Here is a 55,945-nt window from a genome sequence, read left to right as displayed (position 1 = left end):
GCTCGCGGGGGTCAGAACAGTAGTCACGTCGCCTCTTCTCTAGCTCGACGAGCTGTCGTACCTGGGTCAACATCCAACCAGCCCCAAAACGTTCCCGCTCGTGGCTTTTCCTCGAAAAAATCTTTCGGGGCGGCTGTCTGCTGCCGGGTGGCGGCGAATGTGCCGTAGTGCGTGTCTTGGGTGCTTTACGGGTTCGCGCTGTATCCGGTCTCGGTCCTCCCGGCCGGGTTGCCGGTTGTTCATGAGGACGTGCCCGGAGCCTAAATGGTTCATGCCTCCAAGGGAACGTGATGTGGACTTCACTCCATCGAAGGATCGAACATCCATGCGACCGTGGACTAGGGTGAGATTTCGACGAGGGTGGCGTTACAACGGCTCTACCAGGCCTCGGTACCCTCTGAGCGGCAACCGAAGCCACCCCCTTACCCATGAGGGGGTCACCTGAAATTCAGCGAGGAGCGAACCGCGTGACCGCCGATACGTCCGTGCCGTCCACAGCGCTGCTGGCAGGAGCAGACCGGGACGGTTCCAACTACACCGCGCGGCACCTGCTCGTCCTCGAGGGCCTCGAGGCCGTGCGGAAGCGCCCGGGCATGTACATCGGGTCGACCGACAGCCGCGGTCTGATGCACTGTCTCTGGGAGATCATCGACAACGCAGTGGACGAGGCCCTGGGCGGCTACTGCGACCACATCGAGGTGATCCTCCACGACGACGCCTCCGTCGAGGTGCGGGACAACGGCCGCGGCATCCCCGTCGACGTGGAGCCCAAGACCGGCCTTTCCGGCGTCGAGGTCGTGATGACCAAGCTCCACGCCGGCGGCAAGTTCGGCGGTGGCTCCTACGCCGCCTCCGGTGGCCTGCACGGCGTCGGCGCATCCGTGGTCAACGCCCTGTCGGCCCGCCTCGACGTCGAGGTGGACCGCGGCGGCAACACCCACGCCATCAGCTTCCGTCGCGGCGTCCCCGGGGCTTTTCGCGGGAACGGCGCCGAGGCCAAGTTCGAGCCCGGGAGCGGCCTGGCCAAGAGCAAGAAGATCCCCAAGTCGCGTACCGGCACGCGCGTGCGGTACTGGGCGGACCGGCAGATCTTCCTGAAGGACGCCAAGCTCTCCCTGGAGACGCTGCACCAGCGTGCCCGGCAGACCGCGTTCCTGGTGCCGGGCCTGACCATCATCGTCCGGGACGAGTTCGGACTCGGCGAGGGCGGCAGCAAGGGCGAGGAATCCTTCCGCTTCGACGGCGGCATCAGCGAGTTCTGCGAATACCTGGCGAGCGACAAGGCGGTCTGCGACGTCCTCCGCTTCTCTGGGCAGGGAACCTTCAAGGAGACCGTCCCGGTCCTCGACGAGCACGGCCAGATGACCCCGACCGAGGTCGCGCGTGAACTCGGCGTCGACGTCGCGCTGCGCTGGGGCACCGGCTACGACGCTAAGGTGCGGTCGTTCGTCAACATCATCGCCACGCCCAAGGGCGGCACCCACGTCGCCGGCTTCGAGCAGGCCATCACCCAGACCATGAACGAGGTCCTGCGGGCCAAGAAGATGCTCCGGGTCGCCGAGGACAACATCGTCAAGGACGACGCCCTCGAGGGCCTCACCGCCGTCGTCACGGTGCGCCTGGCCGAGCCGCAGTTCGAGGGCCAGACCAAGGAGGTCCTCGGTACCTCCGCGGCCCGCCGGATCGTGAACAACGTGGTCAGCAAGGAGCTGAAGGCGTTCCTGACCTCCACCAAGCGGGACGCGGCCGCCCAGGCCCGGGTCGTGATGGAGAAGGTCGTCGCCGCCGCCCGCACCCGGGTCGCGGCCCGGCAGCACAAGGACGCGCAACGACGCAAGACCGCCCTCGAGTCCTCGTCCCTGCCGGCCAAACTCGCCGACTGCCGCAGCGACGACGTGGACCGCAGCGAGCTGTTCATCGTCGAGGGTGACTCGGCTCTCGGCACGGCGAAGCTGGCCCGCAATTCCGAGTTCCAGGCGCTGCTGCCCATCCGGGGCAAGATCCTCAACGTGCAGCGGTCGTCGGTCACCGACATGCTCAAGAACGCCGAGTGCGGTGCGATCATCCAGGTCATAGGGGCGGGCTCGGGCCGCACCTTCGACATCGACGCGGCCCGCTACGGCAAGATCATCATGATGACCGACGCCGACGTGGACGGCTCGCACATCCGCTGTCTGCTGCTGACGCTGTTCCAGCGCTACATGCGGCCCATGGTCGAGTCCGGGCGCGTCTTCGCCGCGGTGCCGCCGCTGCACCGCATCGAGCTGATCCAGCCGAAGAAGGGCCAGGACAAGTACGTCTACACGTACTCGGACCGCGAGCTCCGCGACAAGCTCATGGAGTTGCAGAGCAAGGGCGTCCGGTACAAGGACTCCATCCAGCGTTACAAGGGCCTGGGTGAAATGGACGCCGACCAGCTCGCCGAGACCACGATGGACCCGCGCCACCGCACCCTGCGCCGGATCAACCTCTCCGACCTGGAGGCCGCCGAGCAGGTCTTCGACCTGCTCATGGGCAACGACGTGGCGCCGCGCAAGGAGTTCATCTCCGGTTCGGCGGCGACCCTGGACAGGTCGCGGATCGACGCGTAGCCGCAGCACTCGGCCAGGCAGGCCGGTCCGCCCGAGGTGAGCGGACCGGCCTGCCGCCATGTGGTCCTCCCCGGCGGGGAGGCCGGGGATCCCGGGGTCCCCATCGCGGAGGGGACCGGCCGGCGTGCGGTCTCCACCCGCGGGTGGAGACGGTCCGATCTCCGGATTCCACCCTCGGTCCACCCCCGCTCCGATCTACCGACCGGCGGCTTTCCGTAGCTTCGATGGTGTCGGCTGCACGTGCTCCCGACACGATCTTCTCGCCCACGGAGGCAGTGATGTCCGGGTTCGTCAACGCGCTGGTGATCGTGGCCGTCGTCGCTGTGGTGATCGTGCGGCAGTTCCGCGCCCGCGCGATCAGCACGGATCGGCGCTGGTGGCTGCTCCCCGTGATCCTCGCGGTGGTGACCCTGCGCGAACCCGGCATACTCGACGACCACCGCCCCACCGCCTCGGTGGCCCTGCTCGCCGTCGAACTGCTCATCGCCGCGGTGACGGGTGCCGGCTGGGCCTGGACCACGCGGATCTGGACCGAGCCGGACGGAGCCGTGTGGACCAGGGGCACCAAGGCCGGCGCCGCCGTCTGGATCGCGGGCATAGCCCTGCGAGCAGGCGTCTTCGCCCTCGGCGTCGCGTCCGGCGTGCACCAGGACGGCTCCGCGCTGGTGCTCGGCCTCGCCGCCATGCTGCTGGTGCGCGCCGGGGTCGTGAACTGGCGGGCGCAGTCCCTCGGCGCCTCTGACCGCCCGGCCCCCGCGTACGGTCACGGCATGCGGCTCGCCTGGAAGGAGCGCGTGTGACGGAGCACGCTCTGACCCGCTGGCCCACCCGGGAGGCACTCGCCAAGGCGGGCGCCGGCCGGCCCCGGCGGATTCTCGCCCGAGCGGTCCGGGTCCTGGTACTCGCCCTGCTGCTGTGGGCCGCCTTCAGCCAGGGACACGTGGGCGTCTGGGGCGCGCTGGCGGCCGTGGCGGGCGTCCTGCTGGCCGGCCTCGTCTCCTGGGCGTTCTTCCGCACCACCTACGACCACCGGCTGGTGCCTTCGCTGGCCCTCATGGCGGTGCTTCTGGGTATCGCCGTCGCGGCCGAGGCCACCGGGTTCAGAGGTCCGGCCCTGGTGATCTGGTGCGGCTGCGGAGTCTCCGCCCTGGAACGGCTGCCGCTGGGCGCGGCACTGCCGGTGACGTCCGTGGCACTGGCCTCGTTCTCCGCGTTCAACAACGATGTGTGGCTCACCACGGCCGCCACGGTGGTGGGCATGGCCCTCGCCGGATACGTCCTGCGGCTCGACGCGGAGGCGCGGGGCGGCGCACAGCGGCTGCTCGCCCAGGAACGCGCCGCCCGGGCCGCCGAGGCGCAGTCGGCGGCGCTGGCCGAGCGGGCGAGGATCGCCCGGGAGATCCACGACGTACTCGCGCACAGCCTCTCGGCACAGCTCGTGCACCTGGAGGCCGCCAGGCTGCTGATCGAGCGCGGCGCCGACCGGGACCAGATCCTGGAGCGGGTGGTGGCCGCCCGAGGCATGGCCCGCGACGGCCTCGCCGAGACCCGGCAGGCACTGAGCGCTTTGCGCGGCGAGCTGACCCCGCTGGAGGAGTTTCTGACCGGGCTCGTCAGTACGGCCGAGGGCGCCGATGTCACCGTCACGGGTGAGCGCAGACCCCTGCCGGCCGAGGCGTCGCAGGCGGTCCGCCGGGTCGCCCAGGAGGCGCTGACGAACGTCCGCAAGCACGCCCAGGGAGCCAAGGTGCGGTTGCGGCTCGACTACGGCGAGCACGAAGTGACACTGGGGGTGCGGGACTCGGGCGGTCGTCCGGGAGAACTCACCGGATCCGGCGGCGGGTACGGTCTGCGGGGGATGCGGGAGCGAGCCGAGCTGCTGGGCGGATCGCTCGACGCGGGGCCGGACGAGGAAGGGTTCGTGGTGACGCTGAAGGTGCCCGTATGACGGAGCCGGGGGAGAAGAAGCCTGCCCGTGTCGTGGTCGCCGACGACCAGACCGTGGTCCGGGAGGGCATCGTGATGCTGCTGGGTCTGCTGCCCGGTCTGGAGGTCGTGGGATCCGCCGGGGACGGCGAGGAGGCGGTGCGCCTGGTCGCCGAACTGGCTCCGGACGTGGTGCTCATGGACCTGCGAATGCCCCGCTGCGACGGAGTGGAGGCCACGCGCCGGATCCGCTCGGAGTACCCGGGCACCCAGGTGGTGGTGCTCACCACCTTCGGGGACGACGATTCGCTGTTCCCCGCGCTGCACGCGGGAGCCCGCGGCTATCTGACCAAGGACGCGGGAGGCGACGAGATCGTGCGGGCCGTGGAGAGCGTTCTGTCGGGCGAGGCGGGCCTGTCGCCGAGCGTCCAGCGCCGGCTGCTGGAGAGACTGTCCGAGCCCGCGCCCGCCGCCGCCGTGACCGAGGCACCCGACGGGCTGACCGCGCGGGAAGCCGAGGTACTGGTGCTGATCGCCGAGGGTCTGACCAACCAGGAGATCGCCCGCCGGCTGCACGTCTCCACGGCGACGGTGAAGACCCACATCAACAATCTCTTCGCCAAGACGGGCCTCAAGGACCGTGCGCAGGCGGTGCGTTACGCCTATGCGAAGGGACTGGCGCGGCCTCCCGTGGCATGAGTCACCTGATGGGGTGAAGTGCCCCGGGAAGAGAAGTCACGGATCTTCCCGGTCTGTCCATCCTTGGGCATGCAGTCAAGCGATGGTCGTGCCCGGGGAGCCGGGGACGGTGCCGGGAGTTCGGCCGGCAATCACGAAGACCACGGCACGGCTTCCCGCGAGGTGAGGTACGAGGACCCCTGGTACGACTCCCTGGCCTCCGGCTGGGGCGAGGACGGCGCCGGCACGCCGGCCCGGGCCGTACCGGCCCCGCGCGGGGAGCGGGACACGGAGACGGCCCGCGCCCGCGACGTGTACCTCGAGGTGCAGCGAAGCGAGGCCTTCCAGGAAGTGCGCGGCAGGTACCGGAGGTTCGTGGTGCCGGGTGCCGCCGTCTTCCTCGTCTGGTACGTGGGGTACCTGGTCATCGCCACGACCGCTCCGGGACTCATGGCCCGGCCGGTGACGGGTGCGGTGAACGTGGGGATGCTGGCCGGGCTCGGTCAGTTCCTCAGCACCTTCCTGCTCACCTGGGGCTACGCCCGGCACGCCCGGCTGCGCCGGGACCGGCTCGCGCTGGAACTGCGCTGGGACACCCAGGAACTGACCCGTGGAGCCCGGGGAGGCGCAACATGACCGGCGACCATCAGACACTGGCGCTGCTGCTGTTCATCGGGTTCGTGGCCGTCACCCTGGCGATCACGACATGGGTGAGCCGCAGGCGACAGGGTTCCGCGGAGGAGTTCTACGCCGGCGGGCGGTTGTTCTCCCCGATGGAGAACGGTTTCGCGGTCTCGGGCGACTATGTGTCGGCCGCCTCGTTCCTCGGGGTCACCGGGCTCATCGCGCTGTACGGGTACGACGGGCTGCTGTACGTGGTGGGCTTCCTCGTGGCCTGGCTGGTCGTGCTGTTCCTGGTGGCGGAACTGGTGCGCAACTGCGGGCGGTTCACGCTGGCCGACGTGGTCGCCGCGCGGATGAGCGAGCGGCCGGTGCGGATCGCGGCGGGAACCTCCTCGGTCACGGTGTCCGTGCTGTACCTGGTGGCCCAGATGGTGGGCGCCGGCAGCCTGGTGGCACTGCTGCTGGGGCGCACCAGCGGGACGGCCCAGACGTGGGCGGTCATCGCGGTCGGCGCCCTGATGGTGACCTACGTGTCGCTGGGCGGGATGCGGGCCACCACCTGGATCCAGATCGTGAAGGCGGTGCTGCTGCTCGGCGGGACGGTCGCGCTGACCGTGCTGGTGCTGGTGCGCTTCCACGGCGACGTGAACCGGCTGCTGGTCACCGCGGCGGCCCGCAGCGGCCACGGGGACGCGTTCCTGGCGCCGGGTCTGAAGTACGGCGGGAGCTGGACCGCCCGCCTCGACTTCATCAGCCTGGGGCTGGCCCTGGTGCTGGGCACGGCGGGACTGCCGCACATCCTCTCCCGCTTCTACACCGTGCCCACCGCGCGGGCCGCCCGCCGTTCCGCGGTGTGGTCCATCGGCCTGATCGGCGCCTTCTACCTGATGGCGATCGTGCTCGGGTTCGGGGCCGCCGCCGTGGTCGGCCCGGAGGCGCTGCGGCGCTCGAACGCGGCCGGTAACACGGCGATGCCCCTGCTCGCCCTCGATCTCGGCGGGGGTGTCGGATCCACTGGCGGAACGGTGCTGTTCGCGGTGGTCGCCGCCGTCGCCTTCGCGACGATCCTCGCGGTGGTCGCCGGGATCACGCTCGCCTCCTCGGCGTCCGTGGCGCACGATCTGTACGCCTCACTGCGGCGGCCGCGCACCACGGCGCGCGGCGAGGTCGCCGTGGCCCGTGCCGCGGCCGTGGGCATCGGCGTCGTCGCGATCGCGCTCGGTCTGCTGGCCCGCGACCTGAACGTCGCCTTCCTCGTGGGTCTGGCCTTCGCCGTGGCCGCGTCGGCGAACCTGCCGGTGCTGGTGTACTCGCTGTTCTGGCGCGCCTTCACCACGCGTGGTGCGGTGTGGGCCGTGTACGGCGGGCTGGTCCCGGCTCTCGTGCTGGTGCTGCTGTCCCCGGTGGTGTCCGGCAGCCCGGGATCGCTCTTCCCGGACATCGACCTGCAGTACTTCCCGCTGCAGAACCCGGGCATCGTCTCCATCCCGCTGGGCTTCCTGGCCGGTTGGCTGGGCACGGTCACCTCGGACGAGGTCGCCGACGAGGCCAGGTACGCGGAAACGGAGGTCCGCTCGCTGACCGGCGCGGGCGCCGTGTAGCAGGGGGCAGGGGCGGACGTACCGCGCGGCAGCCGACGGTCACCGGCGCCGGCCGTGGCTCGGCGGCCCCGCGCCTACGGCGCCACCCACGCGTACCGGTGTTCCGGGCGGCCGGTGTCGCCGTACTTCAGGGACAGGCTGAGGCGGCCCGCCTGTTCCAGGTGGCGGAGGTAGCGCTGGGCCGTGGAGCGGCTCAGGCCGGTGCGCGCCGCGACCTCGTGCGCGGACAGCGGCTGGTCCGCGCGGTGCAGCACACCGCAGATGAGGTCCGTGGTGGGTTCCGAATGGCCGCTGGGCAGGCCCGGGGCGGACGGCGCGGTCGAGGTGCGCAGCGCGCCGAAGATCCGGTCGACCTGCTCCTGGCCCGTCAGCCCCCGGCCGCCGACCCGGTCCATGGTGCGGCGCAGGGCCGCGTAGGAGTCCAGCCGGGTGCGCAGGGCGGCGAACGTGAAGGGCTTGACCAGGTAGTGCAGCGCGCCCAGGCGCATGGCCCGCTGGACGGTCGCCACATCGCCGGCCGCCGTGATCATGATGACGTCGGTGCCGTGCCCCAGCTCCCGCATGCGGTGGACGAGTTCGAGACCGGTCCCGTCCGGCAGGTAGTGGTCGAGCAGGACCAGGTCGATGGCGGCGCGTTCGAGGGCGGCCAGTGCCTGGGCGGCACTGTGTGCGCGGGCGGCCACCCGGAAACCGGGAACCTTTCCCACGTACTTCGCGTTTATCTCAGCGACGCGGAAGTCGTCGTCCACGACCAGGACGTCAATCATCGGGCCTCTCCTCCAAGGCCGGCGAGCGTTAAGCCCGTGTTTCGGCTCCGCAGTTGTAACGCGAGCAAAATGAGCACAACAGGTGCTTGCGAGCAAAAGAACGGCATGTGCTCACAAGACTGCTGCTGTGGCGGGGGCCACATCTACCGTCCCGGGCCATGAGCACAGACACCAGCCCCGCCATCGAGCTACGGGGCGCGAGCAAAACCTTCAGGACCCCGTCGGGGGGTCTGCACACGGCCGTGCGCGGCCTGGACCTCACCGTGCAGCGCGGCGAGTTCGTGGCCGTCGTCGGTCCGACCGGCTGCGGGAAGTCCACCACGCTGACCCTGGTCAGCGGCCTGGAGGAGCCCAGCGAGGGCGAGGTGCTGGTGGCCGGGGAGCCGGTCGACGGGGTCGGTGACAAGGTCGGTTTCGTCTTCCAGCAGGACGCCACCTTCCCCTGGCGAACGGTGCTCTCCAACGTGATGGCCGGCCCCCGTTTCCGGGGCGTGCCCAAGGCGGAGGCCAAGGAGAAGGCACGCGAGTGGCTGGCCCGGGTCGGCCTCGCGGCCTTCGAGGACCGCTACCCGCACCAGCTCTCCGGCGGCCAGCGCAAGCGCGTCGCCCTCGCCGCCACCTTCGTCAACGACCCCGAGATCCTGCTGATGGACGAGCCGTTCTCGGCGCTCGACGTGCAGACCCGGGCACTGATGTCGGACGAACTGCTGGAGCTGTGGGAGGGCACGGGCGCCTCGGTCGTCTTCGTCACCCACGACCTCGAGGAGTCCATCGCGCTGGCCGACAAGGTCGTCGTGATGACCGCGGGGCCCGCGACCGTGAAGCACGTCTTCGACATCGACCTGCCCAGGCCGCGCAAGGTCGAGTCGATCCGGCTCGAGCCGCGGTTCATCGAGATCTACCGCGAGATCTGGGAGTCGCTCGGCGAAGAGGTCCGCATCACCCGGGAAAGGGGTGCCGCCAATGTCGCCTGAGGTGCTCAGCACACCGGTCGTCGACACGGTGAAGGCTCCGGGCCGCGCGGAGTCACGGGCCCAGGCCGCCCGCAGACGCAAGGTGGTCGTCACCGCCGCGCGGGTGCTCCTCCTGGTGGTCGTGCTCGGCCTGTGGGAGGCGCTGTCCCGGGCCGAGGTCATCGACCCGTTCAACTTCTCTATGCCCTCGAAGATCTGGGACCAGATCAGCACCTGGGTGATGCACGGGACGGCACAGGGCTCACTGGGCGAGCAGGTCTGGTACACGCTGCACGAGGCGCTGCTGGGCTGGGGCATCGGCGTCGTCGCCGGTGTGGTGTTCGGTATCGCTCTTGGCCGGATCGCCTTCCTCGCCGATGTCCTCGGCCCGTACATCAAGGTCCTCAACTCCCTGCCCAGGATCGTCCTGGCGCCGATCTTCGTGATCTGGTTCGGCCTGGGGCCCGCCTCCAAGGTCGCGTCGGCCGTGGTGCTGGTGTTCTTCCCGGTCTTCTTCAACGCCTTCCAGGGCGCCCGTGAGGTCGACCGCAACCTGGTCGCCAATGCCCGCATCCTCGGCGCGAGCGACCGCAAGGTGACGCTTCAGGTGGTCGTCCCGTCGGCGACCTCGTGGATCTTCACCAGTCTCCACGTCAGCTTCGGCTTCGCCCTCATCGGCGCCATCGTCGGCGAGTACATCGGCGCCACGAAGGGCATCGGCCTGCTCGTCGCCGCGTCACAGGGCACCTTCAACGCCGCCGGCGTCTACGCCGCGATGGTCATCCTCGCGGTCGTCGCGCTCCTCGCCGAGGGCCTGCTGACCTTCGCCGAGCGACGCATCTTCCGCTGGAAGCCGGCGGGCTCCGACCGCTGAGCCCGGCCCGCCCGGCGCTGTCGTGAACCCGTAGCGCCGCCCTACGCACCTGCCCCTCCCCGCACACTCACAAGGACGTGAACCTCCATGCGCAAGACCGCCAGATACGCCTCTCTCGCCGTCTCCGGCCTGCTGGCCCTCTCCTCGCTCACCGCCTGCGCCAACGATGCGGCGAGCAGCACCTCGGCCGCCGGCGGCAAGGGCGACGGCAAGGGCACGAAGGTCAAGATCATGGTCGGTGGCCTGGACAAGGTCATCTATCTGCCGGCCATGCTCACCCAGCGCCTGGGCTACTTCGGCGACGAGGGTCTCGACGTGGAACTGCTCAGCGAGCCCGCCGGCGTCCAGGCCGAGACCGCGCTCGTCTCCGGCCAGGTCCAGGGCGCCGTCGGCTTCTACGACCACACCCTCGACCTGCAGACGAAGGGCAAGGCGGTGGAGTCCGTCGTGCAGTTCTCGCACGCCCCCGGCGAGGTGGAGGTGGTCTCGAGCAAGAGTGCCGGGGACGTCACCACGCCGAAGGACTTCAAGGGCAGGAAGCTCGGCGTCACGGGCCTCGGCTCCTCGACCGACTTCCTCACCAAGTACCTCGCGGTCAAGAACGGCGTGAACGTCAGCGAGTTCACCCCGGTCGCCGTGGGCGCCGGCCCCACCTTCATCGCGGCGCTGCAGCAGGGCTCGATCGACGCCGGTATGACCACCGACCCGACCGTCGCCACCATCCTGGACAAGAAGGCCGGGAAGATCCTCCTCGACATGCGCACCCCCGAGGGCTCCCAGGAGGCGCTGGGCGGGCCGTACCCGTCGTCCAGCCTCTACATGCAGACGGAGTGGGTGAACAGCCACAAGGACACCGTCCAGAAGCTGGCCAACGCCTTCGTCAAGACGCTCAAGTGGATGTCCACCCACAGCGCCGCCGACATCGCAGCCAAGATGCCCGCCGACTACTCCCAGGGCGACAAGACGCTCTACGCGGAGGCCATCAAGAGCACGCTGCCGATGTTCACCAAGGACGGCGTGATGCCGGAGAACGGCCCCGAGACCGTCGAGAAGGTCCTCAAGGCGTTCAACCCCAACATCAAGAACGCCAAGGTGGACCTGAAGAAGACCTACACCACCGAGTTCGTCGAGGCCGCCAAGTAGCGGCCGCGACCAACCCGCTCAGGCGCGGGTCGCCCACACGTAACGGTGTTCCGGGCGGCCCGCGTCGCCGTACCTCAGGGTCAGCCGGGCCCGTCCGGTCCGCTCCAGGAGTTTGAGGTAACGCTGGGCGGTCTGCCGGCTCACTCCGGTCAGCTCGGCGATCTCCTGCGCGGACAGGGCGCCTTCGGCCTTCATCAGGGCCCGGCGCACCAGCTCGGCGGTGGTGGGGGAATGCCCCTTGGGCAGCTCGGGCACCGACGGCGCGGACAGGGCGCCGAAGATGCGGTCCACCTCCGCCTGTTCGGCCTCACCGCCGCCGTCCAGCCTGCGGCGCAGCACGGCGTACGCCTCCAGCTTGGCCCGCAGTCCCGCGAAGGCGAACGGCTTCACCAGGTACTGCAGGGCGCCGTGCCGCATGGCCGCCTGGACGGTCGAGACGTCCCGCGCGGCCGTCACCATGATGACGTCGGTCTGGTGGCCGCGCCGGCGCATCTCCCGGGCGACCGCGAGCCCGGTGTCGTCCGGCAGGTAGTGGTCCATGAGGACCAGGTCGAGCCGGGGCAGCGTGTCCAGCCGGCGCAGCGCCTCGGCCGCGTTGTGCGCCTCGCCGGCCACGTGGAAGCCGGGCACCTTCTCGACGTAGGCGGCGTTGACCCGGGCGACGCGGATGTCGTCGTCCACGACCAGGACCTCGATCACCGTGCCTCCTTCGCGGCGGGGGCCGGCACCCCGGCCGTGCCCGCCGCCGACGTGCCCGGCCCGACGGGCGCGGGTTCCTCCTGCGGCGCGCCGAGCGCGTCGGTCAGCGCCTCGGGCAGTACGACGGTGAACTCCGCGCCGCCGCCGTCCGCCGTGCCCACCGTCGCTCCGCCGCCCTGCCGTTCGGCGAGCCGGCGCACCAGCGGCAGGCCCAGGCCCCGCTTGCCGTGCGCGGGCGGCTTCTTGGTCGACCACCCGTCGGTGAAGACCAGCTCCCGCTGGTCCGCCGGGATGCCGGGCCCGGTGTCGCGCACCCTGAGCACGACCGTGCGGCTCTCGGTGCGCAACTCGACCTCCACGCGCGCGTGCGGGGTGCCCGCGACCGCGTCCAGCGCGTTGTCCACCAGGTTCCCCACGACCGTCACCAGTCCGCGCGGGTCGACGAGCCGGTCCGGGAGCCGGGTGCGTTCCGACACCCACAGGGCGACCCCGCGCTCGGCGGCGACGGTCGCCTTGCCGACCAGCAGGGCGGCCAGCAGCGGATCCTGGATCTTCTCGGTGACCTGCTCGGCGGTGACCCGGTGGTCCCCGACCACCTCCCCGACGAACTCCACGGCGTCGTCGTACATCTCCAGTTCCAGCAGGCCGAGCAGGGTGTGCATGCGGTTGGCGTGTTCGTGGTCCTGCGCGCGCAGCGCGTCGATCAGACCGCGGGTGGAGTCGAGTTCACGGCCCAGCTGCTCCAGCTCGGTGCGGTCGCGCAGGGTGGCCACGGCGCCCCCGTCGTCGGTGGGCATGCGGTTGGCGACCAGGACGCGCTGCCCGCGCACGGTCAGCAGATCGGTGCCGGTCACCCGGCCGGCCAGGACGTCGGCGGTGCGGCCCTCGCCGAGTGCCTCGTCCAGCGACTTGCCGACGGCCTCGTCACCGATCCCGAGCAGCCGCCGCGCCTCGTCGTTCAGCAGGCGGATGCGGCCGCCGCGGTCGAGGGCGACCACGCCCTCCCGGATGCCGTGCAGCATCGCCTCGCGCTCGGCGAGCAGGGCCGAGATGTCGGAGAAGGCCAGGTCGCGGGTCTGCCGCTGCACCCGGCGGGAGATCAGCCAGGCGGCCAGCGTGCCCACCGCGAGGGCTCCGCCCGCGTACGCGAGCAGCCCAGGTATCGCGGCGAGCAGGCGGGCGCGCACGCTGTCGTAGGCGATCCCGACCGACACCGCCCCGATGATCCGGTGGTCGGCGTCGTACAGCGGCACCTTCCCGCGCGCGGAGCGGCCCAGGGTGCCCCGGTCGATCTCCATGACGTCGCGGCCGCCCAGCGCGTCCCGGGGGTCGGTGGAGACGCGCTGGCCGATCCGCTCGGGCGTGGGGTGCGACCAGCGCACCCAGTGGCGGTCCAGCACCACGATGTACTCGGCGTTGGTGGCGTGCCGGATCCGTTCGGCCTCCTCCTGCACCGGGCCGTTCCGGCTCGGCGGGGTGGTCAGCACGCCCTCGGCGATCTCCGGGTCCTGCGCCGTGGTCTGGGCGATGGCCAGCGCCCGGCGCATCGCCTCCTGGTCCAGCTGTTTGCTGAGCGGTGCCAGGAACAGCCCCGTCGCGAGCACCGCGACTCCCGCGGCGATCGCCACCTGCATCAGCAGCACCTGCGAGAACACCCGCCGGGGCAGACCGAGGCGCAGGCGGCGTACGGGGGGAGTGGGGCTCATACCCAGACGGTACGTGGGCGGCCCGGGCCGCCCCCAGCCGGTGTGGCACGGATCTCCCGCCCTCTTCCGGGCGGGGCTGGTGGCGCCGGGTCTCAGCTAGCCAGAGCCGTCGTCCGCAGCTCGCGCACCGCGACCACGTCCATGCGCGCCGGCGCGCCGAGCACCGCGGCGCCGCAGCTCTCGGGCCGCGGCGGCAGCGACGCGCCCTGCGCCACCGAGACGCGCCAGCGGCGGCCGTCTGCGTGCGCGACGGTGACCCGCCAGCGGGGCGCCCTGCCCTCGGTCCGCACGACCCTGAGCGCACCGGCCCGGCGGACCCCCGCCACCGAACGCACGGCCAGTTCGGCGGCCTGGCCGGGCCGTTCCCAGGCGGAGCACCCGCGGCAGCCCTCCAGCACCACACGCCCCTCCCGCACACCCTGCAGGGCCGCCTCGACCGTGTCCGCCTCCACTCGGCCGTAGGAGTAGCCGTACGGCAGGACGAGCACCGTCGGGGAGAAGCGATGACCACCCAGATGGGTGACCTCCCAGACGCCCCGCACGCCGGAGGCGGCCAGCTCCGCCGCCAGCGGACGGCCGAGGAGGGCGCAGCAGCGGTCGCGTTTGCCGTTGGTGCAGACGAGGGCGAGCGGGTCGCCGGTGTGCGGCGCGCCGCCGAGCGCGGTGCCGAAGGAGCGGTGGTCGCCGGCGCCGAGCGCGGTGAGGTCGAGGTCCAGCAGCCGGCGCGGGTCTTGGGCGGTGGCGCTGTGCAGCCATACGTTCCCGGGCACGGTGTGGGCCGCGTACACCTGCCGCGGTTCCGGGGTGCCGGGGTCGGCGTGCCGGCCGGGGCGCCGGATGAGCGCGACGCGGACGCCGGTGCCCTCGGCGGCGGCCTCCAGCGCGCGGCCGAGTGCGGGGTCGAGATGGCTCGAAGTGAGCGCCTTGGCGCCCCAGGGCCCGGACTGCTCCAGCAGCAGCCACGTCGTCGCCGTGGCGGCCGTGGCGGAAACGGGCTCGTCGAGACTCCGGGAGACGGTCGCACACCTACTCACAGAGGTGAGCCTAACCTGACTCTTCCTGGGGCGACTTCCGGCCGGGTCCCGTGTCCGCCGGGCCGCAGGCACGGACGGCCTTTCTACGGCAGGGGCTGCGGGGGACGCGGGCCGACGTAGTGACCGCTCGGGCGCATGCGCAGCGGGCGTTCGCCGTACTCCTCCAGGGCGTGGGCGATCCAGCCCGCCGTACGGGCGACCGCGAAGATCGTCTCCCCGGCGGTGGCGGGCATGCCGCTGGAGACGGTGAACACCGCGAGCGCGAGGTCGACGTTGGCGTGCAGCGGTGCTTGCCGCGCGGTGGTGGCGACGACGTCGCGCGCGGCGAGGAGCGCGGGCTCCGCCTGCGGTACCTGCTCCAGCAGTCCGAACAGCACGCGCGCGCGGGGGTCTTCGCCGGTGTAGAGCCGGTGGCCCAGCCCGGGGACACGGCGCCCGGCCCGCAGCTCGTCCGCGATCACCGGGACCGCGGTGCCCTGGTCCAGCACGTCGAGCAGCATCCGGTGGGCGAGACCGCTGGCGGCGCCGTGCAGCGGGCCCTCCAGGACGCCGAGTCCCGCCGAGACGGCCGCGTACGCGTGCGCGCGGGCCGAGGCGGCGACCCGCACCGCGAGCGTGGAGGCGGCCAGGTCGTGGTCGGCGAGGAGGGCGAGGGCGGTGTCCAGGACGCGCAGCGAGGCCTCGTCGGCGCGGCGGCCGGTCAGCCGGCCCCACAGGCGGCGGGCCAGCGGGCCGCCGTCCTCGTGGTCGTGCCGGACGGGCGGCAGCGCGGCCACGAGCGTGGGGATGAGGATGCGTCCGGTACCCAGCACGCTCTCCTCGGAGAGGTCGAAGCGGAGCGGGTCCTCGGCCGCCGCGGCGATGGCCGCCACCCGCAGCCGGTCGGCCGGTGAGGTGTGCCCCGGGAGGGCGTTCACGGCGCGGCGGGCGGCCTCGACGGTGGTCCCGGGTGCGGTGAAGGCCGTGCCCGGCGTCAGCCGGCCCGTCCACAGCCACTCCGCGACCTCCTCGTAGGAGTGACGTGCGGCCAGCTCCGTGGCGTCCACGCCACGGAAGTAGTAGCGGTCCTCCTCGATGAGGGTGATGCGGGTCCGCACGGACAGGTCGCCTCCGGAGCCCGGACTCCCCGCGGCCTCCCTGCGGTTCCGCCGGGCGAGTGCCTCGACGTCCTTCGCGTCGAAGGTGCTGGCGCGGCCACCGGGTTCGCGTCTGCTGCTGAGCAGGCCGCGGCTCACATAGGCGTACACCGTCTCGGGCTTCACGCCGAGCAGTTCGGCGGTCTCCCGGGTGCTCAGCCGTCGTCCGGGGCGCCGGTCGGGAGCGGGCTCGTGATCGCGCATGGAGGCCACCGTAGCCGTCCCTCTATATCTTGATCGACATATGTTGACTAAATCAATATTGACAGAGATCGAGTCAAGCATGGACAGTCGGATCGAGTCGAAAGAGGAGGCGCCATGCCCGTCAACAGGACCGCACCCCGGGTCGAGGTCCCGCGTGGCCTCGCGGGGGTCGTCGTCACCGACACCCGAGTCGGGGATGTCCGGGGTACCGAGGGCTTCTACCACTACCGGCAGTACTCGGCCGTGGAACTCGCGCGGACCCGCGGTTTCGAGGACGTCTGGCACCTCCTGGTGCACGGTGCCCTGCCGGAGCCCGAGCGGGCCGCGTCCTTCACGGCCGAGACGGCGAAGCTGCGCCGGCTGCCCGACGAGGTCCGCGCGGCCCTGCCCGCCGTCGCGGCGGCCGGCCGCGGTTCCGGGCCGCTGGCAGGCCTGCGCACCGCGCTGTCGCTGCTGGGAGCCGCCCGCGGGTTCCGCCCGGTCTACGACACGGACCCCGAGCAGCGGCGTGCCGACACGATCGCCGCCTGCGCGGCCGTGCCCACGCTGCTGACCGCGCTCCACCGGCTCGGGCGGGGCCTGGAGCCGGTGGAGCCCCGCGAGGACCTGCCGTACGGGGCGAACTACCTGTACATGCTCACGGGCGAGGAGCCGGATCCGCGGCGGGCCCGTGCTGTCGAGCAATACTTGATCTCAACGATCGACCACGGCTTCAACGCGTCGACGTTCACCGCAAGGGTGATCGCCTCGACGGGCGCCGATGTGGCGGCCTGTCTCGTGGGAGCCGTGGGCGCCCTGTCCGGACCGTTGCACGGCGGGGCGCCGAGCCGTGCGCTCGACACCCTGGACGCCATCGGAACGCCGGACCGGGCCGACGCCTGGATCAGGGAGCGGGTCCTCGCCGGTGACCGCGTGATGGGCTTCGGCCACGCGGTCTACCGCACGGAGGACCCCCGTTCCCGGATGCTGCGGGAGATCGCCCTCGGCTTCGGCGGCCCGCGCGTCGACCTGGCCGTCGAGGTCGAGAAGCACGTCGAGGCGGTTCTGGCCGAGCTGAAACCGGGCCGTGAACTGCACACCAACGTCGAGTACTACGCGGGCGTGGTCATGGAACTGTGCGGTCTGCCCCGGGAGATGTTCACCCCCACCTTCGCGGCCGCCCGGGTGGTGGGCTGGAGCGCCAACATCCTGGAGCAGGCGGCGGACCCGAAGATCATCCGGCCGGTCGCGCGGTACGTCGGTCCGGAGCCGCCGGTCGCGGTGCCTCCGGTCGCGGTGCCGCCGGCGGCCTGAGACGACGAGGACGCCCCGCGGCCCCCGGCCGGCCCGCGACCGACCCCTGGCTGTCCCCAGGCCGGGCAAGCCGAGCCCAAGCCGAGCCCGCACCGCACCGCACCGCACCGCACCGCGCCCGAGTCGACCCCGAGCCCGCGCCGCCCCCGCGCCGCGGACAGCCGAGCCGGCGCCGATCAGGCACCTGCCCGGGGCGCCCCTGGGCATCCAGCGCACGGCTCCCGGCACCCCGCGGCCGCCGGACCGGCGGGGAGAGTGCCGTGGGTTCGGCGTCGTCCGGGTGGGAGGCCTCAGGTGTCCGGGATGTCGGCCTTGGCGCGCAGCAGCGTCTCGCGGTCGATCACCACGATGCGCTCGTGGTCGGCGCGTGCCGCGTCGGCGGGCAGCTCGGCGTCGAGCTGGGCCGTCCGGTCGGTGCCGATCACGGCGAAACTGCCGTCCTGCAGTTCAAAGATGTCCGGGCAGGTCTGCCCGTTGACGCTGCCTCTGTCACGAGGTGGGACACCGATGCGGCGCACGATCTTCAAGTGGATCCCGGTCCTTGGTTGGTTCACGGTCAGTGGCTGCCCCCGGCCGGCCGCCGGAAGGGGTGCGCCCGGGGCGGCGAGGACGTGGAGGGCCTGCTGGGGAGGCGAGTGGGGTGTGCGCCAGGCAGGTGGGGACAACCTAGCCGCACTGATCGCGCTCCGGGGACGGACTTCGACCGCCGAACGAGTGAATCCCGGTGAATTATCTTGTCAGAACGCGGGGTGACACCGTGTCAGTCGTCCCCGGCGCCGCCCACCACCCACCACTCGTCGGTGTCCGCGTCGTCCAGCTCGGCCAGCAGGTCGTCGGTCATGCGGCCGATCCGGGCCTCCTCCGAGTCGGCCGGCAGGGTCGCACGGTGATGGCGGGTGGCCTCCCAGTAGGCGCGCATCGTCCGGCTCTGGAAGAGACCCCGCAGGTGCCCGCGCAGTTCGGCCCCGCCGAACAGCCCGATCCGGTAGCCGTGCACGGCGTGCACGTACAGGGTGTTGGCGAACAGGTACTGCTTCTGGACCTCGGGCGGCAGATCGCCCTCGTACGCGTCCAGCAGGGGCAGCAGATCCCGGTCCTCCATCGCGGTCAGCAGCAGCCGCCGGTGTTCCCGCTGGTACTCGACGCGGTCCTCGTGCCGGGAGGCCTCCCGGCGCTGTTCCTCGAGGGCGTCCAGACGGCGCAGCACTTCGACGCCGGCGCGGGAGAGCGCGTCCACGGCTCGGCGGTGGACGAGGAACGAGGTCACGGTGCCGGCCACCGAGAGCGCGAGGGCGGCCGCCATACGCGACGGCCCCTGGGAACCAAACATTTGTGTGACCATGTCAACCCCCGAATCAGGCGGCCGTCCGCCGGTCGTCGGAGTGCGGGTCGACGGTAGGGGACCGGCGAGCTAAGGGCGGCGCTTGCCGTCTCCCAGGGTGCCGAGCGGCTCTGACCGGCGGGGAGGCGGAGAGAAGGCGCACAGAGGGATGCGAGGGTCGCACACTCCGGCGCCTTGTCCAACGTGTGCCCGGCGTGGCCTGCCGACAATCGTTCACTTCGCCGGGTTTCTGCCCGCTCGTATCCTGGTCGCTCAGTCAGTTTCCGTCCGCGCGCCGGGACACGATCCGGCGTGCGCGTCCGCATGAGAGAGGTCGCCCGTTGGGGAACAGCCCGGCCAACAGCCGCAGCCCGCAGCAGGTCCCGGTGGTCGTGCTCGCCGGATTCCTGGGCTCCGGGAAGACCACGCTCCTCAACCACCTGCTGCACCACAGCGGAGGCAGCCGCATCGGGGCGATCGTCAACGACTTCGGCGCCATCGAGATCGACGCGATGGCGGTGGCCGGCGCCCTCGGCGACTCGACCGTCTCGCTCGGCAACGGCTGCCTGTGCTGTGCCGTCGACGCGAGCGAACTCGACGTCTACCTGGACCGGCTCGCCGCGCCCGCCGCCGGCGTCGACGTCATCGTCATCGAGGCCAGCGGACTCGCCGAGCCGCAGGAACTGGTGCGGATGGTGCTGGCCAGCGAGCACCCGGGGGTCGTCTACGGCGGTCTCGTCGAGGTCGTCGACGCCGCCGAGTTCGACGACACCCGCACCAGGCACCCCGAGATCGACCGGCACCTCGCCCTGGCCGACCTGGTCGTGGTCAACAAGCTGGACCGGGCGCCGGACGCCGACCGGGTGCTCGCGCTGGTCCGCTCGCTCACCGACCGGGCCGCGGTGCTCCCCGCCACCTACGGCCGCGTCGACCCGGAGTTCCTCTTCGACTGCCGGCCGAGCGAGGAGCGCATCGGCCAGCTCTCCTTCGACGACCTGCACGAGCACCGCGACGACGACCACGCCGGCCACCTGCACACCGGTTACGACAGCCTGTCCTTCGCCTCCGGGCCGCCGATGGACCCCCGCCGGCTGATGCGCTTCCTGGAGAGCCGCCCCGAGGGGCTCTACCGGATCAAGGGATACGTCGACTTCGGGCCGTACGACACCCTCAACCGGTACGCCGTGCACGCCGTGGGCCGGTTCCTGCGCTTCCGGCCCGAGCCCTGGCCGGCGGCCGGCTCCCGCCGCACCCAGCTCGTGCTGATCGGCGCGGGCATCGACGCGGACGCCCTCCACAAGGAACTCGAGGCGTGCGGGAACGACGCCCCGCGCGCCGACGAGCACGGCATGTGGGGCGTCCTGCGCTACGTGCCCGGCTCCGAGGAGGAGCCGGGCACGGACACCTGCGGGGCGTAGCGGCCGCAGGTGCGTGCGGGCGGGCCCCCTACGCCACCGGCCCCGCGACCACCGCCACCGTCTTCGGCAGCGATGTGCCCGAGCCGTCGCGGCGCGGGTCCGGCTCCGGGAGCTGCACCGGGGTGCCGTTCTTCTGCGCCGCCCGTGCCGGGACGGGGCCCACCCAGGCCAGCGACAGGCAGTCCTCGCCCTTCAGGAACCGCTGGCAGCGCACGCCGCCGGTGGCGCGGCCCTTGCGCGGGTACTGGTCGAACGGGGTCAGCTTGGCCGTCGTCTGCACCGAGTCGTCCAGCGTGCCGCGCGAGCCCGCCACCGTGAAGACCGCCGCGTCGACGGCCGGGTCGACCGCCGTGAAGGAGATGACCTTGGCGCCCTCGGCCAGCTTGATGCCCGCGATGCCGCCGGCCGGGCGGCCCTGCGGGCGCACGGCGGACGCCTGGAAGCGCAGAAGCTGTGCGTCGTCCGTGATGAACACCAGGTCCTCCTCGCCGGTGCGCAGCTCCACCGCGCCGACGATCCGGTCGCCCTCCTTGAGCGTGATGACCTCCAACTCGTCCTTGTTGGACGGGTAGTCGGGCACCACTCGCTTGACGACACCCTGCGCCGTGCCGAGCGCGAGGCCGGGGGACGACTCGTCCAGCGTGGTCAGGCAGACCACCGTCTCGTCGTCCTCCAGGGAGACGAACTCCGCCAGCGGCGCCCCTCCGGACAGGTTCGCCGTCGCCGCCGCGGGCAGCTGCGGAAGGTCGACGACGTTGATCCGCAGCAGCCGGCCCGCCGAGGTCACCGCGCCGATCTCGCCGCGCGCCGTGGCCGGGACCGCCGAGAGGATCACGTCGTGCTTCACGCGCTTGGCGCCGCCCGCATCCGCGAACGGCTCGTCGGTCGCCGTACGGGCCAGCAGACCCGTCGACGACAACATCACCCGGCAGGGGTCGTCGGCGACCTGGAGCGGCACCGCGGCCACCGGCGTGCCCGCGGACTCCAGCAGGACCGTGCGCCGGTCGGTGCCGAACTTCTTGGCCACGGCGGCCAGTTCGGCCGAGACCAGCTTGCGCAGCTCCGCGTCCGACTCCAGGATCCGGGTCAGCTCCTCGATCTCGGCGGTGAGCTTGTCCTTCTCCGCCTCCAGCTCGATGCGGTCGTACTTGGTGAGCCGGCGCAGCGGCGTGTCGAGGATGTACTGCGTCTGGACGTCGCTCAGCGAGAACCGCTCCATCAGGCGCTGCTTGGCCTGCGCGGAGTTCTCGCTGGACCGGATCAGCCGGATGACCTCGTCGATGTCGACCAGGGCGGTGAGCAGGCCCTCGACCAGGTGCAGCCGGTCGCGCTTCTTGCCGCGGCGGAACTCGCTGCGGCGCCGGACCACGTCGAAACGGTGGTCGAGGTAGACCTCCAGCAGCTCCTTCAGACCCAGCGTGAGCGGCTGGCCGTCGACCAGCGCGACGTTGTTGATGCCGAAGGACTCCTCCATCGGCGTCAGCTTGTAGAGCTGCTCCAGGATCGCCTCCGGCACAAAGCCGTTCTTGATCTCGATGACCAGGCGCAGCCCGTGCTCACGGTCGGTGAGGTCCTTGACGTCGGCGATGCCCTGGACCTTCTTCGAGTTGACCAGGTCCTTGATCTTGGCGATGACCTTCTCCGGGCCGACCGCGAAGGGCAGCTCGGTCACGACGAGGCCCTTGCGGCGGGCGGTCACGGCCTCGACGGCGACCGTCGCCCGGATCTTGAACGTGCCGCGTCCCGACGCGTACGCGTCCCGGATGCCGTCCAGGCCGACGATCCGGCCGCCGGTGGGCAGGTCGGGGCCCGGGACGTGCTTCATCAGCGCGTCCAGGTCCGCGTTCGGGTACCTGATCAGATGGCGGGCCGCCGCCACGACCTCGCGCAGGTTGTGCGGCGGCATGTTCGTCGCCATGCCGACCGCGATGCCCGAGGAGCCGTTGACCAGCAGGTTCGGGAAGGCGGCCGGCAGCGCCACCGGCTCCTGCTCCTGGCCGTCGTAGTTGGGCGCGAAGTCGACCGTGTCCTCGTCGATCGACTCGGTCATCAGGCTCGTCGCCTCGGTCATGCGGCACTCGGTGTACCGCATGGCGGCCGGCGGGTCGTCGTTGCCCAGCGAGCCGAAGTTGCCGTGGCCGTCGACCAGCGGGACGCGCATCGAGAACGGCTGCGCCATGCGCACCAGGGCGTCGTAGATCGAGGAGTCGCCGTGCGGGTGCAGCTTGCCCATGACCTCGCCGACGACGCGGGCGCACTTCACGTAGCTCCGGTCGGGGCGCAGGCCCATCTCGTTCATCTGGTAGACGATCCGGCGGTGCACGGGCTTGAGTCCGTCACGGGCGTCCGGCAGGGCGCGCGAGTAGATGACCGAGTACGCGTACTCGAGGTAGGAGCCACGCATCTCGTCCACGACGTCGATGTCGAGGATCCTCTCCTCGTACGAATCGTCGGGCGGCGGGGTCTTCGTGCTGCGGCGGGCCATCGCTGCCGGCTCCTCCAGATTTCTGTTCGCTCGCGGTTGACGGACCTGACGCGGACCATTGTGGACCGCGGCACTGACAACCCGGGCCGCGACCCGGTCCCCCGCGGTCCGGCCCGGTGCCGGGAAGTCGTCCCACGGCACGCGGGACGCAGGCTACGCGATCCGCTGTGGGCGTACGTCCGGCGGGAACTTCGCCGAGGCCGCGCACGCTTGCATACAGTGGCAGGACCGGCAGGAAAACCGCGGTTTCCATCAACCGCCTCCGCTCGCGAAGGGACGTACATGCCCATGGGTCACACGACCACAGCCGAGGCAGGCTCCGGGGGCCTGACAGCGACCGAGCACCGCCTGGCCAACGGTCTTCGCGTGGTGCTCTCCGAGGACCACCTGACTCCGGTGGCGGCGGTCTGCCTGTGGTACGACGTCGGCTCCCGCCACGAAGTCAAGGGGCGTACCGGCCTGGCTCACCTCTTCGAGCACCTGATGTTCCAGGGTTCCGCGCAGGTGACGGGCAACGGCCACTTCGAGCTGGTGCAGGGCGCCGGCGGCTCGCTGAACGGCACCACGAGCTTCGAGCGCACCAACTACTTCGAGACCATGCCGGCCCACCAGCTCGAGCTCGCGCTCTGGCTCGAGGCCGACCGCATGGGCTCCCTGCTGGCCGCCCTGGACGAGGAGTCCATGGAGAACCAGCGGGACGTCGTCAAGAACGAGCGCCGCCAGCGCTACGACAACGTTCCCTACGGCACCGCCTTCGAGAAGCTGACCGCCCTGGTCTACCCGGAGGGCCACCCCTACCACCACACGCCGATCGGCTCCATGGCGGACCTGGACGCGGCCACCCTGGAGGACGCGCGCCAGTTCTTCCGCACCTACTACGCGCCCAACAACGCGGTGCTGTCCGTGGTCGGCGACATCGACCCCAAGCAGACCCTCGCCTGGATCGAGAAGTACTTCGGCTCCATCCCCGGCCACGACGGCAAGCCCGCGCCCCGCGACGGCTCGCTGCCGGAGGTCATCGGCGGCCAGCTGCGCGAGGTCGTCGAGGAGGAGGTCCCGGCGCGCGCCCTGATGGCCGCCTACCGGCTCCCGCACGACGGCACCCGCGAGGCGGACGCGGCGGACCTGGCCCTGACCGTCCTCGGCGGCGGCGAGTCCTCCCGGCTCTACAACCGGCTGGTGCGCCGCGACCGTACGGCCGTCGCGGCCGGCTTCGGCCTGCTGCGGCTGGCCGGCGCGCCCTCGCTCGGCTGGCTGGACGTGAAGACCTCCGGCGACGTCGAGGTGCCGGTGATCGAGGCCGCGATCGACGAGGAGCTGGCCCGGTTCGCCGAGGAGGGCCCCACGCCCGAGGAGATGGAGCGCGCCCAGGCCCAGCTCGAGCGCGAGTGGCTGGACCGGCTGGGCACGGTCGCCGGCCGCGCCGACGAACTGTGCCGGTTCGCCGTACTGTTCGGCGACCCGCAGCTCGCCCTGACGGCCGTCGAGCGCGTCCTGGAGGTGACCCCCGAGCAGGTGCAGGCGGTCGCCAAGGCACGCCTGCGCCCGGACAACCGCGCCGTCCTCGTGTACGAGCCCAAGTCCCCGGAGACCGTCGAGGACGCAGACGTCCCCGAGGACCCGGAGGCGGAGGCGACCGTGGAGGGCCGACACGACAACGAGGAGACGGCCAAGTGAGCGAGCTCGCCCCGATGGACTTCCACCCCCAGCCGCAGCCGGGCGAGGCCAGGCCCTGGGCGTTCCCGGCCCCCGACCGCGACACGCTGGACAACGGCCTCACCGTGCTGCGCTGCCAACGCCCCGGCCAGCAGGTCGTCGCCGTCGAGGTGCTGCTCGACGCGCCCCTGGACGCAGAGCCGGCCGGTCTGGACGGCGTCGCCACGATCATGGCGCGGGCCTTCTCCGAGGGCACCGACAAGCACTCGGCCGAGGAGTACGCCGCCGAGCTGGAGCGGGCCGGAGCCACGCTCGACGCGCACGCCGACCACCCCGGCGTCCGGCTCAGCCTCGAGGTGCCGGCCTCCCGCCTGGCCAAGGGCCTGGGCCTGCTCGCCGACGCCCTGCGCGCCCCCGCGTTCGCCGCGAGCGAGGTCGAACGCCTGGTGCGCAACCGGCTGGACGAGATCCCGCACGAGCTGGCCAACCCCTCGCGCCGGGCCGCGAAGGAGCTCTCCAAGGAACTGTTCCCGGCCACCGCGCGCATGTCGCGGCCGCGCCAGGGCACCGAGGAGACGGTCGAGAAGATCGACGCGGCCGCGGTGCGCGCCTTCTACGACCGGCACGTGCGTCCCGCCACGGCGACCGTCGTCGTGGTCGGCGACCTCACCGGCACCGACCTGGACGCCCTGCTCACCGACACCCTGGGCGCATGGTCCGGCACCGCCGCCGAGCCGCGTCCGGTGCCGCCGGTGACCGCCGACGACACCGGCCGTGTCGTCATCGTCGACCGGCCCGGCGCCGTCCAGACGCAGCTGCTCATCGGCCGGATCGGCCCCGACCGGCACGACCGGGTGTGGCCCGCCCAGGTGCTCGGCACCTACTGCCTCGGCGGCACGCTCACCTCCCGGCTGGACCGCGTCCTGCGCGAGGAGAAGGGCTACACCTACGGCGTGCGCGCCTTCGGGCAGGTCCTGCGGTCCGCCCCGGACGGCACCGGCGCCGCGATGCTCGCCATCAGCGGCTCCGTGGACACCCCGAACACCGGTCCGGCGCTCGACGACCTGTGGAAGGTACTGCGCACCCTCGCGGCCGAGGGCCTGACCGACGCCGAGCGGGACGTCGCCGTGCAGAACCTGGTCGGCGTGGCGCCGCTGAAGTACGAGACCGCGGCGGCCGTCGCGAGCACCCTGGCCGACCAGGTCGAGCAGCACCTGCCCGACGACTTCCAGGCGACGCTGTATCAGCAGCTCGCGGCCACCGGCACGGTGGAGGCCACCGCGGCGGTCGTCAGCGCCTTCCCGGTGGACGGCCTGGTGACCGTCCTCGTCGGTGACGCGTCGCAGATCAAGGAGCCCGTGCGGGCGCTCGGCATCGGCGAAGTCACCGTCGTCGCCGCCGAGTAGGGCCGGACGGTCACACGCGCGCGGGGGACCCGGCGGCCGACGGGCCGTCAGGTCCCCTTCGCGTACGCGGCCCTTCCCGAAACGGGTGAGCCGCCTTTGTTCCAATGTCCGAATTGAGGCGGAGGTTGCCTGTCTGCCCTGTGGGATGCGCTACAAAAGCCCGGATTCGTTTGGGCGCCGGAGACCGGGCCGCTTAGCGTCTTCCGGGCTGTCCGTCAGGCAGTGCGCCGCACCCGCGGCACCGGACAGCCATCGCCGAGTCCCCGTACGGCGCGAGCCAGGGGAGCCGGGGACCCATCGTGATCCCTGGGGTGAATCGGACGCCCGCGCGCGAGCGAGGGGGTCCGTAGGAGACCTTCCTGCTCCGAACCCGTCAGCTAACCCGGTAGGCGAGAGGGAAGGAAAGGACCAGCCACTTCATGGCGTTCATGTGCGCCTCCGGGAAGCACCGCAAGCCCGGCCGCGTCAAGCGCACCACCGCTCAGGCGGCGGGTGTCGCCGCCCTCACCACCACCGGTGTCATCGGCACCCTCGCCGCCTCCCCGGCGTTCGCCGCGGAGAAGCCGGTCGAGCAGAGCGGCCTCACCCCGGTCATCACCGTCAGCGACGAGGTCGCCGCGCAGATCGACGAGCAGGCCGCCGCCCAGACCCGGGCCGCCGAGCAGAAGGCGGCCGAGGAGGCCGCCGCCAAGGCGGCCGTCGAGGAGGCGAAGAAGGAGCGCGCGGCCGCAGCCCGCGCCGCCCGTGAGGCCGAGCGCAAGCGCCTGAACGCGTTCGTCGCCCCGATCGTGCACTCGTACGTCTCCACGGCCTACCAGGCCAGCAGCTCCCTGTGGTCGTCCGGCTCGCACACGGGCATCGACTTCCACGCCGCCAGCGGCACCTCGGTGCACGCGGTCGGCGCCGGCACCGTCGTCTCCACCGGCTGGGGCGGGGCGTACGGCAACCAGATCGTGATCCGGATGGCCGACGGCATGTACACCCAGTACGGCCACCTGTCGTCCATCGGCGTCACGGTGGGCCAGAAGGTGATCCCCGGCCAGCAGATCGCCCTGTCCGGCGCGACCGGCAACGTCACCGGCCCGCACCTGCACTTCGAGGCGCGCACCACCCCCGAGTACGGCTCCGACGTGGACCCCGTCGCCTATCTCCGCAAGCACGGCGTGCACGTCTGACATCTCGCCGCACGCAACCGAAAGCCCCGGCTCGCCGAGCCGGGGCTTTCGCCGTTTTCCCCGGTGCCCACCGGACCCGCTGTCCAAAAAACAGGCATGGATTCCGGCCCGCCGTCGGAAATTCCACGGCATTGGAATAGAGTCACAGGTCAACACGTCCATCGTCGGCGTTTCACGGGGATTGAAGGCGGAGGTCGGTCATGCGTATTCCGGCGCACACGGTGTGCACCGCGATCCGGGACGACATCGTCGCCGGTGTCCACGAGCGCGGCGGCCGGCTCACCGAGGAAGTCCTGGCCCGCCGTTACGGCGTCTCGCGCGTCCCCGTCCGCGAGGCCCTGCGCACCCTGGAGGCGGAGGGCTTCGTGGTGACGCGCAGGCACGCCGGCGCGTGCGTGGCCGAGCCGACCGAGCAGGAGGCCGCCGACCTGCTGGAGATGCGCGTGCTGCTGGAGCCGCTCGGCGCCTCCCGGGCCGCCCAGCGGCGCACCGAGGCCCATCTGAAGGTGCTGCGCGGCCTGGTCAAGCTGGGTCAGGAGCGGGCCAGGCGGGGCAACAGCGAGGATCTGCGCGCGCTGGGCGGCTGGTTCCACGAGACGCTCGCCCAGGCCTCGGGCAGCCCCTCGCTGACGTCGGCGCTGACGCAGTTGCGGCACAAGATCGCCTGGATGTACGCGGTGGCGGCCCCGCCGAGCCCGGTGGACCTGTGGGCCGAGCACGGCGCGATCGCGGACGCGGTGGCGCGCGGCGACGGCGAACGCGCGCGTGCGATCACGGCCCTGCACACCGAGCGGACGACGGCCGCGCACCGGCTGCGTTTTTCCGGGGGCGGGGCCGGCCCGGACCGTGTGAGGACTTCGCAACATGCCGTAAACATGTCGGGCCCACGGCATTAACACGGGCGCCGTATACAAAGAGGAGGTAATTCGGCGGCGGGTTGTTCTCGCTGCCCGGATTTCCGGCTCCTCTTGAATGTCCGGTGAAATGCCTGAGCCGTGTCACCCGGAAAGGGCGGCACGGCTCAGGAATTGTCGGCGAGCCGGCGGTCAGACCGTCTCGGGCAGCTCCTCGAGGCCCTCGGCGACCAGCTTGGCCAGCCGGTCGAGCGCGGCGTCCGCGCCCTCGGCGTCGGAGGCGAGGACGATCTCCTCCCCGCCCTGGGCGCCCAGACCCAGGACGGCCAGCATGGAGGCCGCGTTGACGGGGTCGCCCCCGGCCTTGGCGATCGTCACCGGGACGCCTGTGGCCGTGGCGGCTCGGACGAAGATGGAGGCGGGGCGGGCGTGGAGGCCCTCGGCCCAGCCGATGTTGACGCGGCGCTCAGCCATGTGTTGCTGCCCTTCGGTGTTCAGGTTGTCTAGACCAGTTTCCCATATCGCGAAGCATGCCCCGCGCGGTCCCGTGTCCCGCCGGGGTGTTTCGCCTGACCGCGGCCTCGGTCCGGCTGTCGTCCCCCACAGACTGCCTCGCGACGCCGTCCGACGCGAGCCGTACCCTGGGGCCCATGCAGAGCCCGGCGGACCGGCAGGACCGGCACGAGTACCCCGCCCACTGGGAGGCGGACGTGGTGCTGCGCGACGGGGGCACCGCGCGCATCAGGCCCATCACCGTCGACGACGCCGACCGCCTGGTCAGTTTCTACGAGCAGGTCTCGGACGAGTCCAAGTACTACCGCTTCTTCGCGCCCTACCCACGCCTGTCCGCCAAGGACGTCCACCGCTTCACGCACCACGACTTCGTGGACCGGGTGGGACTCGCGGCCACCGTCGGCGGCGAGTTCATCGCAACCGTACGCTACGACCGCATCGGCACCGACGGCATGCCCTCCTCCGCGCCCGCCGACGAGGCCGAGGTCGCCTTCCTGGTCCAGGACGCCCACCAGGGCCGCGGGGTCGCCTCCGCGCTGCTGGAGCACGTCGCGGCCGTCGCCCGCGAGCGGGGCATCCGGCGCTTCGCCGCCGAGGTGCTGCCCGCCAACACCAAGATGATCAAGGTGTTCACGGACGCCGGGTACACCCAGAAACGCAGCTTCGAGGACGGCGTCGTACGCCTGGAGTTCGACCTCGAGCCCACCGACCGCTCGGTCGCCGTCCAGCTCGCGCGCGAGCAGCGCGCCGAGGCGCGCTCGGTGCGCCGGCTGCTGGCGCCCGGCTCCGTCGCCGTCGTAGGCGTCGGCCGCGCGCCCGGCGGCGTCGGCCGCAGCGTCCTCGGCAACATCCGGGAGGCCGGCTATCCGGGTCGGCTGCACGCCGTCAACAAGGCGTTCCCCGAGGACGTCGACCAGGTCGACGGGGTGCCCGCGCACCGCTCGGTGCGGGAGATCGCGGAGCCCGTGGACCTCGCCGTCGTCGCCGTCCCGGCCGAGCACGTGCCCGCGGTCGTCGACGAGTGCGGCGAACACGGGGTGCAGGGGCTCGTGGTGCTGTCCGCCGGGTACGCCGAGAGCGGGCCCGAGGGGCGCGAGCGGCAGCGGGCCCTGGTGCGGCAGGCGCGCGCGTACGGCATGCGGATCATCGGCCCCAACGCCTTCGGGATCATCAACACCGCGCCCGGGATCCGGCTGAACGCCTCACTGGCCCCCGAGATGCCCCGGCCCGGCCGCATCGGGCTGTTCTCCCAGTCCGGCGCCATCGGCATCGCCCTGCTGTCCCGGCTGCACCGGCGCGGGGGAGGGGTCACGGGCGTCACGGGCGTCTCCACCTTCGTGTCGTCCGGCAACCGGGCCGACGTCTCCGGCAACGACGTCCTCCAGTACTGGTACGACGACCCCGACACCGACGTCGTCCTCATGTACCTGGAGACCATCGGCAACCCCCGCAAGTTCAACCGCCTCGCCCGGCGCACGGCCGCGGCCAAACCACTGGTCGTGGTGCAGAGCGCGGGATCCGCGCCGCAGGGCCACGCGGTACGGGCCACGCGGCTGCCGCCCGCGACCGTGTCCGCGCTCCTCCGGCAGGCCGGCGTCATCCGGGTCGACACGATCACCGAGCTGGTCGACGCGGGCCTGCTGCTGGCCCGGCAGCCGCTGCCCGCCGGGCCCCGGGTGGCCATCCTCGGCAACTCCGAGTCGCTGGGCCTGCTGACGTACGACCGCTGCCTCGCGGAGGGACTGCGGCCCTCGCCGCCGCTGGACCTGACGACCGGCGCGACGGCGGAGGACTTCCACCGCGCGCTGTCCCGGGCGCTGGCCGACGACACGTGCGACGCGGTCGTGGTCACGGCGATCCCGGCCATCGGGGAGGGCTCGCCGGGCGACGCGGAACTGGCGGAGGCGCTGCGGTCTGCGGCGGCCGGGACGCCCGGCAAGCCCGTGCTGGTGGTGCACGTGGAACTCGGCGGGCTCGCGCAGGCGTTGTCGGCCGCGGCGAGCACGGCCCCGCAGGCGCCTGGCGCCACGAACGCCGTGCCCCGGCCCGCCCGGGCACTGGGCACCGCGGACGGCACCGGCCCGTCGAGCCCCGACCGGCGGCCGCCCGACGTGGCGCCCGGCGCTCCCGAGACGCCCGCGGCGGCAGAGGGCCCCGCAGCGGCAGAGGTGCCCGCCGCTCCCGAGGCGCCGGCCTCTCAGCCGGGGGACGGAACCCGCCTCATCCCCGCCTACCCGGCCGCCGAGCGCGCCGTCCGCGCCCTGGCCGAGGCGGTGAAGTACGGGCAGTGGCGCCGCGACGCCACCGACCCCGGCAAGGTCCCGGAGTACGACGACATCGACGAGAAGGGCGCCGCCGAGCTGATCGGCGTCCTTCTCGAACGCGGCCAGGGACTCACCCTCGGCGAGGCGGAGACCTGCGAGCTGCTCGGCAAGTACGGCGTCCCGGTCCGCCGCGCCCTGCCCGCGCCCACCCCCGACGCGGCCGCCGAGGCCGCCCGCACCCTCGGCTACCCGGTGGCCCTCAAGGCCACCGCCCCGCACCTGCGGCACCGGGCCGACCTCGGCGGGGTGCGCCTCGACCTGGCGGACGAGGAGCAGCTGCGCCGCTCGTACGCCGAGCTGACCGGGCTGTTCGGCAAGCCCGACGAGCTGCGGCCGGTGGTGCAGGGCATGGCGCCCAGGGGCGTCGACACGGTCGTACGCGCGGTGATCGACCCGGCGGCCGGCGCCGTGCTGTCCTTCGGACTCGCCGGGGCCGCCTCGCAACTGCTCGACGACACCGCGCACCGCCTGGTCCCGGTCACCGACCGGGAGGCGACCTCGCTGGTGCGCTCCATCCGCACCGCACCGCTGCTGTTCGGCTGGCGCGGCTCCGCACCCGTGGACACCCCCGCGCTCGAGCGGCTGCTGCTGCGCGTGTCCCGGCTGGTGGACGACCACCCCGAGGTGGTCGCCGTCACCCTGGAGCCGGTCGTCGTCGCCCAGCGGGGCGTGAGCGTCCTCGGCGCCACCGTGCGCCTCGCGCCGCCGCCCGCCCGCGACGACCACGGCCCGCGCACCATGCCGGCGTACTGAGCGGGGGAGCGCCGGGCCCCAGGGCCTGTCTGACGATTCCCGCCGGGCCCGCGACGCCTGGCGCCGCACCTCGCCGCGTTGTCGGGTGCGCCCAGGTGCGTCCAGTACGAGGGCGACCCTCCGCCTTGCGATGCACGGCACCGGACGCCGCGGGCTGATCCGACGCGAATCGTCGGAAAGGCCCTAGGGACGGGGGCGCGGCCGGGCCGTCCGCCGGGGCCCGCGGCACGGCGCCCGCGCGCGGGCGGGCCGGGCCGTCGCGGGTGGCGGCGACTGGCCCGGACCGCCCTTGCCCACGGATTAGGATGGACGCCATGGCCAAGACCAGTACGACGACCCAGGGGCTGCGCGCGGCGATCGAGCGCAGCGGCTACTACCCGGCCCTCGTGGCCGAGGCGGTGGAGGCCGCAGTGGGCGGCGAACCCATCCGGTCGTACCTGGTCCACCAGGAGACGACGTTCGACCAGAACGAGGTCCGCCGGCACGTGACCGTGCTGGTCCTCACCGGCAACCGCTTCATCGTCAGCCACACCGACGAGCAGGCCGCCGACACCACCTCCCCGACGCCGTACGCCACCACCTCCACGGAGTCCGTGAAACTCGGCCGGATCTCGTCCGTCGTGGTCAGCCGGGTGGTCGCCAACCCGGAGCAGTACAAGCCCGGCACCCTGCCCCGCGAGATCGTGCTGACCATCGGCTGGGGCGCGGTCAGCCGCATCGACCTGGAGCCCGCCGCCTGCGGCGACCCCAACTGCGAGGCCGACCACGGCTACACGGGCAGCTCCACGGCGGACGACCTCAGCCTGCGGGTGAGCGAGGCCGGCGACGGCCCCGAGACGGTGCGCCAGGCGCTCGCCTTCGCCCAGGCCATCTCCGAGGCGACCGCGGACATCACGCGCTGATGGCGCAGCTGCCCGCCTGGGACCACCCGGAGCCCCTCGCCCTGGACACCGCGCCGCTGCCCCAGTACGGCAGCGGCTCGCTCGCCGACCTGCTGCCCACCCTGGCCGCGGGCCTCGGCGTCCCCGGCATGACCGCCACGATCGGGGAACTGACCCCGGCCGACCGGGTCTGCGTCTTCCTGGTCGACGGGCTCGGCTGGGAGCAGCTCAGGGCGCACCCCGAGGAGGCGCCCTTCCTCAACTCGCTGCTCGGCAGCTCGCGCGGCGGCACCGGCCGCCCGCTCACCGCCGGCTACCCGGCCACCACCGCGACCTCCCTGGCCTCCGTCGGCACCGGTCTGCCGCCCGGCGCGCACGGCCTGCCCGGCTACACCGTGCGCAACCCCGACACCGGCGAGCTGATGAACCAGCTCCGCTGGCAGCCGTGGGCCCCGCCCCGCCCCTGGCAGCCGTACCCCACGGTGTTCCAACTGGCCCACGACGCCGGTGTGCACGCCGCCCAGGTGTCCTCGCCCACCTTCGCGAGCACTCCGCTGACCAAGGTCGCGCTGAGCGGCGGCACCTTCCACGGCAGGCTCACCGGCGAGGACCGCATGGACCTTGCGGCCGAGCAACTGGCCGCCGGCGACCGCTCGCTGGTGTACACCTACTACGCCGAGCTGGACGGCGCCGGGCACCGCTACGGCGTCGCCTCCGACACCTGGCGCGGCCAGCTCATGTACGTCGACCGGCTCGCCCAGCGCCTCGCCGAGCAGCTCCCGCCGCGCAGCGCGCTGTACGTCACCGCCGACCACGGCATGGTCGACGTGCCGTTCGACGAGGAGCACCGCATCGACTTCGACGAGGACTGGGAGCTGGGCGCCGGCGTCGCCCTGCTCGGCGGCGAGGGCCGGGCGCGGCACGTGTACGCGGTGCCGGGCGCCGAGGCCGACGTGCTGACCGTCTGGCGCGAGGTGCTCGGCGAGCAGTTCTGGGTGGCCTCGCGGGACGAGGCGATCGAGGCCGGCTGGTTCGGGCCGGGCGTCGACGAGCGCGTGTACGCCCGGCTCGGCGACGTGATCGCGGCCGCGCACGACGACGTCCTGGTCATCGCCTCCCGGCGGGAGCCCAAGGAATCGGCGCTGGTCGGCAACCACGGCTCGATGACCCCCGCCGAGCAGCTCGTCCCGCTGCTCGAAGTACGCTCCTGAAACCCCCTGCCCGACCCCGCCGAAAGGTGCTCATCCCCTCATGCCCGAGCTGGTGTTCTTCTCCGGAACCATGGACTGCGGGAAGTCGACCCTGGCTCTGCAGATCGAGCACAACCGCTCCACGCGCGGCCTCGTCGGCGTGATCTTCACCCGGGACGACCGCGCGGGCGAGGGCAAGCTGTCGTCCCGGCTGGGCCTGGTCACCGACGCGGTGGAGGTCGAGGACGGCCAGGACCTGTACGCCTACCTCGTCGACCACCTCTCCCAGGGCGGCCGGGCGGACTACGTCATCGCGGACGAGGCGCAGTTCCTCGCGCCGGAGCAGATCGACCAGCTCGCGCGCGTGGTGGACGACCTCGGCCTGGACGTCTACGCGTTCGGCATCACCACCGACTTCCGCTCCAAGCTCTTCCCCGGCTCCCAGCGCCTCGTGGAACTGGCCGACCGCATAGAGGTCCTCCAGGTCGAGGCCCTGTGCTGGTGCGGCGCACGCGCCACCCACAACGCCCGCACGGTGGGCGGCGAGATGGTCGTGGAGGGCGCCCAGGTGGTCGTCGGCGACGTCAACCACGCGGCGGGCGAGATCGGCTACGAGGTGCTGTGCCGCCGCCACCACCGCCGCCGCATGACCGCCGCGACCTCCCGCGCGGCGGCCCTGTCCCCGGACGTGCTGCCGGTCACGGCGGACTGACCCCGGCGAGCGTCCCGCCGGCCGGCTCAGCGCGGCGCCTCGACCACGGAGAACACCGCCCCCTCCGGGTCCGCCACCGTGGCGACCCGGCCGTGCGGGGTGTCGTGGGGCGCGGCGAGGACGCGGCCGCCGAGTTCGGTGACCTGGAGCAGCGTTTCCCCGGTGTCGGCGACCTGGAAGTACGTCAGCCAGTGGGCGCCGCGGTCGCCGGGCAGGGCGTGGCCCAGGCCGCTCAGGCCGGCCACCGGACGGCCGCCGGCGCGCAGGGTGACGTGGTCGCGGCCGGCGGAGACCTCCGGCTCCTCCTCGTAGCCGAAGACCGTCTCGTAGAACTTGGCGACGACGGACGTCTCGTAGGTGAGCAGCTCGTTCCAGACGGGGGTGCCCGGGACGCCGCCGATCGCCGTGCCGAGGTGGGCCGCGCCCAGCCAGATGCCGAACACCGCCCCGGAGGGGTCGGCGGCGATGGCCATCCGCCCGGACTCGGCCGCGTCCAGCGGGCCCACGGCGACCGTGCCGCCGCACAGCCGGACCTGGTCGGCCGTGGCGTCCACGTCCCTGGAGGCGAAGTACGGCGTCCAGGCGACCGGCAGCCGGCGGTCCGGCGGCAGGTGGCCGATGCCGGCCACCTGGTGGCCGTCGAGCAGCGCCCGCACGTAGGGGCCGAGCTGCTGCGGGCCGGGCCGGAACTCCCAGCCGAACAGGGCCCCGTAGAACCTCTCGGTCACGGCCGGCCCGTGCACCATCAGGCTCACCCAGCAGGGTGTCCCGGGCGCACGCCGTTCCTGCGGGCCGGCCGGCTCCCGTGCCTCGGTCATCCGTCACTCTCTCCCCGGCCCTCACGGGGGCCGTGTCGCTTCCGCTCGCCGGAAGGGGTGTGCCGCCGGCGCGCGGGCACCCGCGCCGGGGCCCGCGTCCTTCGGGGTGCCGCACGCCGGGCCGCGCCGGCCGCCCGGGGCACCGGGAAGGATGCCTGCTCCGCCGTCTCCCGCCGCTGCTTCACGACGGCCGGCGAGTGTCCGACATTTGTACAGTGCGTGCCCGGTCCCGTACGCCGGGTGATCGGACCTGCCCGGCGGGAGAGTAGCCGTACCTGGACGCCGCGGCCACCCCTGACGTAAGGATGACGCCATGACAGCCATCATCAGCGCGACCGAACTGGCCCACGAGATCGAGGGGGGCAGCCCGCCCGTCCTGCTGGACGTGCGCTGGCGGCTCAGCCTCGCGAAGGCGACGGGCGAACCGGAGTTCGACGGCCGGGCCGAGTACGCGGCCGGGCACATCCCCGGCGCGGTCTTCGTCGACCTGGACCGGGAACTGGCCTCGGCCCCCGGCGAGCGTGGCCGCCATCCGCTGCCGGACCTGGCCGAGTTCGGCGCGGCCATGCGCCGCGCGGGCGTGTCGACCGGCCGCCCGGTCGTCGTCTACGACGGCGGGGTGGGCTGGGCCGCCGCGCGCGCGTGGTGGCTGCTGCGCTGGACGGGTCACCCGGACGTGCGGTGCCTCGACGGCGGGTTGCCGGCCTGGCAGGGCCCGCTGTCGACCGTGACGCCGGCTCCCGCCGAGGGCGACTTCCGGCCCGCGCCGGATCCGGCCGGGCTGCTGGACGCGGACCAGGCGGCCGCGCTGGCCGGCTCGGGCGTGCTGCTGGACGCGCGCGCGGGGGAGCGGTACCGCGGTGAGGTGGAGCCCATCGACCGGGTCGGCGGGCACATCCCGGGCGCCGTGTCGGCCCCGACGACGGAGAACGTGGGGCCGGACGGCCGGTTCCTGCCCGCCGCTGACCTGCGGGACCGCTTCAAGGCCCTGGGCGTCTCCACGGACGTTCCGGTGGGCGTCTACTGCGGCTCGGGCGTGTCGGCCGCCCAGGAGGTGCTGGCGCTCGCGGTCGCGGGCATTCCGGCGGCCCTGTACGTCGGTTCCTGGTCGGAGTGGTCCTCGGACCCGTCCCGTCCGGTGGCGGTGGGCCCGGGCCCGCGGTAGGCGGAGACGGCCGAAATGGGTGGCACGCGCGCGTGCCACCCATTCATCGCACGGTCGTACGAGGGCTCACAGGGCCGTACAGCGGGTTCACTCCTGCTTCTTGCGCCGCGTGCCGAACACGATCTCGTCCCAGCTCGGTACCGCCGCGCGCCGGCCGGGGCGGACGCCGTCGGCCTCGGCCTGGCGGTCGGTGGAGCCGATGAGCCGGTCCCGGTGGCTGCCCACCGAGCGCGGCATGAGGACGTCCGCGTAGGCGGACCCGGCCGACGCCGCGGGCGCCGGGGGCTCCTCCTCCTCGATGTCCTCGGGCGGCTCCTCCGAGACCTCGACCGGCCGCTCCGGGACCACCAGGTCGCCCCGGAAGCTCGGCACCGCCTCCAGCAGGCTGGTCAGCGAGTCGCGTTCGCCGGTGCTCTCCTCGGCGGGCTCGGACGCCTGCGCGGGCAGGCTCGGCCGCTCCCGGTCGCTGCGCTCCAGGGCACGGTCCATGCCCCGGTCGCGCGGCAGCCGGGCGATGCGCGGCACGAACGGGAAGCTCGGCTCCGGCACCGCGAGGTCGTCGGACTCGCCGATCAGCGAGCGCGCCTCCTCGTCGACGGCCTGGACGAGCCGCCGGGGCGGGTCGTACGTCCAGCTCGCCGAGTGCGGTTCGCCCGCGACCCGGTAGACGAGCAGGACCTCCCAGGTGCCGTCGTCGCGGCGCCAGGAGTCCCACTGCACGGTGTCCTTGTCTGCGCCGCGCAGCAGCAGCCGCTCCTGGACGGCCTCGCCGAGCAGCGGACCGGAGTTCTCGCCCGGCCTGCGCACCGGGGTCTTACGGGCGCGCTCGGCCATGAAGGCGCGCTCGGCCAGCACCGGTCCCTCGAAGCGCCGGACCCGGTCGACCGGGATGCCGGCGAGCTGGGCGACCTCTTCGGCGGTGGCGCCGGCCCGTATACGCGCCTGGATGTCACGGGGGCGGAGATGGCTCTCCACCTCGATCTCGATCTGGCCGAGCCGGGGGCGGTCGCCGCGGACGGCGGCACGCAGCCGCTCGTCGATCGGAAGTGTGTACTCCGTTGCGTCGGCAGCCTTGAGCACCAGCCGTGTGCCGTCATTGGAGACGGCCACGACACGCAGTTCGGGCATGGGGACCTCCCGGGTGGTGCCTGCCGACGTCACGTGCGTCGCTGCTTCCGCTAGTCGAGTGTGGCCTGCCCGGGTGCAGCCTGCCACAACCTTGCCGAGTTGCCCGGCGTGTCGGGCGCGGGCCCCGGACCGCCGTTATGGCACGGTTACCTGTTCGCAACGCTAAGTGACCAACTCCGTCACCCTGTGCAACTAGCCCCCTCCCGGCGGTCCTGCAAGGTCACGGACAGCCTGGTGGGAGACCGGACCCAGGGCTCGCAACAGTACTCCATTTGGACCATGTGCGTGGATGGGCGCGCCGCCCAACTTCTCGCAAGGAGTGCGACTTGGCCCTTCGGTACCGGGCTGTGGCGATCTTGGAGGTGGCGAACTTCACTTACTCCCCGGAAACGGAACTAATCGCTACGCTCCCAGAACCCGCCTCAAGTAGTCGTTCTGGAACAGGCGTTCCGGGTCGAGCCGGTCGCGCAGCGCCGTGAACTCGGCGAAGCGCGGATACACCCTGGAGAAGTACTCCGCGTCCCGCGTGTGCACCTTCCCCCAGTGCGGCCGGCCCTCGTGCGCGGTGAAGACGCGCTCGGCGGCGGTGAAGTAGGCCTGGTACGGCGTGCCCCGGAACATGTGCACGGCGATGTACGCGCTGTCCCGGCCGGAGGCGGTGGACAGGGTGATGTCGTCGGCCGGGGCGGTGCGCACCTCGACCGGGAAGCTGACGCGCAGTCCGGAGCGGTCGACCATGGCCTTCAGCTCGCGCAGCGTGTCCACCAGGGCCGCGCGCGGGACGGCGTACTCCATCTCCACGAAGCGCACCCGGCGCGGCGAGGTGAAGACCTTGTACGGGATGTCCGTGTAAGTCCGCGCGGACAGCGCCCTGCTGGAGATCCGCGCGATCGCGGGGACGGTGGCCGGGGCCGCGCGGCCGACCCACTGGGCCACCTGGAAGACGCCGTTGGAGAGGAACTCGTCCTCGAACCAGCCGGCGAGCTGCCCCACCGGCTGCTCCGGGCCCGCGCTGCGGTTGTTGCGCTTGGTGTTGGTGTTGCCGGTGTGCGGGAACCAGTAGAACTCGAAGTGCTCGTTCTCCGCCCACAGTTGGTCGAACTCGGCGACGACCCGGTCGAAGGGCATCGGTTCCTCGCGCGCGGTGAGCAGGAACAAGGGCTCCACGGCGAAGGTGATCGCCGTGACGACGCCGAGGGCGCCGAGGCCGATGCGGGCGGCCGCGAAGACCTCCGGGTTCTCCTTCGCGGAGCAGGTGAGCACCGAGCCGTCGGCCGTCACCAGCTCGAGGCCCCTGATCTGGGCGGCTATCGAGGCCGACTCGCGGCCCGTGCCGTGGGTGCCGGTGCTGGTGGCGCCGGAGACCGTCTGCTCCATGATGTCGCCCATGTTGGTGAGCGACAGCCCCTCGCGCGCCAGGGCCGCGTTGAGCCTCTTGAGCGGGGTGCCGGCCTCGACCGTGACGGTCATGGCCTCCCGGTCGATGCCGCGTATGCCGGTCAGCAGCCGCGGACGGATCAGCACGCCGTCCGTGGCGGCTATGGACGTGAAGGAGTGCCCGGTGCCGACCGCCTTCACCTTCAGGCCGTCCTCGGCCGCCCGGCGCACCGCCGCGGCCAGTTCCTCCACCGAGGCCGGCGCCACCTCGCGCGCGGGACGGGCGGAGACGTTGCCGCCCCAGTTACGCCAGGTTCCGCTCCTCGCGCTCGACGTGGTGCTCAACGACGCCTCCCCGACCGACGGCCGGCCTGCGCAGCCGGCGGTACCCGAGGAAACCGACCGCGACCGCGACGGCCCCGGACACGGCCGGAACCCCGTACCCGGCGCGCGCCCCGGCTGCGTCGATCACCCAGCCGGCCACGGAGGAGCCGAGCGCGACGCCGACCGCGAGGCCGGTGCTCACCCAGGTCATGCCCTCGGTGAGCTGCGCGCGAGGTACGTGCTCTTCGATGAGGGACATCGTCGTGATCATCGTCGGCGCGATGGCCAGTCCCGCAACGAACAGCGCCACGGCCAGAAGCGGCAGGTTTCCGACCAGTAGGAGGGGGATCATACTCACGGCCATGGCCGACACGCCCAGGAGCCAGCGGCGTTCCGGCGCCCCGGCGAACCGCATCAGCCCGAAGACGACCCCGGCCGCGCAGGATCCGGCCGCGTACAGCGCGAGGACGAGGCTCGCCGCGGCCTTGTGGCCGCGTTCGTCGGCGAAGGCGACGGTGACCACGTCGACCGCCCCGAAGATCGTGCCGGTGGCCGCGAAGGTGGCCACCAGCACCTGGAGGCCGGGCGAGCGCAGCGCGCTGCCGCCGCCGTGCTTCTCCCGCGGGTGCGGCTGCGGCTCGGTGGCGCGCTGCGAGGTCAGCCAGAAGACGCCGGCGGCCAGGAAGCACGCGGCCAGCAGGGGCCCCGCCTCCGGGAACCAGGCCGTGGACAGGCCGATGGAGATGATCGGCCCGAAGATGAAGCAGACCTCGTCGACGACCGACTCGAACGAGTAGGCGGTGTGCAGCTTCGGCGTCCCCCGGTACAGGGCCGCCCAGCGGGACCGGATCATCGCGCCCAGGCTCGGCACCGAGCCGATCCCGGCCGCGCAGACGAACAGCGTCCAGTCCGGCCCGCGGAGGTACGCGGCGAGCAGCAGCCCGGCGGCCGCCGTGAGCGCGACCAGGGTCGCCGGGCGCAGCACCCGGCGCTGCCCGTGCCGGTCCACCAGCCGGGATATCCGCGGCCCGATCGCGGCCGCGGACAGCGCGATGGTCGCGGACAGCGCGCCGGCCAGGCCGTAGCGGCCGGTGAGCTGCGAGACCATCGTGACCACGCCGATGCCCATCATCGACAGCGGCATCCGGCCGAGGAACCCCGCGGCGGAGAAGGCCTTGGTGCCTGGCTCGGCGAACAGGGCGCGGTAGGGGCTTGGCACGTGGACTCCGGGGCGGCTCGTAAGGCGCGAATGCGATCGGTACAGCTTACGAGTTAGGCAGCCCTAAGTGCACCCCGAAAACGGTCGGGGACCCCACCGCGGGCACAACCGGACAATCGCCCCGCCACCCCCCCGAACGCGGCTCATCACCCCGCCGTCCACCGGCTGCCGGCACCGGGTGGCAGGATCGAGTCATGCCAGACGCGCTCGATCCCACCCCGTACGACGCCCTGCTCCTGCTCTCCTTCGGCGGCCCCGAAGGCCCCGACGACGTGGTCCCGTTCCTGGAGAACGTCACGCGCGGGCGCGGCATCCCCAAGGAGCGCCTCAAGGAGGTCGGACAGCACTACTTCCTGTTCGGCGGGGTCAGCCCGATCAACGACCAGAACCGGCACCTGCTGAAGGCCCTGCGCGCGGACTTCGCCGAGCACGGCCTCGACCTGCCGGTCTACTGGGGCAACCGCAACTGGGCGCCGTACCTCACCGACACCCTGCGGCAGATGGCCGCCGACGGCCGCCGCCGCGTCCTGGTGCTCGCCACCAGCGCCTACGCCTCCTACTCGGGCTGCCGCCAGTACCGGGAGAACCTCGCCGACGCGCTGGCCGCCCTCCAGGAGGAGGGGGTGCGGGTTCCGGAGGTCGACAAGCTGCGGCACTACTTCAACCACCCCGGCTTCGTCGAGCCCATGATCGACGGCGTGCTGCGCTCCCTCGCCGACCTCCCCGACGACGTGCGCGACGGCGCCCACATCGCCTTCACCACCCACTCCATCCCCACCTCCGCCGCCGATGCCTCCGGCCCGGAAGAGGCCCACGGGGACGGCGGGGCGTACGTGGAGCAGCACCTGGACGTGGCCCGGCTGATCGCCGACGCGGTCCGCGAGCGCACCGGCGTCGAGCACCCCTGGCGGCTCGTCTACCAGTCCCGCTCCGGCGCCCCGCACATCCCCTGGCTGGAGCCGGACATCTGCGACCACCTTCAGGAGCGGCACGCCGTCGGCGTCCCGGCCGTCGTCATGGCGCCCATCGGCTTCGTCTCCGACCACATGGAGGTCCTCTACGACCTCGACACCGAGGCCACCGCCAAGGCCGCCGAGCTGGGCCTGCCGGTGCGCCGCTCGGCCACCGTGGGCGCCGACCCGCGGTTCGCGGGGGCCGTCCGCGAGCTGGTCCTGGAGCGGGCCGCCGCGGAACGCGGGCAGGACGTCACCAGGTGCGCCCTGGGCGCGCTCGGCCCAAGCCACGACCTGTGCCCCGTCGGCTGCTGCCCGGCCCGTGCGCCCCGTCCGGCCGCCGCCGGCGCCGACAGCCCCTTCGCCTGAGGAGACCCGTGACCGACCCCCTCCACCGGGAACTGCTGGAACTGGCCCGCGAGGCCGCCCGCCGGGCCGGTGAGCTGCTGCGCGACGGCCGTCCCGCCGACCTGGCGGTGGCCAGGACCAAGTCGAGCCCGATCGACGTCGTGACCGAGATGGACATCGCGGCCGAGAAGCTGATCACCGACCTGATCTCCGGGCGCCGGCCCGCGGACGGCTTCCTCGGCGAGGAGGGCGCCTCCGTCCAGGGCACCAGCGGCATCCGCTGGGTGATCGACCCGCTGGACGGCACGGTCAACTACCTCTACGGGCTGCCCACCTGGGCCGTGTCCGTCGCTGCCGAACAGGACGGCGAGACCGTCGTCGGCGTGGTCGCGGCGCCGATGCGCGGCGAGACGTACCACGCGGTCCGCGGCGGCGGGGCATGGGCGACGGGCGCGTGGGAGGGCGAGCGGGCGCTGTCCTGCCGTCCCGCGCCCCCGCTGGACCAGGCGCTGGTCTCGACCGGCTTCAACTACGTCGCCGGGGTCCGCGCCCACCAGGCCGAGGTGGCCGCCCGGCTCATCCCGCTGCTGCGGGACATCCGGCGCGGCGGCTCCGCCGCGGTCGACCTGTGCGACGTGGCCTGCGGCCGGCTGGACGGCTACTACGAGCGCGGACTGCACGCCTGGGACGTGGCTGCGGGGGACCTGATCGCCCGGGAGGCGGGCGCGCTGACCGGTGGACGCCCCGGAGAGCGCCCCACGGGCGATCTGACGGTCGCGGGCACCCCGGGCGTCTTCGAGCCCCTCCAGCGGCTGCTGGAGGACTTCGGAGCCTGGCACGACTAGTCCGCGTCCGCGCGGGAAGGCGTGCACAGGGTGCTGGACGAGCGGGACCCCCGGCGCTGGATTCGCCGGGGGTCCCGTTCCTGCCGCGCGGGTCGGATCGGCCGCGTTACGCGCCTACCTGCACACCGTGCTCGGCGGCGAGGCGGCGCAGGTCGTCGAGTTCGGCCAGCTCCACCTCCACGAGGAAGTCGTCGCCCTCGTCGCGAGCACGCGACAGGTCGGACTCGGTCGTCTTTATGCGCTGCAGAAGTCCTGCGGTGAATGCGTCCATGCTGCGCCCCCTCGTCCTGGGTCGTGGGTCGGGTGGCACGGGGGTGTGCCGTACGGAGGGAACGATCACGTCTGCCGCGGGTGCCCAGCGCAGCCCGGCCGGGCGGCGACGGTGCCGGACACCCGCGCCCACTCTGCGAGGCGGATGGCGATGTACCGCATGGTGCTGCGGCACATGCAGAGCGTGATCGCGGGATGTACATGGCGTCCTCCCCCCGGTCCGCTCCCGGGAAACCTCCGCCGCCGCAGAAAATCCCGCGTTCCCGCGCCGCGGCCCCGGTCCCTGCGGCCGCGGACCCCGTCTTACAGCCGACTTATGGCCGAAAAGGGCAGGATGGAGGTCACATCCCACGGACACCCCTGCCCGCGCGCGCCTGACCGCGCGCTTTCGCGGGTGGACACAGGAAGGACAGCGACGTGCGCGTACTCGTCGTCGAGGACGAGCAACTGCTCGCCGATGCGGTGGCCACCGGCCTGCGCCGGGAGGCCATGGCCGTCGACGTCGTGTACGACGGTGCGGCCGCCCTGGAGCGCATCGGCGTCAACGACTACGACGTGGTCGTCCTCGACCGCGACCTCCCGCTCGTGCACGGCGACGACGTCTGCCGCAAGATCGTGGAGCTGGGCATGCCCACGCGCGTGCTCATGCTCACCGCCTCGGGCGACGTCAGCGACCGTGTCGAGGGCCTGGAGATCGGCGCCGACGACTATCTCCCCAAGCCGTTCGCGTTCAGCGAGCTGATCGCGCGCGTGCGGGCCCTCGGGCGCCGTACGAGCGTGCCCCTGCCGCCGGTCCTGGAGCGGGCCGGAATCAAGCTGGACCCCAACCGCCGCGAGGTCTTCCGCGACGGCAAGGAGGTCCAGCTCGCACCCAAGGAGTTCGCGGTGCTGGAGGTGCTCATGCGCAGCGAGGGCGCGGTGGTCTCCGCCGAGCAGCTCCTGGAGAAGGCCTGGGACGAGAACACCGACCCGTTCACCAACGTCGTGCGCGTGACCGTCATGACGCTGCGCCGCAAGCTCGGCGAGCCGCCGGTGATCGTCACCGTCCCCGGCTCCGGCTACCGGATCTGATCCGCCGTGGCCACGACTCCCGCGCCGCCCCAGGCGCCCCCGAAACCCACCTGGGACCCCCGCAGGCCGCAGCCCACCTTCCCGTGGCTGCGCCCGACCATCCGGATACGGCTCACGCTGCTGTACGGCGGCATGTTCCTGATCGCCGGCATCCTGCTGCTGTCGATCATCTACCTGCTGGCCGCCCAGGCCATCACCAACGGCAACGCGCCGCTGTTCAAGATCGTCAGCTTCCAGGAGCTGAAGGTCTCCAGCGACAACTGCCCCGCGATCACCAACCAGGTCCCGCTCGCCGACTTCAACGACGCGATCAGCCGGTGCGCCGACCACCAGCGCCAGGCGGCCCTGGACAACCTGCTCAGCCGCTCGCTGCTGGCCCTGCTGGGTCTCGCCGTGATCGCCTTCGCGTTCGGCTACGCGATGGCGGGCCGTGTGCTGTCCCCGCTCGGCCGGATCACCCGCACCGCGCGCCAGGTGGCCGGCTCGGACCTGTCCCGGCGGATCGAGCTGGACGGCCCGGACGACGAGCTGAAGGAGCTCGCGGACACCTTCGACGAGATGCTGGAGCGCCTGGAGCGGGCCTTCACCGCCCAGCAGCGCTTCGTCGGCAACGCCTCGCACGAGCTGCGCACCCCGCTGGCGATCAACCGGACGCTGCTCGAGGTGCACCTGTCCGACCCGGAGGCGCCGGTGGAGCTGCAGCAGCTCGGCAGGACGCTGCTGGCCACCAACGAGCGCAGCGAGCAGCTCGTGGAGGGCCTGCTGCTGCTCGCCCGCAGCGACAACCAGATCATCGAGCGCAAGCCGGTCGACCTGGCCGAGGTGGCCTCCCAGGCCATCGACCAGGTGCACGCCGAGGCCGAGGCCAAGGGCGTCGCCCTGCGCGGCGAGCGCAGGCCCGCGGTGGTGCAGGGCAACGGCGTGCTGCTGGAGCGGATCGCGCTGAACCTGGTCCAGAACGCGGTGCGCTACAACGTGGCCGAGGGCGGCTGGGTCGAGGTGACCACGGACGTGCAGCACGGACAGGCGGTGCTGACCGTCGCCAACACCGGGCCGGTGGTGCCGGCCTACGAGATCGACAACCTCTTCGAGCCCTTCAGACGGCTGCGCACGGAGCGCACGGGCAGCGACAAGGGGGTGGGCCTCGGCCTTTCCATCGTCCGGTCCGTGGCCCGCGCGCACGGGGGCCACATCGTGGCGACACCGCGCGAGGGCGGAGGTCTGGTGATGCGGGTCACCCTGCCGCTGTGACCGGATCCGACACACGCGGGGGTTGTTCGCTCCGCGCGGAATTTTTCCGCCCCCGTCGGTGGTTGATCCTGTGTGATCGATCACATGGGCGGATTTCCGGCCATGTACTCCGCGTGATCATGACACAGGGCGGAAAGCCGGGAAAATCCCAGTTTTCAGGGCTCGAGATCACGGGAAGTACACGGTGAGGCGCCTTTGAGGTGCCGCATTCGAACCGTGTACGGTCCTCACCGCCATCCAAGCCGATCACTCACGAGCGGCCGGCTCGGATGTCGATTGAGTAACAGACCTTGATGTGAGGCAAAATCTCCGCCTCAGGTCGGGCACAAGTCCGGCCTCTCACGCGTTACGTGCGCTGAAGACACCGCAGACACCCAGAGGGGGAGAGTGACATGGCCACCGATTACGACACTCCACGCAAGACCGACGACGACGTCGACTCGGACAGCCTTGAAGAGCTGAAGGCCCGCCGGAACGACAAGTCCACCTCCGCGGTGGACGTCGACGAGTTCGAGGCCGCAGAGGGCCTCGAGCTGCCGGGCGCAGACCTCTCGAACGAGGAACTCGCCGTCCGGGTGCTGCCCAAGCAGCAGGACGAGTTCACCTGCATGAGCTGCTTCCTGGTGCATCACCGCAGCCAGCTGGCCCGCGAGAAGAACGGCCAGCCGATCTGCCGCGACTGCGACTGAGGACGGGTCGGCCGTGACTGGCTCGACCCCTCCGCGGAAGCGCCGCTTCCCCCTGCGGGGAGCGGACAAGGGGCCGCACGGCGGCCCGCACGGTGCGCGTGACGACGAGCGGGGCTCATCCCCGGCGGGAGCCTCGCTCGAACCGGCGTCCGGCCGGGAGTACCACCCGCCGGAGCCGCAGCCCGCGCCCGTCGCCAGGCGACGGGCCGCGGTCGTGCGCGGCAAGGCCCGGGACCTGGCCCTGCAAGGGGCCCGAAGGGGCGGCAGCGGCGCCCGCGCGGGGCTGGCGTACATCGCGGACCGCATCCTCGACATCGCCCCGCGTGTGCCCGTACGCGACCTCGCCGCACTGCGCAGACAGTTCCCCGGCCTCGGGCCCGAGGAACTCGCCGACAAGCTGGTGGCGGGCGCGGCGGCCGGCACCTCGACGGTCGGGGCCGGCATCGGGGCGGCGGCCATGCTGCCGGTGCCGCCGGCCATGCCGACCGAACTGGCGACCGAGATCACCGGGGTCGCCGCGATCGAACTGAAGCTCATCGCCGAACTGCACGAGGTCTACGGGGTGCGGCCGCCGGGGAACCTCCGGGCCCGCAGCACCGTGTACCTGTCCTCCTGGACGGGGGAGCGCGGCATCAAGGTGAGCCAGCCGGCGACCGTCGACGCGGCCCTCGGCGGCCGGATGAAGCGCGAACTGCGCCGGCAGATCATGAAACGGATGGTCCGGAACCTGCCGAACCTCATGCCGTTCATGGTGGGCGCGGCGGTCGGCGCCGTCATGAACCGCCGGGACACCAGAAGGATCGCCGCACGGATCCGCGCGGACCTGCGGAAGGTCCAGGTGCCGTGGGAGGAGCTGCCCGAGCTGCCGCCGCTGGACGAACCCGAGCACCCGGTCAGGCTCGGCGACCTGTCCGCCGAGCCGGAGGACTGAGGCCCTACGCGGCCGTCCGGGCCGCCTCGATCGCGGCCGCCAGACGCTCCGGCTCCCGCGTCGACAGGTACAGGTAGGGCGTCGGGTCCTGCGGGTCGGTGACCTCCACGCGCAGGGCCGTGGGGATGTAGGCGCGCAGCAGCAGGAAGGCGCGGGTGTCGGCCTTGTAGGTGCGCCAGGCGCGCGCCGCCTCGGGGTCCAGGACCTCCGCGTCGCCGAGCGCCGACACCGGGATCCTCGCCTCGCCCGCGATCAGCGAGTCGCCCACCACGCGGATCCGCGGGGAGCCGTAGGCGCTGGCCACCACGGCCGCGGCGGCCGTGCCGCCGACCAGGCCGCCGAGCAGCGGCAGGGTGCCGAACGGCAGCAGGATCAGGGCGAACGAGACGCCCACGAGGAAGCTGATCAGCCACCACGAACGAGGGGTGGTGAGGCGTTCTTCGTAGGGGGTGGCGGAGAGCTGCATGAGCCAAGCTTGGCACGGTGTCGGAACAACGCCGACGCGCGGGTAAGGTCTGCGCCTGTGAGTGGTAGTTCCGCAGCTCTTCAGCCTCCCGCCGACGCGGTGACACCGGTACGGCACCCCGACGCCCCCGCGCCCGGCGAGCTTCTCGGCGCCCACTACGAACAGTGTTTCGGGTGTGGCGGCGGGCAACCGCACGGCCTGCACCTGGAGGCGCGCGCAGGCGAGGGTGTCTCGCTGACCGCCGAGTTCACCGTGCAGCCGGCCCACCAGGGCGCGCCGGGTCTCGCGCACGGCGGCGTGCTGGCCACCGCCCTCGACGAGACGCTCGGCTCGCTGAACTGGCTGCTGCGGACCGTCGCTGTCACCGGCCGGCTGGAGACCGACTTCGTGCGGCCGGTCCCGGTGGGCACCACCCTGCACCTCCAGGCCGAGGTCACCGCCGTCGCCGGACGGAAGATCTACTGCACCGCCACCGGCCGCATCGGCGGCCCCGGCGGGCCCGTCGCCGTCCGCGCCGACGCCCTGTTCGTCGAGGTCAAGGTGGACCACTTCATCGACCACGGCCGCCCGCAGGAGATCCAGGCCGCCATGGAGGACCCGGACCAGGTCCGGCGTGCCCGCGCCTTCGAGGTGAACCCGTGAGCCGGCCCCCGCTGGACGTCCTGCTGCGCCGCGTCGACCCCGATGTACCGCTTCCCGCGTACGAGCACCCGGGCGACGCCGGGGCCGATCTGCGCACCACCGAGGCGTGCGAGCTGAGGCCCGGCGAGCGGGCCGTGCTGCCCACGGGTGTGTCGATCGCCCTCCCGGAGGGGTACGCGGCCTTCGTGCACCCGCGTTCCGGTCTCGCCGCCCGCTGCGGTGTCGCCCTCGTGAATGCCCCGGGGACGGTTGATGCCGGGTACCGTGGGGAGATCAAGGTGATCGTGGTGAATCTCGACCCGTACGAGCCGGTGCGGTTCGAGCGCTTCGACCGGATTGCCCAACTGGTCGTCCAGCAGGTCGAGAGGGTCCGCTTCCAGGAGGTGGCGGAACTTCCCGGCTCGGCGCGGGCCGAGGGGGGCTTCGGGTCCACCGGTGGCCATGCCGCGGTGGACGACGAGAGCGGCACAAGCGGTCAGGCCGCCGTGCGTGGTCTGACGGGTGGGAATCGATACGCTTCGGTCGTATCCGACCGGGAAGGACAGTGACGTGTTCGGACGTCGCAAGAAGAGGGATGCCGCCGAGGACGCGGCCGGCGAGACCGAGCAGGTCGTCGACAGCGTCGACACCGAGGCGGACGAGGAAGAGCCCGAGCGCGAGCGCGTCCGGCTCGAGCCCGAGCCCCGGCCCGACGGGCCGTGGGACAGCAGCGAGGTGCGCGACCCGGCCGAGGGGCGCGTGGACCTCGGCGGTCTCTTCGTGCCGGGCGTCGACGGCATGGAGCTGCGGGTGGAGGTCGCGGGTGACGCGATCGTCGCCGCGACGGTCGTGCTGCGCGACAGCGCCGTCCAGCTCCAGGCCTTCGCCGCCCCCAAGCGCGAGGGCATCTGGGGCGAGGTCCGCGAGGAGATCGCGGGCGGCATCACCCAGCAGGGCGGCATCGTCGACGAGGTCGAGGGTCCGCTGGGCTGGGAGCTGCGCGCCCAGGTACCGGTACAGCTGCCGGACGGCACCGGCGGCTTCCAGGTCGTCCGGTTCGTCGGCGTGGACGGCCCGCGCTGGTTCCTGCGCGGTGTGATCTCCGGCCAGGGCGCGGTGCAGCCGCAGGCGGCCGGCCTGCTCGAGCAGATCTTCCGGGACACGGTCGTGGTCCGCGGCGAGGGTCCGATGGCGCCCCGCGACCCGATCGTCCTGAAGCTGCCGAACGACGCCCAGATGGTTCCCGAGGGCGTCCAGCAGGAGGAGGGCTCGCGCTTCTCCGGCGGCATGGGCCAGCTCCAGCGCGGACCCGAGATCACCGAGGTCCGCTGACAGACACGACAGGACGAACAAGGGCCGTACCCCTCGGGGTGCGGCCCTTTCGCATGCGTGACCCCTTGACGGGCCAATGGTCTGTACCTACGGTCTCCGAGCCAGCGCCTGTTCACGAAGGCGCTCCGTGTTCACATACGAGAACGGAGTCACCGTGCGCCGTACCCCACTGCTCGCCGTCGTGGCCTCCCTGCTGACGGGCGCCCTCGCGGCGCCCGCCGCGCACTCCGCCCCCAGCGCCTTCGCCCATCCCGGAGTCACCGTCTCCCAGGCCCAGCTCGACTTCGTACGCGGCAAGGTGCTGGCGGGCGCCCAGCCCTGGAAGGGCGCGTTCGACCAGATGACGGCGAGCAAGTACGCCGACCTGAACCGCACGCCCAAGCCGCGCGCCACCGTGGAGTGCGGCTCGTACTCCAACCCCGACCTCGGCTGCACCGACGAGCGCCAGGACGCGATCGCCGCCTACACCGACGCCCTCGCCTGGTACATCACCCGGGACGCGCGCTACGCCCAGAAGGCCATCCAGATCATGGACGCCTGGTCGGCCACCCTCACCAGCCACACCAACAGCAACGCGCCCCTGCAGACCGGCTGGGCGGGCTCCTCCTGGCCCAAGGCCGCCGAGATCATCAAGTACACCTACACCGGTGGCTGGGCGGGCCAGAACCGCTTCGCCGCCATGCTCCGCGACGTCTACCTGCCCGTGGTGATCAAGGGCTCCAACTCCAACGGCAACTGGGAGCTGTCGATGATGGAGGCCGCCGTCGGCATCTCCGTCTTCCTCGAGGACAAGGCGTCGTACGACACCGCGATGGCGAAGTTCCGCACCCGAGCGGCCGCCTACGTCTACCTGGCCTCCGACGGCGAGCTGCCCAAGACCGTGCCCGGCCAGAACCTGAACACCCGCGACAAGATCGTCTCCTACTGGCAGGGCCAGTCCACCTTCGTCACCGGGCTCACCCAGGAGACCTGCCGGGACCTCACCCACACCGGGTACGGCATCTCCGCGATCTCGCACATCGCCGAGACCAGCCGGATCCAGGGCCAGGACCTGTACGGCACCGACGTCGGCGAGCGGCTGCGGCAGGCGCTCGGCTTCCAGGCCAAGTACCAGCTCGGCGCGGCCGTCCCCGACTGGCTGTGCGGCGGCTCCCTCAAGCTCGGTCTGGGCCCGGTCACGGAGGTCGGCTACAACGCCCTGCACAACCGGCGCGGCGTCGCGATGACCAACACCGAGGCGCTGACCATGGCCAACCGCCCGGCCGGCACCGACAGCCTCTTCGTCGCCTGGGAGACCCTCACCCACGGCGACAACCCGAACTGAGACCGTTGAGCGGCCGGGCGCCCAGCGGCGATACTGGCGCCCGGCCCGCACGGGCACGGGCAAGCGACGGGGAGGCCGCATGAGCCGGGTGATCACCGAGACCATGGTGCGCGTCGAGGACGTGCACAAGTCCTACGGGCGCGGCGCCGCCGCCGTGCACGCCCTGCGCGGGGTCTCCCTGGAGGTCCCGCGCGGCGAGCTCGTCGCCCTCAAGGGGCGTTCGGGCTCGGGGAAGACCACCCTGCTGAACATCGTCGGCGGACTCGACACCCCCGACCGCGGCCGGGTCGAGGTCGACGGGCGGGACCTGGCCGGGCTCGGCGAGAACGGGCTGCTGGCGCTGCGGCGGGACCGGATCGGCTTCGTCTTCCAGTCCTTCGGGCTCATCCCGATCCTGACCGCCGCCGAGAACGTCGGCGTACCGCTGCGGCTGCGCCGGGCCGAGCCCCGCGAGCGCGAGGAGCGCGTCGAGCTGCTGCTCTCCCTCGTCGGGCTCGCCGACCACGCGGCCCAGCGGCCCGGCGAGCTGTCCGGCGGCCAGCAGCAGCGCGTCGCCATCGCCCGGGCCCTCGCCAACCGCCCCGCCCTACTGATCGCCGACGAGCCGACCGGCCAGCTCGACGCCGAGACCGGGCACGCCGTCATGGAGCTGCTTCGGGCCGTCGTCCGCAGCGAGTCGGCCACGGCCCTGGTCGCCACGCACGACGCGAACCTGCTCGACCTCGCCGACCGGGTGCTGGAGCTGCGCGACGGGGAGATCGTCGAGCACTGACCCCCCGGCGGCAGTCGTCAGGGTTGCGTCAAGGACCCCGTACGACCGGCCTCTTGTCCGATATGTCCGCATGGTGGGACGTAGGGTCGACGCTGCGTAGGCGGCAGTCGGCGGAAGACAATGGGGCCATGGCACGCGGCAAGCTTCGGATCCACCTCGGCGCGGCACCGGGCGTGGGCAAGACCTACGCCATGCTGTCCGAGGCGCACCGCCGCGTCGAGCGGGGCACCGACTGCGTGGTGGCCTTCGTGGAACACCACGACCGGCCGCGCACCGAGGTGATGCTGCACGGCCTCGAGCAGGTGCCGCGCGCCCGGCTCGAGCACCGGGGCGCCGTCTTCGAGGAGATGGACGTCGACGCGGTGCTGCGCCGCGCCCCCGCCGTCGCCCTCGTGGACGAACTCGCCCACACCAACGTCCCCGGCTCCCGCAACGCCAAGCGCTGGCAGGACGTCGAGGAACTGCTGGCCGCCGGCGTCGACGTCGTCACCACCGTCAACATCCAGCACCTGGAGTCCCTGGGCGACGTCGTCGAGTCGATCACGGGGGTGCGGCAGCGCGAGACGGTCCCGGACGAGATCGTGCGCCGGGCCGACCAGATCGAGCTGGTCGACATGTCCCCGCAGGCCCTGCGCCGCCGCATGGCGCACGGCAACATCTACCAGCCGGACAAGGTCGACGCGGCCCTGTCCAACTACTTCCGGCCCGGCAACCTGACCGCCCTGCGCGAGCTGGCCCTGCTGTGGGTGGCCGACCGGGTCGACGAGCACCTGAACGAGTACCGCAGCGAGCACCGGGTCTCCCGGATCTGGGGCTCCCGGGAGCGGATCGTCGTCGGGCTGACCGGCGGCCCCGAGGGGCGCACCCTCATCCGGCGGGCGGCGCGGCTCGCCGAGAAGGGCGCCGGCGGCGAGGTGATGGCCGTCTACATCGCCCGCAGCGACGGCCTGACCGCCGCCTCCCCGAAGGAACTGGCCGTCCAGCGCACCCTGGTGGAGGACCTCGGCGGCACCTTCCACCACGTCGTCGGCGACGACATACCCGCCGCCCTGCTGGACTTCGCGCGCGGCGTCAACGCCACCCAGATCGTGCTCGGCTCCTCGCGCCGCAAGGCCTGGCAGTACGTCTTCGGGCCCGGCGTCGGCGCCACGGTCGCCCGCGAGTCGGGGCCCGACCTCGACGTCCACATCGTCACCCACGAGGAGGTCGCCAAGGGCCGCGGACTGCCCGTCGCCCGGGGCGCCCGGCTCGGCCGGGCCCGGATCATCTGGGGCTGGCTGGTGGGCCTGGGCGGCCCCGCCGTCCTCGCGGTGCTGCTGAACACCGTCGACCTCGGCCTCGCCAACGACATGCTGCTGTTCCTCGCCGTCACGGTGGCGGCGGCCCTGCTCGGCGGCCTGCTGCCCGCCCTGGCCTCGGCGGCCCTCGGCTCCCTGCTGCTGAACTACTTCTACACCCCGCCCCTGCACCGGCTGACCGTCGCCGACCCCAAGAACATCGTCGCCATCGTGATCTTCTTCGGGGTCGGCATGTCCGTCGCCTCCGTGGTCGACCTCGCCGCCCGGCGCACCCACCAGGCCGCCCGGCTGCGCGCCGAGTCCGAGATCCTCTCCTTCCTTGCGGGCAACGTGCTGCGCGGCGAGACCGGCCTGGAGGAACTGCTGGAACGGGTCCGCGAGACCTTCGCCATGGAGTCGGCCGCCCTGCTGGAGCGGGCCGGCGACGTCGAGCCGTGGACCTGCGCGGGCCGCGCCGGACCGGGGCCGCGGCTGGAGCGGCCCGAGGACGCCGACGTCGACGTGCCGGTCGGCGACCACATGGCCCTCGCGCTCACCGGCCGGGTGCTGCCCGCCGAGGACCGCCGGGTGCTCGCCGCCTTCGCCGCCCAGGCCGCCGTGGTGCTGGACCGCAGCCGGCTCCAGGAGGAGGCCGACCGGGCCCGGGCGCTCGCCGAGGGCAACCGCATCCGCACCGCCCTGCTCGCCGCCGTCAGCCACGACCTGCGCACCCCGCTGGCCGGGATCAAGGCCGCGGTCTCCTCCCTGCGCTCCGAGGACGTGGACTGGTCGGAGGAGGACCGGGCGGAACTGCTCCAGGGCATCGAGGAGGGCGCCGACCGGCTCGACCACCTCGTGGGCAACCTGCTCGACATGTCCCGGCTGCAGACCGGTACCGTGGCCCCGCTCATCCGCGAGATCGACGTGGACGAGGTGGTCCCGATGGCCCTGGGCGGCGTCCCCGAGGACAGCGTGGAGCTGGACGTCCCCGAGACCCTGCCCATGGTCGCCGTCGACCCCGGCCTGCTGGAGCGCTCGGTGGCCAACCTGGTCGAGAACGCCGTCAAGTACAGCCCATGCGGACGGCGCGTCCTGGTGTCCGCGAGCTCCATCGCCGACCGGGTCGAGGTGCGGGTGGTGGACCGCGGGCCCGGGGTGCCGGACGACGCGAAGGACCGCATATTCGAACCCTTCCAGCGCTACGGGGACGCCCCCCGCGGCGCCGGGGTCGGCCTCGGCCTCGCGGTCGCCCGGGGCTTCGCCGAGGCCATGGGCGGCACCCTGAACGCCGAGGACACACCCGGCGGCGGCCTCACCATGGTGCTGAGCCTCCGCGCGGCCCTCGAACCCCTCCACTCGCCGGAGGACACCGCAGAACCGGAAAGGCAGGCCCTATGACGACCCGGGTGCTCGTGGTCGACGACGAGCCGCAGATCGTGCGCGCCCTCGTGATCAACCTCAAGGCACGCCAGTACGAGGTCGACGCGGCCCCCGACGGCCGGACTGCGCTGGAGGTCGCCGCCTCCCGCCACCCCGACGTGGTCGTGCTGGACCTGGGCCTGCCCGACATGGACGGCGTCGAGGTGATCCGGGGGCTGCGCGGCTGGACCCGGGTGCCGATCCTGGTGCTCTCCGCCCGCCACTCCTCCGACGAGAAGGTGCAGGCGCTGGACGCCGGCGCCGACGACTACGTCACCAAGCCCTTCGGCATGGACGAACTGCTGGCCCGGCTGCGCGCCGCGGTGCGCCGGGCCGAGCCGGTCGGGCCCGGCGAGGACGACGTGACCACCGTGGAGACCGGGAACTTCACCGTCGACCTGACCGCGAAGAAGGTCAACCGGGCCGGCAAGGACGTCCGGCTCACCCCGACCGAGTGGCACCTGCTGGAGGTCCTGGTCCGCAACACCGGCCGCCTGGTCAGCCAGAAGCAGCTCCTGCAGGAGGTGTGGGGGCCGTCGTACGGCACGGAGTCCAACTACCTCCGGGTGTACATGGCGCAGCTCCGGCGCAAACTGGAGACGGACCCCTCGCACCCGGAGCACTTCATCACGGAGCCCGGAATGGGGTACCGGTTCGAGAAGTGAGCTGCGCTACGGCGGTGTGTGCGTGCCCCGGTACGCTTCAGACATGAGTGCTGTTCCTCGTCCCCAGAAGCCGGCCGGCCGGTTCCGGCGCATGCTCGACCGGCTCTCCACCTCCCAGGAGGATCTGGAGTCGGAGGAGCTGCGGGAGGACGCCGAGACGGCGGGCTGCACCCGGATCGGTGACTGCCACGACCGGCAGATCGTCACCGTAACTGGTACCTTGCGCACGGTCACCCTGCGGCCGCGCGCGGGAGTCCCGGCCCTGGAGGCCGAGCTGTTCGACGGCTCCGCCGCCCTGGACGTGGTGTGGCTCGGCAGGCGCTCCATCGTGGGGATAGAACCCGGACGCAAGCTGATCGCATCCGGCCGGATCTCGATGAGCCGGGGCCGCCGGGTGCTGTTCAATCCGAAGTACGAACTGCGACCCCTTGGACGGGAGTAGCCGGTGACGTCCCTCGACAAGCCGACCCAAGACACCGACAAGACCCAGCCGGACGACGCACGCGCGGTCACCGAGGCCGCCCTGTTCGAGGCGTTCGGCGGTGTCCGCGGCATGGTCGAGACGGTGCTGCCCGGTCTCCTCTTCGTCGCCATCTTCACGATCAACAAGAACCTGCACTTCTCCGCGATCGCCGCGCTCGCCCTGTCGCTGCTGCTGGTCGTGGTCCGGCTCGCCCGCAAGGACACCGTCAAGCACGCCTTCAGCGGTGTCTTCGGCGTGGCGTTCGGCGTGGTGTTCGCGATGTTCACGGGCAACGCCAAGGACTTCTATCTCCCCGGCATGCTCTACACGCTGGGCCTGGCGCTGGCCTACATCATCACCACCCTCGCCGGCGTGCCGCTGATCGGCCTCATCCTCGGCCCGGTCTTCAAGGAGAACCTCTCCTGGCGTACCCGCAACCCCGGCCGCAAGAAGGCCTACGCCAAGGCCAGTTGGGCCTGGGGGCTGATCCTGCTCGCCAAGTGCGCGATCCTCTTCCCGCTGTACTGGTGGGCCGACACCGCCCAGCTCGGCTGGGTGCTGGTCATCCTGAAGATCCCGCCGTTCCTGCTCGCGGTGTACCTGACCTGGGTCTTCCTGGCCAAGGCGCCCGCGCCGATCGACGTGTTCGCGGAGATGGAGGCCGAGGAGCAGGCCGAGAAGCAGCGCAAGGCCGCCCTGGCCGCCGAGGACGGCGAGCCCGCCGGCGGCCGGCACCGCCGGGAGGCGTGAGAGCCGCGGCCGACGGCCGTAGTGCCGCCGCTACGCGGCGGGTTCCGCGCACGAGGAGGGGCGCCCCCGGCATCAGGGGCGCCCCTCCTCGTCGGCGCGGGTCAGTCCTCGCGCCGGACCGACAGCAGTTCCTCCAGCTGCTCCTCGCGGGCCTGCGCCGCCACGAAGAGGAGTTCGTCGCCCGGCTCCAGGGAGTCCTCCCGGGACGGGGTCAGCACCCGGGTGCCGCGGATGATCGTGACCAGGGAGGTGTCCTGCGGCCACTCCACCTCGCCGACCTGGGTGCCGGCCAGCGCCGACTCCTCGGGCAGGGTGAGCTCCACCAGGTTGGCGTCGCCGTGGCTGAAGCGGAGCAGACGGACCAGGTCGCCGACGCTCACCGCCTCCTCGACCAGGGCGGACATCAGACGCGGGGTGGACACGGCCACGTCCACGCCCCAGGACTCGTTGAACAGCCACTCATTCTTCGGGTTGTTCACCCGGGCGACGACGCGCGGAACGCCGTACTCCGTCTTGGCGAGCAGCGAGACGACCAGGTTGACCTTGTCGT

Annotated in this window: 52 protein-coding genes and 1 riboswitch (2 of these 53 cut by a window edge); of the genes, 35 read left to right on the top strand and 17 right to left on the bottom strand. The window is 72.4% G+C overall.

From position 1 onward, the window contains the following. Positions 1–27, bottom strand: partial view of a hypothetical protein gene (locus ACFQ9Z_RS08585; protein ID WP_383012893.1) — the start only. Its footprint begins 204 nt before the window's first position; 27 of the gene's 231 nt are visible here — the first part of the coding sequence; it begins with the start codon at positions 25–27; its stop codon lies off the left edge, out of view. 440 nt (positions 28–467) lie between these two features. On the opposite strand from ACFQ9Z_RS08585, the gene ACFQ9Z_RS08580 reads away from it, so the two are divergent. The 6 genes from ACFQ9Z_RS08580 to ACFQ9Z_RS08555 all read left to right on the top strand — a co-directional run bounded on the left by ACFQ9Z_RS08580 (position 468) and on the right by ACFQ9Z_RS08555 (position 7,420). Beyond that, positions 468–2,591, top strand: coding sequence for a type IIA DNA topoisomerase subunit B (locus ACFQ9Z_RS08580; RefSeq protein WP_383012890.1), 2,124 nt, complete (start codon positions 468–470; stop codon positions 2,589–2,591). A gap of 278 nt (positions 2,592–2,869) precedes the next feature. After that, complete coding sequence (locus ACFQ9Z_RS08575; RefSeq protein ID WP_383012887.1) at positions 2,870–3,391, top strand: DUF1453 domain-containing protein; 522 nt, start codon at positions 2,870–2,872, stop codon at positions 3,389–3,391. After that, complete coding sequence (locus tag ACFQ9Z_RS08570; protein WP_383012884.1) at positions 3,388–4,539, top strand: sensor histidine kinase; 1,152 nt, start codon at positions 3,388–3,390, stop codon at positions 4,537–4,539. The genes ACFQ9Z_RS08575 and ACFQ9Z_RS08570 overlap by 4 nt, the downstream gene beginning before the upstream one ends. Further along, positions 4,536–5,216 carry a response regulator gene (locus ACFQ9Z_RS08565; protein ID WP_383012881.1) on the top strand — a complete coding sequence of 227 codons (681 nt, stop codon included), beginning with the start codon at positions 4,536–4,538 and terminating at the stop codon, positions 5,214–5,216. The genes ACFQ9Z_RS08570 and ACFQ9Z_RS08565 overlap by 4 nt, the downstream gene beginning before the upstream one ends. Positions 5,217–5,285: 69 nt before the next feature. Then, complete coding sequence (locus ACFQ9Z_RS08560; protein WP_383012878.1) at positions 5,286–5,831, top strand: DUF485 domain-containing protein; 546 nt, start codon at positions 5,286–5,288, stop codon at positions 5,829–5,831. Further along, on the top strand, positions 5,828–7,420 hold the full coding sequence (locus ACFQ9Z_RS08555) for a cation acetate symporter (protein ID WP_383012874.1): 1,593 nt from the start codon (positions 5,828–5,830) through the stop codon (positions 7,418–7,420). The genes ACFQ9Z_RS08560 and ACFQ9Z_RS08555 overlap by 4 nt, the downstream gene beginning before the upstream one ends. A gap of 74 nt (positions 7,421–7,494) precedes the next feature. Here ACFQ9Z_RS08555 and ACFQ9Z_RS08550 read toward each other — a convergent pair whose 3' ends face one another. After that, positions 7,495–8,187, bottom strand: a complete 693-nt coding sequence (locus ACFQ9Z_RS08550) for a response regulator (protein ID WP_383012871.1) — start codon at positions 8,185–8,187, stop codon at positions 7,495–7,497. A gap of 158 nt (positions 8,188–8,345) precedes the next feature. Between ACFQ9Z_RS08550 and ACFQ9Z_RS08545 the strand changes: the two genes are divergently transcribed. From ACFQ9Z_RS08545 to ACFQ9Z_RS08535, 3 genes are all read left to right on the top strand, one after another. Beyond that, positions 8,346–9,161, top strand: coding sequence for an ABC transporter ATP-binding protein (locus ACFQ9Z_RS08545; RefSeq protein ID WP_143636761.1), 816 nt, complete (start codon positions 8,346–8,348; stop codon positions 9,159–9,161). Continuing rightward, on the top strand, positions 9,151–10,014 hold the full coding sequence (locus ACFQ9Z_RS08540; RefSeq protein ID WP_383012867.1) for an ABC transporter permease: 864 nt from the start codon (positions 9,151–9,153) through the stop codon (positions 10,012–10,014). Before ACFQ9Z_RS08545 ends, ACFQ9Z_RS08540 begins: the two co-directional genes overlap by 11 nt. 87 nt (positions 10,015–10,101) lie before the next feature. Then, a complete protein-coding gene (locus ACFQ9Z_RS08535; RefSeq protein WP_383012864.1) occupies positions 10,102–11,157 on the top strand; it encodes an ABC transporter substrate-binding protein in 1,056 nt (351 codons plus the stop codon). Between the two features lie 18 nt (positions 11,158–11,175). Here the strand turns inward: ACFQ9Z_RS08535 and ACFQ9Z_RS08530 are convergent, their stop codons facing one another. The 4 genes from ACFQ9Z_RS08530 to ACFQ9Z_RS08515 form a co-directional block, all read right to left on the bottom strand. Further along, positions 11,176–11,856, bottom strand: coding sequence for a response regulator (locus ACFQ9Z_RS08530; protein WP_383012861.1), 681 nt, complete (start codon positions 11,854–11,856; stop codon positions 11,176–11,178). Continuing rightward, complete coding sequence (locus tag ACFQ9Z_RS08525) at positions 11,853–13,562, bottom strand: ATP-binding protein (RefSeq protein ID WP_383012858.1); 1,710 nt, start codon at positions 13,560–13,562, stop codon at positions 11,853–11,855. The genes ACFQ9Z_RS08530 and ACFQ9Z_RS08525 overlap by 4 nt, the downstream gene beginning before the upstream one ends. Positions 13,563–13,654: 92 nt before the next feature. Continuing rightward, positions 13,655–14,596 carry a sucrase ferredoxin gene (locus ACFQ9Z_RS08520; protein ID WP_383012855.1) on the bottom strand — a complete coding sequence of 314 codons (942 nt, stop codon included), beginning with the start codon at positions 14,594–14,596 and terminating at the stop codon, positions 13,655–13,657. A gap of 83 nt (positions 14,597–14,679) precedes the next feature. Beyond that, on the bottom strand, positions 14,680–15,936 hold the full coding sequence (locus ACFQ9Z_RS08515) for a citrate synthase (protein WP_383012852.1): 1,257 nt from the start codon (positions 15,934–15,936) through the stop codon (positions 14,680–14,682). Between the two features lie 114 nt (positions 15,937–16,050). Between ACFQ9Z_RS08515 and ACFQ9Z_RS08510 the strand changes: the two genes are divergently transcribed. After that, entirely contained in the window at positions 16,051–17,229 is a 1,179-nt protein-coding gene (locus ACFQ9Z_RS08510; protein ID WP_383012849.1) for a citrate synthase, read from the top strand. Between the two features lie 290 nt (positions 17,230–17,519). Here the strand turns inward: ACFQ9Z_RS08510 and ACFQ9Z_RS08505 are convergent, their stop codons facing one another. Both ACFQ9Z_RS08505 and ACFQ9Z_RS08500 read right to left on the bottom strand, forming a co-directional pair. Beyond that, positions 17,520–17,756 (bottom strand): hypothetical protein, encoded by a 237-nt coding sequence (locus ACFQ9Z_RS08505; RefSeq protein ID WP_383012846.1) that lies wholly within the window; start codon positions 17,754–17,756, stop codon positions 17,520–17,522. A 233-nt stretch (positions 17,757–17,989) separates the two neighbouring features. Further along, entirely contained in the window at positions 17,990–18,559 is a 570-nt protein-coding gene (locus tag ACFQ9Z_RS08500; RefSeq protein WP_383012843.1) for a DUF6082 family protein, read from the bottom strand. Positions 18,560–18,891: 332 nt separating this feature from the next. Between ACFQ9Z_RS08500 and ACFQ9Z_RS08495 the strand changes: the two genes are divergently transcribed. Continuing rightward, positions 18,892–19,968: a CobW family GTP-binding protein gene (locus tag ACFQ9Z_RS08495; RefSeq protein ID WP_383012840.1), complete on the top strand. Its 1,077-nt coding sequence runs from the start codon at positions 18,892–18,894 to the stop codon at positions 19,966–19,968. A gap of 28 nt (positions 19,969–19,996) precedes the next feature. On the opposite strand, the gene ACFQ9Z_RS08490 is transcribed toward ACFQ9Z_RS08495, so the two are convergent. Continuing rightward, positions 19,997–22,453 carry a DNA topoisomerase (ATP-hydrolyzing) subunit A gene (locus ACFQ9Z_RS08490; protein ID WP_383012837.1) on the bottom strand — a complete coding sequence of 819 codons (2,457 nt, stop codon included), beginning with the start codon at positions 22,451–22,453 and terminating at the stop codon, positions 19,997–19,999. 282 nt (positions 22,454–22,735) lie between these two features. Here ACFQ9Z_RS08490 and ACFQ9Z_RS08485 point away from each other — a divergent pair, with 282 nt between their 5' ends. From ACFQ9Z_RS08485 to ACFQ9Z_RS08470, 4 genes are all read left to right on the top strand, one after another. Continuing rightward, positions 22,736–24,130, top strand: coding sequence for a M16 family metallopeptidase (locus tag ACFQ9Z_RS08485; RefSeq protein WP_383012834.1), 1,395 nt, complete (start codon positions 22,736–22,738; stop codon positions 24,128–24,130). Beyond that, positions 24,127–25,515 (top strand): M16 family metallopeptidase, encoded by a 1,389-nt coding sequence (locus tag ACFQ9Z_RS08480; RefSeq protein WP_383012831.1) that lies wholly within the window; start codon positions 24,127–24,129, stop codon positions 25,513–25,515. The genes ACFQ9Z_RS08485 and ACFQ9Z_RS08480 overlap by 4 nt, the downstream gene beginning before the upstream one ends. Before the next feature lie 243 nt (positions 25,516–25,758). Continuing rightward, positions 25,759–25,922: riboswitch (cyclic di-AMP (ydaO/yuaA leader) on the top strand. Positions 25,923–25,934: 12 nt separating this feature from the next. Beyond that, positions 25,935–26,690 (top strand): M23 family metallopeptidase, encoded by a 756-nt coding sequence (locus ACFQ9Z_RS08475; RefSeq protein WP_383012828.1) that lies wholly within the window; start codon positions 25,935–25,937, stop codon positions 26,688–26,690. Positions 26,691–26,890: 200 nt separating this feature from the next. After that, positions 26,891–27,586, top strand: coding sequence for a GntR family transcriptional regulator (locus ACFQ9Z_RS08470; RefSeq protein ID WP_383012825.1), 696 nt, complete (start codon positions 26,891–26,893; stop codon positions 27,584–27,586). Between the two features lie 150 nt (positions 27,587–27,736). On the opposite strand, the gene ACFQ9Z_RS08465 is transcribed toward ACFQ9Z_RS08470, so the two are convergent. After that, entirely contained in the window at positions 27,737–28,018 is a 282-nt protein-coding gene (locus tag ACFQ9Z_RS08465) for an HPr family phosphocarrier protein (protein WP_383012822.1), read from the bottom strand. A gap of 176 nt (positions 28,019–28,194) precedes the next feature. Here ACFQ9Z_RS08465 and ACFQ9Z_RS08460 point away from each other — a divergent pair, with 176 nt between their 5' ends. The 4 genes from ACFQ9Z_RS08460 (at position 28,195) to ACFQ9Z_RS08445 (ending at position 33,917) form a co-directional block, all read left to right on the top strand. Further along, the gene (locus ACFQ9Z_RS08460) at positions 28,195–31,134 is read left to right on the top strand and encodes a GNAT family N-acetyltransferase (RefSeq protein ID WP_383012820.1); all 2,940 of its coding nucleotides are present in this window, start codon (positions 28,195–28,197) and stop codon (positions 31,132–31,134) included. A 305-nt stretch (positions 31,135–31,439) separates the two neighbouring features. Then, positions 31,440–32,036 carry a DUF5998 family protein gene (locus ACFQ9Z_RS08455; RefSeq protein WP_383012817.1) on the top strand — a complete coding sequence of 199 codons (597 nt, stop codon included), beginning with the start codon at positions 31,440–31,442 and terminating at the stop codon, positions 32,034–32,036. Beyond that, positions 32,036–33,226, top strand: coding sequence for an alkaline phosphatase family protein (locus tag ACFQ9Z_RS08450; protein WP_383012814.1), 1,191 nt, complete (start codon positions 32,036–32,038; stop codon positions 33,224–33,226). Before ACFQ9Z_RS08455 ends, ACFQ9Z_RS08450 begins: the two co-directional genes overlap by 1 nt. A gap of 40 nt (positions 33,227–33,266) precedes the next feature. Continuing rightward, a complete protein-coding gene (locus ACFQ9Z_RS08445) occupies positions 33,267–33,917 on the top strand; it encodes a thymidine kinase (RefSeq protein ID WP_358936626.1) in 651 nt (216 codons plus the stop codon). A gap of 26 nt (positions 33,918–33,943) precedes the next feature. Here ACFQ9Z_RS08445 and ACFQ9Z_RS08440 read toward each other — a convergent pair whose 3' ends face one another. After that, positions 33,944–34,735, bottom strand: a complete 792-nt coding sequence (locus ACFQ9Z_RS08440; protein WP_383012810.1) for a VOC family protein — start codon at positions 34,733–34,735, stop codon at positions 33,944–33,946. A 313-nt stretch (positions 34,736–35,048) separates the two neighbouring features. Here ACFQ9Z_RS08440 and ACFQ9Z_RS08435 point away from each other — a divergent pair, with 313 nt between their 5' ends. Next, positions 35,049–35,900, top strand: coding sequence for a sulfurtransferase (locus ACFQ9Z_RS08435; protein WP_383012807.1), 852 nt, complete (start codon positions 35,049–35,051; stop codon positions 35,898–35,900). 87 nt (positions 35,901–35,987) lie between these two features. Here the strand turns inward: ACFQ9Z_RS08435 and sepH are convergent, their stop codons facing one another. The 3 genes from sepH to ACFQ9Z_RS08420 all read right to left on the bottom strand — a co-directional run bounded on the left by sepH (position 35,988) and on the right by ACFQ9Z_RS08420 (position 39,948). Beyond that, entirely contained in the window at positions 35,988–37,028 is a 1,041-nt protein-coding gene (gene sepH / locus ACFQ9Z_RS08430) for a septation protein SepH (RefSeq protein ID WP_365294558.1), read from the bottom strand. Positions 37,029–37,430: 402 nt separating this feature from the next. Beyond that, on the bottom strand, positions 37,431–38,750 hold the full coding sequence (locus ACFQ9Z_RS08425) for a D-arabinono-1,4-lactone oxidase (RefSeq protein WP_383012802.1): 1,320 nt from the start codon (positions 38,748–38,750) through the stop codon (positions 37,431–37,433). Next, positions 38,710–39,948, bottom strand: coding sequence for an MFS transporter (locus tag ACFQ9Z_RS08420; RefSeq protein WP_383012799.1), 1,239 nt, complete (start codon positions 39,946–39,948; stop codon positions 38,710–38,712). The genes ACFQ9Z_RS08425 and ACFQ9Z_RS08420 overlap by 41 nt, the downstream gene beginning before the upstream one ends. A gap of 194 nt (positions 39,949–40,142) precedes the next feature. Here ACFQ9Z_RS08420 and ACFQ9Z_RS08415 point away from each other — a divergent pair, with 194 nt between their 5' ends. After that, a complete protein-coding gene (locus tag ACFQ9Z_RS08415) occupies positions 40,143–41,270 on the top strand; it encodes a ferrochelatase (protein WP_383012796.1) in 1,128 nt (375 codons plus the stop codon). Positions 41,271–41,278: 8 nt separating this feature from the next. Continuing rightward, entirely contained in the window at positions 41,279–42,094 is an 816-nt protein-coding gene (locus tag ACFQ9Z_RS08410; protein ID WP_281294870.1) for an inositol monophosphatase family protein, read from the top strand. 106 nt (positions 42,095–42,200) lie between these two features. Here the strand turns inward: ACFQ9Z_RS08410 and ACFQ9Z_RS08405 are convergent, their stop codons facing one another. Continuing rightward, the gene (locus ACFQ9Z_RS08405; protein ID WP_383012792.1) at positions 42,201–42,365 is read right to left on the bottom strand and encodes a hypothetical protein; all 165 of its coding nucleotides are present in this window, start codon (positions 42,363–42,365) and stop codon (positions 42,201–42,203) included. Between the two features lie 416 nt (positions 42,366–42,781). On the opposite strand from ACFQ9Z_RS08405, the gene ACFQ9Z_RS08400 reads away from it, so the two are divergent. From ACFQ9Z_RS08400 to ACFQ9Z_RS08385, 4 genes are all read left to right on the top strand, one after another. Continuing rightward, positions 42,782–43,435 (top strand): response regulator transcription factor, encoded by a 654-nt coding sequence (locus ACFQ9Z_RS08400; RefSeq protein WP_003993508.1) that lies wholly within the window; start codon positions 42,782–42,784, stop codon positions 43,433–43,435. A 6-nt stretch (positions 43,436–43,441) separates the two neighbouring features. Next, positions 43,442–44,686, top strand: coding sequence for a sensor histidine kinase (locus tag ACFQ9Z_RS08395; protein WP_383012789.1), 1,245 nt, complete (start codon positions 43,442–43,444; stop codon positions 44,684–44,686). 392 nt (positions 44,687–45,078) lie between these two features. Beyond that, positions 45,079–45,375: a DUF4193 domain-containing protein gene (locus tag ACFQ9Z_RS08390; RefSeq protein ID WP_005481602.1), complete on the top strand. Its 297-nt coding sequence runs from the start codon at positions 45,079–45,081 to the stop codon at positions 45,373–45,375. A 13-nt stretch (positions 45,376–45,388) separates the two neighbouring features. Then, a complete protein-coding gene (locus ACFQ9Z_RS08385) occupies positions 45,389–46,306 on the top strand; it encodes a hypothetical protein (protein WP_383012786.1) in 918 nt (305 codons plus the stop codon). A 4-nt stretch (positions 46,307–46,310) separates the two neighbouring features. Here ACFQ9Z_RS08385 and ACFQ9Z_RS08380 read toward each other — a convergent pair whose 3' ends face one another. Then, on the bottom strand, positions 46,311–46,772 hold the full coding sequence (locus ACFQ9Z_RS08380) for a DUF3093 domain-containing protein (RefSeq protein ID WP_281295594.1): 462 nt from the start codon (positions 46,770–46,772) through the stop codon (positions 46,311–46,313). Between the two features lie 57 nt (positions 46,773–46,829). Here ACFQ9Z_RS08380 and ACFQ9Z_RS08375 point away from each other — a divergent pair, with 57 nt between their 5' ends. From ACFQ9Z_RS08375 to ACFQ9Z_RS08335, 9 genes are all read left to right on the top strand, one after another. Continuing rightward, the gene (locus tag ACFQ9Z_RS08375) at positions 46,830–47,414 is read left to right on the top strand and encodes a PaaI family thioesterase (protein WP_383012781.1); all 585 of its coding nucleotides are present in this window, start codon (positions 46,830–46,832) and stop codon (positions 47,412–47,414) included. Then, on the top strand, positions 47,411–47,962 hold the full coding sequence (dut, locus tag ACFQ9Z_RS08370) for a dUTP diphosphatase (protein ID WP_383012778.1): 552 nt from the start codon (positions 47,411–47,413) through the stop codon (positions 47,960–47,962). The genes ACFQ9Z_RS08375 and dut overlap by 4 nt, the downstream gene beginning before the upstream one ends. Position 47,963: 1 nt before the next feature. After that, positions 47,964–48,725 (top strand): DUF3710 domain-containing protein, encoded by a 762-nt coding sequence (locus ACFQ9Z_RS08365; RefSeq protein WP_383012775.1) that lies wholly within the window; start codon positions 47,964–47,966, stop codon positions 48,723–48,725. A 154-nt stretch (positions 48,726–48,879) separates the two neighbouring features. Next, positions 48,880–50,049 carry an alginate lyase family protein gene (locus ACFQ9Z_RS08360; protein WP_383012772.1) on the top strand — a complete coding sequence of 390 codons (1,170 nt, stop codon included), beginning with the start codon at positions 48,880–48,882 and terminating at the stop codon, positions 50,047–50,049. A 79-nt stretch (positions 50,050–50,128) separates the two neighbouring features. Continuing rightward, positions 50,129–50,821 carry an ABC transporter ATP-binding protein gene (locus ACFQ9Z_RS08355; RefSeq protein ID WP_383012769.1) on the top strand — a complete coding sequence of 231 codons (693 nt, stop codon included), beginning with the start codon at positions 50,129–50,131 and terminating at the stop codon, positions 50,819–50,821. 128 nt (positions 50,822–50,949) lie between these two features. Beyond that, on the top strand, positions 50,950–53,496 hold the full coding sequence (locus ACFQ9Z_RS08350; RefSeq protein WP_383012766.1) for an ATP-binding protein: 2,547 nt from the start codon (positions 50,950–50,952) through the stop codon (positions 53,494–53,496). Next, a complete protein-coding gene (locus ACFQ9Z_RS08345) occupies positions 53,493–54,182 on the top strand; it encodes a response regulator (protein ID WP_143636668.1) in 690 nt (229 codons plus the stop codon). The genes ACFQ9Z_RS08350 and ACFQ9Z_RS08345 overlap by 4 nt, the downstream gene beginning before the upstream one ends. A 43-nt stretch (positions 54,183–54,225) precedes the next feature. Further along, positions 54,226–54,624 (top strand): OB-fold nucleic acid binding domain-containing protein, encoded by a 399-nt coding sequence (locus ACFQ9Z_RS08340; protein WP_143636666.1) that lies wholly within the window; start codon positions 54,226–54,228, stop codon positions 54,622–54,624. A gap of 3 nt (positions 54,625–54,627) precedes the next feature. After that, a complete protein-coding gene (locus tag ACFQ9Z_RS08335; RefSeq protein WP_383012761.1) occupies positions 54,628–55,395 on the top strand; it encodes a DUF3159 domain-containing protein in 768 nt (255 codons plus the stop codon). Between the two features lie 101 nt (positions 55,396–55,496). Here the strand turns inward: ACFQ9Z_RS08335 and ACFQ9Z_RS08330 are convergent, their stop codons facing one another. Then, positions 55,497–55,945, bottom strand: the 3' portion of a protein-coding gene (locus ACFQ9Z_RS08330; protein WP_383012758.1) for a potassium channel family protein. Its footprint extends 220 nt past the window's final position; 449 of the gene's 669 nt are visible here — the last part of the coding sequence; the start codon falls outside the window, past its right edge; its stop codon occupies positions 55,497–55,499.

It is taken from the genome of Streptomyces sp. NPDC056580 (assembly GCF_042793175.1).
Lineage (GTDB): Bacteria > Actinomycetota > Actinomycetes > Streptomycetales > Streptomycetaceae > Streptomyces.
Note: the sequence above shows the minus strand (reverse complement) of the source record. Positions and strands in the feature narration are given on the sequence as shown.

Bases quoted from the DNA above. Each gene is read 5' to 3' on its own strand.
- ACFQ9Z_RS08350 (WP_383012766.1), top strand. From the start codon at position 50,950: ATGGCACGCGGCAAGCTTCGGATCCACCTCGGCGCGGCACCGGGCGTG.
- ACFQ9Z_RS08555 (WP_383012874.1), top strand. From the start codon at position 5,828: ATGACCGGCGACCATCAGACACTGGCGCTGCTGCTGTTCATCGGGTTC.
- ACFQ9Z_RS08455 (WP_383012817.1), top strand. From the start codon at position 31,440: ATGGACGCCATGGCCAAGACCAGTACGACGACCCAGGGGCTGCGCGCG.
- ACFQ9Z_RS08485 (WP_383012834.1), top strand. From the start codon at position 22,736: ATGCCCATGGGTCACACGACCACAGCCGAGGCAGGCTCCGGGGGCCTG.
- ACFQ9Z_RS08465 (WP_383012822.1), bottom strand. From the start codon at position 28,018: ATGGCTGAGCGCCGCGTCAACATCGGCTGGGCCGAGGGCCTCCACGCC.
- ACFQ9Z_RS08390 (WP_005481602.1), top strand. From the start codon at position 45,079: ATGGCCACCGATTACGACACTCCACGCAAGACCGACGACGACGTCGAC.
- ACFQ9Z_RS08380 (WP_281295594.1), bottom strand. From the start codon at position 46,772: ATGCAGCTCTCCGCCACCCCCTACGAAGAACGCCTCACCACCCCTCGT.
- ACFQ9Z_RS08545 (WP_143636761.1), top strand. From the start codon at position 8,346: ATGAGCACAGACACCAGCCCCGCCATCGAGCTACGGGGCGCGAGCAAA.
- ACFQ9Z_RS08475 (WP_383012828.1), top strand. From the start codon at position 25,935: ATGGCGTTCATGTGCGCCTCCGGGAAGCACCGCAAGCCCGGCCGCGTC.
- ACFQ9Z_RS08440 (WP_383012810.1), bottom strand. From the start codon at position 34,735: ATGACCGAGGCACGGGAGCCGGCCGGCCCGCAGGAACGGCGTGCGCCC.
- ACFQ9Z_RS08415 (WP_383012796.1), top strand. From the start codon at position 40,143: ATGCCAGACGCGCTCGATCCCACCCCGTACGACGCCCTGCTCCTGCTC.
- sepH (WP_365294558.1), bottom strand. From the start codon at position 37,028: ATGCCCGAACTGCGTGTCGTGGCCGTCTCCAATGACGGCACACGGCTG.
- ACFQ9Z_RS08435 (WP_383012807.1), top strand. From the start codon at position 35,049: ATGACAGCCATCATCAGCGCGACCGAACTGGCCCACGAGATCGAGGGG.
- ACFQ9Z_RS08460 (WP_383012820.1), top strand. From the start codon at position 28,195: ATGCAGAGCCCGGCGGACCGGCAGGACCGGCACGAGTACCCCGCCCAC.
- ACFQ9Z_RS08450 (WP_383012814.1), top strand. From the start codon at position 32,036: ATGGCGCAGCTGCCCGCCTGGGACCACCCGGAGCCCCTCGCCCTGGAC.
- ACFQ9Z_RS08515 (WP_383012852.1), bottom strand. From the start codon at position 15,936: ATGCGCGATCACGAGCCCGCTCCCGACCGGCGCCCCGGACGACGGCTG.
- ACFQ9Z_RS08535 (WP_383012864.1), top strand. From the start codon at position 10,102: ATGCGCAAGACCGCCAGATACGCCTCTCTCGCCGTCTCCGGCCTGCTG.
- ACFQ9Z_RS08470 (WP_383012825.1), top strand. From the start codon at position 26,891: ATGCGTATTCCGGCGCACACGGTGTGCACCGCGATCCGGGACGACATC.
- ACFQ9Z_RS08445 (WP_358936626.1), top strand. From the start codon at position 33,267: ATGCCCGAGCTGGTGTTCTTCTCCGGAACCATGGACTGCGGGAAGTCG.
- ACFQ9Z_RS08560 (WP_383012878.1), top strand. From the start codon at position 5,286: ATGCAGTCAAGCGATGGTCGTGCCCGGGGAGCCGGGGACGGTGCCGGG.
- ACFQ9Z_RS08525 (WP_383012858.1), bottom strand. From the start codon at position 13,562: ATGAGCCCCACTCCCCCCGTACGCCGCCTGCGCCTCGGTCTGCCCCGG.
- ACFQ9Z_RS08565 (WP_383012881.1), top strand. From the start codon at position 4,536: ATGACGGAGCCGGGGGAGAAGAAGCCTGCCCGTGTCGTGGTCGCCGAC.
- ACFQ9Z_RS08490 (WP_383012837.1), bottom strand. From the start codon at position 22,453: ATGGCCCGCCGCAGCACGAAGACCCCGCCGCCCGACGATTCGTACGAG.
- ACFQ9Z_RS08575 (WP_383012887.1), top strand. From the start codon at position 2,870: ATGTCCGGGTTCGTCAACGCGCTGGTGATCGTGGCCGTCGTCGCTGTG.
- ACFQ9Z_RS08405 (WP_383012792.1), bottom strand. From the start codon at position 42,365: ATGGACGCATTCACCGCAGGACTTCTGCAGCGCATAAAGACGACCGAG.
- ACFQ9Z_RS08340 (WP_143636666.1), top strand. From the start codon at position 54,226: ATGAGTGCTGTTCCTCGTCCCCAGAAGCCGGCCGGCCGGTTCCGGCGC.
- ACFQ9Z_RS08540 (WP_383012867.1), top strand. From the start codon at position 9,151: ATGTCGCCTGAGGTGCTCAGCACACCGGTCGTCGACACGGTGAAGGCT.
- ACFQ9Z_RS08355 (WP_383012769.1), top strand. From the start codon at position 50,129: ATGAGCCGGGTGATCACCGAGACCATGGTGCGCGTCGAGGACGTGCAC.
- ACFQ9Z_RS08345 (WP_143636668.1), top strand. From the start codon at position 53,493: ATGACGACCCGGGTGCTCGTGGTCGACGACGAGCCGCAGATCGTGCGC.
- ACFQ9Z_RS08550 (WP_383012871.1), bottom strand. From the start codon at position 8,187: ATGATTGACGTCCTGGTCGTGGACGACGACTTCCGCGTCGCTGAGATA.
- ACFQ9Z_RS08510 (WP_383012849.1), top strand. From the start codon at position 16,051: ATGCCCGTCAACAGGACCGCACCCCGGGTCGAGGTCCCGCGTGGCCTC.
- ACFQ9Z_RS08500 (WP_383012843.1), bottom strand. From the start codon at position 18,559: ATGTTTGGTTCCCAGGGGCCGTCGCGTATGGCGGCCGCCCTCGCGCTC.